Source organism: Kitasatospora sp. NPDC004615 (assembly GCF_042873545.1).
Lineage (GTDB): Bacteria > Actinomycetota > Actinomycetes > Streptomycetales > Streptomycetaceae > Kitasatospora.
In genome coordinates, this window is sequence record NZ_JBIALQ010000006.1 from 393471 (window position 1) to 450754 (window position 57284).

Below are 57284 nucleotides of genomic sequence, written 5' to 3' on the forward strand. Positions count from 1 at the left end.
CCTGAGCCGCCCCGCGCCCGCCCGCGCGGCCTGAGCGCCCGCACCCGCCCGCGCGGCCTGAGCCGCCCCGCACTCGCCCGTGCGGCCTGAGCCGCCCCGCGCCCGCCCGCGCGGCCTGAGGCGGGCGGTCAGGACGAGCCGTTGATCACCGAGTTCTGGATCGCCCCGACCGTCAGGTCGTGGTCGGACAGCACCTGGTCGTAGCCGCCCTCGGTGATCAGCCGGTTCATCGCCCGCATCAGCACGTCGCGCAGCGCCGAGTCCTCCTTGCGCACCGCGATGCCGAACGGCCGGGGCTGGATCTGCGGGCCGCCGATCTGGAAGGCGTTGCCGTTGTCCACGGTCTGCGCCGCGTACTGGGCCTTCGGGTAGTCGGTGACGAACGCGTCCGCCGTACCCTTCAGCTTGTCCAGCGCCGCGGTGTCGGTGTCGGTCTGCACCATCTTCAGCGGCTTCCCGTCGTGCTCGCAGACCTTCGCCTGACGCTGCACCAGGTCGTCGTGGGTGGTGCCCTTCTTGACCACGATGGTGCGCCCGCACAGGTGGTCGATGTCGGCGACGTTCTGCGTGGTGCCCTTCTTGACGGCGATGCCGATGCCCGCCATGAAGTAGTCGACGAAGTCGACGCCAGGGCCGGCCTGCTTGCCGTCCTTGTCGAGGCCTTCCTCGCGCTCGCGGGTGTCGGTGATGCCGGACATCGCGATGTCGTACTGGCGCTTCATCAGGCCCGGCAGCACGTTCGAGAACTGTCCGGCATCCTGGAACTCGACCCGGACGCCGAGCAGTTCGCCCAGCTTCTGGGCCAGGTGCGGGTCCAGGCCCTCCGGCTCGTTGCGGTCGTTGCGGTACACCACCGGCGCGGCGGTGAACGAGGCGCCCACCGTCAGCACCCCGGCCTTGCGGATCGACTCCGGCAGCATCGCGTGCAGGTCGTCCTTCTTGCCCTGAGAGCCTACGATGCCGCAGCCGCCCAGCAGCAGCGTTCCACCGATGACGGCGACGAGCGCGGTGCGCCCCCGCCCGGTCGTGTGTGCCATGGTCGTCGTCTCTCCCCGTGGTCAACGGCGGAACACGCGACGGCTTCGGGGCTCCGGACGGCACGGCGGCAGGCGGGCATGCCAATGCCGGGGAAACCCCTCGGCCGGCCGCCGTTCCGGCTAGATCACGGGCGACTATAGCCAGGTCAGGTCGGGTCTCCCTAGGGTGCCCCGGCAAATACCGCCCGGCTCACCCGCTCTGACGTCCGATCAGCACCGGTCCCGCCCGTTTCGTCCCGGCAGGTCAGGACCACCCGGGGTCATCGAAGCGGGGCAGGGTGTCGGGTCCGCCGTCGGCGCCGGTCGGCAGCGGGCTGGGGGCCGGGCCGAACGGCTCGGTGGCGCCCGGGTCGCGGACCCGGGCGGTGGCCGTCACCGTCACGTTGCCGGGGACGCCGATGCTGACCGTCACGCCGGTGCCGTCCGGGGTGCGCGCCCCCGCCTCGAAGGCCGTGTTCTCGGTGACGGTCCAGCCGCGGCCGGTCCAGTACGCCCGGACCTGCTCCAGCAGCCGGGGCCGGTTGGCCTCCGCGACCTTGGTCAGCACGTACCGGCGGAGCGTCAGCTGTGCGGTGCCGTCGTTGTCCCGGCGGGCGTTCTCGTGCGGCACCGAGCGGTAGGCGTCGTCGGCGAACCGCACCGCGGGGGTCAGCGCCGAGGTGGTGCCGTCCACCAGTTCCTGGATCCGGCCCCTGGCCAGGTCGGCGGCCGGCGCCGAGCCGCCCGCCGCCGCGCCGGACGAGCCGCAGCCCGCCAGCACCGGCCCCAGCAGCAGCGCGGCGACGGCGCCCGCCGCCCGTAGTCCCCTCCGGCTACCCATCGGAGGTCACACCGACCAGAACGGGTCGTGCCGGCGCGGCATGGTGTCCATCACGCCGTCCGGCCCGAGCGGGACGGTGCTGTCGCCGCCGAACGGGTACGAGGTGCCGCTCGGCGGCACGCCCTGCACCCGCGCCAGCAGCGTCGCGTTGCCGGGTATGCCGATCCTCAACTCGACCGTCCCGAGCGCCGATTCGGCCCGCAGCAGAGGCAGCACCGGGTCGTTCTCGCCGTCCACCCGCCAGCCGCGGGCCTGCCAGGCCCGGGCCAGCTGGGAGAGCAGTTCCGGATAGCGGTCCGCCGACAGCCGGGTCATCAGGTAGCGCCGCTTCTCCAGGTGCGCGGTGCCGTCCGGCTCCCGGGTGTACGGGTGCTCGTGCTCCACCGCCACGTACGGGCCGTCCGCCCAGTCGGCCGGCGGGTTCAGCGCCGCCGGGGCGGAGTCCAGCAGTTCGTCCACCGCCGCCTTCGCGGCCAGCAGCGCGGCCGACGGGTGGGGTGCCGCGAAGTCGTTCATCGCCGGTCCTGTCCGATCACCCGGTCACCGTGACCGGAGACGATCATGCCCATGTTGCGCAGCGAGTGGCCGTCCCGGCCGTCGCCCTGGTTCCAGTAGTCCGAGTGCGACTGGAAGCCCCGCGGGCCGTCGGCCACGTCGAAGCGGTGCGCGCCGAACTCGGAACTCGCCGGGTCCTGCCCGAACCACAGCTCGTGCGGATCACTGTGCCCTGCGATCTTGTCACCGATGAAGCCGCCGAGCACCGCGCCCGGCGGGCCGCCGAGCAGGCCGCCGATGCCCGCGCCGATGCCGATGCCCTTCGCCTCGGCGTGGCTCGGCAGGTGCGAGACCGGGTCGTGCTCGGCCGCGCCCACCCACACGTGCGAGCCGTCCACGCCCAGCTGGGACGCCTTCTGCGCGCCTGTGCCGGGGGAGCCCACCAGGATGATGTCGTCCGCCGGGATGCCGCCGGGCCGCTGCGCCGCCTGCCCGACCGTGAACGAGCCGTAGCTGTGGCCGAGCGCCGTCAGGTGCGCCGGCTGGCCCTCGTGCGAGGCCCGCAGGCCCTGCAGGAAGCCCTGGTAGGCCTCGCCGCCCTGCTTGGCCCGCGCGTCACCGGCCACCGCCAGCGCGTCCGGGCTGATCCCCTTGGCCTGCGGGGCGTCGTAGCCCAGCCAGGCGATCGAGGCGGTCTTGCGGGTCGGGTCGATGTCGTGCGCGGACTGCCACAGGTCGCGGGCCCGGTTGGCGTCACCGGCGCCCATGTTCTTGACCTCGGTGTTCAGGCCGGGCACGTACGCCACCACGTCGTCCGCGGTGTCCGGGTTGCCGTAGGCGATCGCGGCCCGGCCCTGGCCCTGGTCGCCGATCACCATCAGGTAGGACGGCGGCTGCTTGCCCTGGTCGTCGCGCAGGCGGCCCTGGATCGACCGGAAGCCTTCCAGCTTCTTCTTGTCCCAGTCCGACAGGTTCTGCCGGGACGACAGGTCGTTCACCATCTGGTCGAGGTGGATCCGGTTGGCCTGGTCGCGGGCCGGGGTGGGTATGCCGTCGCGGTTGCCGATCCGGTCCGGGTGCTCCTTGATCAGCCGCTGCTGCTCGTCCGCGGGCAGCCCCTTCCACCAGGAGTTCACCTCGGTCGGCGAGGCGTTCTGGCCCGGCATGCCCGACAGCACCAGGTCCTCGCCGGCGACCGCGCTCAGTACCGCGCTCAGTACCGCGCTGTTCAGCCGCATCGCGGAGCCGAACGGGTCGAGGCCGGCGCCGGTGCGGGCGTCGGTGGTGTACTGGCGCAGCCGCTGCGCCGTCACCTGGTCGGCGTGCGCGGCCTTGTTCAGCGCCTCGCCGATCCGGTCGCGCAGGTCGGTGCCCTGCCGGGTGCGGTCCGGCGCGTCCGGGTCGTGCCGCTCGCCCGGACTGGCCGGGGGCCAGGAGATCCCGCCGTCGTCGGCGACCTCGAAGCCGCCGGCCCGCGCCTCGTCCAGCGCCCGGCGCAGGTCCGCCTGGGCCAGCACGAAGGCCTCCGCGCCCTCCCGCAGGACGGGTGCGATCCGGGCCAACTCCAGGTGTGCGGCGGTCAGTTTGCCGGTGGTCCGGGCGAGCGACTGCCGGGCGTTGTCGGCCGCTTGGCCGGTCCACCCGGAGTCCCGCACCCGGTTGTCCACGCCGGCCCGCCACTGTTCGGTGTCGTCACCGATGGCGTCGGCGAGTGCGGCGTACGCGTCGGCGGCGCCGAACAGCCGCCGCGGGTCCGCGTCGCGGAGCATGGGGACGTCCATGCTCACCGCCCGGCCGAGGTGACGGTGCCGCTCGCGACCTGGTCGGCGTTGCGGTAGTTCGCCGCGGTCTGCCGGAGGTTGCCGCCCTGCTTGTCCATCTCCGCGGACAGCTTGTCCAGCATGCCCTTCCACTCCGCGGTGCAGGCGGTGAGCTCGCTGCCGGTCTGCCAGCCGCGCAGTCCGTCCGCCGCACTGTCCGACGGGCCGAGCACCCGCGTGGTGGCGGCCGGCACCCGCTCGGCGTCCACCGCCGCGGTCTGCCCCGCCGCCTCCAGCACGTCCGGGTCCACCTGGAACCCGCCGCCGCTCCCGCCTGGGCCCACGTCGCGCACGCCATCCCCCAACACCGGTGTCGGTCCGACCGCTTGAGCGGGTCATGCTAGCGAAGTACGGCCGCCGAACCCAGCGCCGTTCATCACATCTCCGCGCGATCCGCGTCCTGTCGCCGGTCACCCTACTTGGTCCCGACTTTGACGTTCCTTTACCGAACAGCACAGCGAACGGGACGTCAACCTCGTGGACACCGAGCGTTGTTGGTCATGCCACGGGTTCCGGCTGGGCGACCGGCGCCGGGGCCGGGTGCCGGACGGCGGAGCGGCGCAGCAGGACGGCGACCAGGACGGCGGTCACGGCCAGCGCTGCGGAGCCGCAGCGCAGGGCGAGATGCAGCGCGTCGACGAACGCGCTGTCGACGGCCGCCTGCACGGGCGCGGGCGTGGGAGCGGCGGCGGGGCCGGTGCCGTGGCCGGTGAGCGCGGAGACCGCGTGCGAGACCCCGTCGGTGGGCAGGTCGAGCCGGTGGAACGAGTCGGTGAGGGCGCCCGTCAGCCGGTTGGTGAGGACGGCGCCGAGGACCGCGATGCCGAGCACGCCGCCGAGTTCGCGCAGCGTGTTGATGGTGGCCGAGGCCATGCCGGTCTGCGCCGGGGCGACCCGCTGCAGCACCGCGATCGACACCGGCGTGAACGTCAGCCCCATGCCGAAGCCGAGCACCACCAGCGTCCACACGTACGACCAGTAGTGCGCGTGCCCGTCGTACAGCGACAGCCCGCCCAGGCCGACCGCGCACAGCGAGATGCCCAGCACCAGCGGCAGGCGCGTCCCGTGACGGGCGGTCAGCCGGCCGGAGAGCGGCGCGGCCAGCATGATCACGGCCGTCATCGGCAGCCCGGCGTACCCGGCGTCGGTGGGGGACCAGCGCATCACGCCCTGGAGCATCAGCGGCAGGAAGAACAGCGCGCCGAACATCCCGAAACTGACCATCAGGCCGCTCAACTGCGCCCCGGCGAGCACCCGGTCGCGGAACAGCCGCAGCTCCAACATCGGCTCCGCCGACCGCAGTTCGACCGCGACGAAGACCGCGAGCAGCACCATCGCGGCCGCCCCGCAGGCCAGCACGACGGGATCGGTCCAGCCCCGGCCGGGGCCCTCGATCAGGCCGTAGACCAGCGCGCCGAGACCGGCCGCCGACAGCGCGAGCCCGGTGAGGTCGATCCGGCGCTCACGCGGCGCGATCACCGGCAGCACCCGGAACGCCAGCACCAGCGCCACCAGCCCGACCGGGACGTTGATCCAGAACACGCTGGCCCAGCCGAACGCGTCCACCATCGGGCCACCGATCACCGGACCGATCGACAGGCCCAGCGCCGAGACCCCCGACCACAGGCCGATCGCCCGGGCCCGCTCCTTCTCGTCGGTGAACACCTGGCCCAGGATCGCCAGACTGCCCGGCGTCAGCAGCGCCGCGCCCACGCCCTGCAGCATCCGGGCGGCGACCAACACCCCGATGTCACCGGCCAGCGCGGCCGCCGCCGACCCGACCGTGAACAGCGCCAGCCCGACCCGGAACACCCTGGTCCGGCCGAACCGGTCGCCGAGCGTGCCGCCGGTGAGCAGCAGCGCCGCGTACACCAGGCTGTAGCCCTCGGCGACCCACTGGAGCCCGCTGATGCCGGTGTCCAGATCCCGGCCGATCCGGGGCAGCGCGATGTTGACGATGACGTTGTCCAGCATCGCCATGAACATCGTGACGCAGAGCGTGGCGAGCGCCTGCCACTTGTGCCGGGTGCCGACCGAACCTTCCACCGAAACCGTCCCCCTTCGGGTGTGCCGAGATAGCCCCTAACGGCGTTAGGGACTGCTGGTGCGCAGCCAGGATGTCTCTAACGGTGTTAGATTGCAAGTGCGATTCAGCGCCCCGGACCGCCCACCCAAGGAACCGCCATGGCCGAGCCCACCCCCGCCCTCACCCGGCAGAACCTGGCCGCCGCCGCCCTGCGCGTCCTCGAACGCGACGGCCTGGCCGGCCTCTCCATGCGCAAGGTCGCCGCCGAGGTCGGCGTCAAAGCCGCCTCGCTGTACTGGCACGTCCGCAACAAGGAAGAACTGCTCGACCTGCTCACCGACGCCCTCCTGGCCGGCGCCGAACTCCCACCCCGGGAAGGCAGTTGGCGCGAACAGTTCCTGGAATACGGCCGCCGCTACCGCGCCCTGCTGCTCGCCAAACGCGACGCCGCCAAGATCCTCTCCGGCCGCCTCACCACCGGCCCGCACACCCTCGCCATCCTGGAGGACCAACTCGACCGCCTCCGCAACGCCGGCTTCAGCGACGCCGACGCCGCAATGGCCTCCTACCTGCTGTCCGCGTACGTCCAGGGCTTCGTCCTCCAGGAACAGTCCCCCCTCTCCGCCGCCGAAGCCGCCGGCGCCGGCCGCGGCGAAGTCGCCCGCGCCGCGGGCGACGCCTTCCGCGCCCTCCCCGCCGAGACCTTCCCCAACCTGGTCGCCCTCGCCGACGACCTCACCAACCCCGACATGGAAACCCGCTTCGAATTCGGCCTCCAGCGCCTCGCGGACGGCCTTGCGGTCCTGCTGCCCCCGGAGAACGCTTTCGCGTAGCGGGCGCGAAGCCAGACAGAGCACAACCAGGGGTGCGAAACCAGGGGCGCGAAAACTGTGCGGGTGCGAAACCAGGGGCGCGGGGAACTGCGCGAAGGGGAACGCGCCCGTCAGCAAGATCGCGACGCAGGGCAATGACTTGCACCTGATCGCGACCTTGCGGACGCGGCTTGCGCTTGTCGCGCAGTTCCGCCCCCTCGCTTCGCTGGGGGTACCCCCAGCGCCCCTGACTTCGCGCCCACCAGCTCGCGCAAGTCTCCCCGCGCCCCTGACTTCGCGCCCACCAGCTCGCGCAAGTCTCCCCGCGCCCCCGGAAGCGCTCTCCCTACAGGTACGGGCTGTACAGCACCGACAGGAACCGCGTCGCCAACTGATCCCGCAGCTCCGGCGGCAGCGCGTCGAGCAGCCGGTTGACCCCGGCCATCCGGGAGGGCGCGAAGCCCGCCGCAGGCAGTAGCTCAGCGAACGTCGCGTCGTCGAGCTCCGCGAGGTCGAACTGCCCGAGCAGCTCCAACAGTTCACTCGGAGGAGCGACGGGCCCCCGCCCCCGAACGACCGCAACCGCCTCGCGGAGCGTCGAAAGCAACTCGTCCACGCCCTGCTCGCTGACCCCGGTGAGGGTGAGGTGCAGGCTGGCGGGCAGTCCGGCCACGCTCAACTGCGGTTGCAGGAAGAAGCCGCGGGCACGCGCCTCGTCGGCCAGCTCCCACAGATCCAGCGCCGCGTCGTCCGGATCCGCCCCGAGCGCGACCAGCGTCGCGTCGGGGGAGCCCAGCACCCGCAGCCCGTCGATCGCGTCGATGCCCGCGATCAGCCGCCGCGTCGCGGCCAGCGCCGCCCGCCCCAACTCCCGGTAACCGTCCGCCCCGAGGGCCTGCAAAGTGGCCCATGCGGCGGCGAGCGGGCCCGCGCCCTTGCTGCTCTGGACCGTCGAGTTGACGACCGGGTAGCCGGGCCACTGCGCGCAGGCGAAGTACGCGGCGAGCCGCATCGGCCGGTCGCGGAACAGCAGGACGGAGGCGCCCTTGGGCGTGTACCCGAATTTGTGCAGGTCGCAGGAGAGCGAGGTCACTCCGGGCACCGACAGGTCGAACTCCGGTACGGGGGCGCCCGCTTCGGCGAGCCAGGGGAGCAGCCAGCCGCCCACGCAGGCGTCCACGTGGCAGGGCAGTCCGCGTTCGGCCGCGTCGGCGGCGATCTCGTGGACGGGGTCGACCACGCCGTGCGCGTACGAGGGCGCGGAGGCCACCACCAGTACGGTGTTCGCCGTGCACGCGTCGGCCATCGCGGCGGGCACCGCCCGGAACGTCGCGGGGTCGACCGGCACGGCCACCACCTTGACCTTCAGGTAGCGTCCGGCCTTGAAGAACGCGGCGTGCGCGGTCGCGGGGACGACGATCTCCGGCTCGGCGATCCCGGGGCGGGAGTCCCTCGCGGCCTTCACGGCGAGCAGAATCGATTCGGTGCCGCCGCTGGTGAAGATCCCGGGCGTGGTGTCGTCCCCGCCGAGCCGGGCGGCGACCGCGCCGACCACCTGGCGTTCCAGCGCGACGATGCTCGGGAACGCCGTCGGGTCCAGGCCGTTGACCTCCAGCATCGCCAGGTACGCGCGTTCGGCGGCCTCCCGGACCTCGGGCCGGCCCGCGTCGTACGTGTACGCGGTGGTGCGCCCGCCCCGGGTGGGCAGGTCTCCGGCGGTCAGTGCGTGCAGCTCGGCCAGCAACTCCTCGGCGGGGCGCCCGGTTTGCGGCAGCCCGGGGTGAACGGTGGTCATGACTCAGCTCCAATGCGGGAGTTGGCGGCGCCGGCCGTACGCGCGCAGGGCGGGCAGCGAGAGCAGCATCAGCGCGGCCGGCACCAGGCTGAAGCCGAGCAGCACCCCGGCCCGGGCGGCGTCGGTCTGCGCCACGGGGTGGTCGGTGGTGGAGGAGACGAATCCGGCGGCGGCCAGCGCCAGCGAGAACAGGCCGGGTCCGGCGGCCAGTCCGGCGGTCTCCCCGGCGGTCCACAGGCCGGTGAACGCCCCCGACTGGAGGCGGCCGGTGCGCGCCGCGTCCGCGTGCACGGTGTCCGGCAGCAGCGACAGCGGCAGCACCTGCAACGCGGCGTACGCGACGCCCAGTAGCGCGCACAGCGCCAGCACCAGCCCGACCCGTCCGCCACCGGCGTGCGCCGCGGGCCAGAGCGCGGCCGAGGTGAGGGCGAACAGTCCGGTCGCGGCGGCCAGGCAGCGCAGCCGTCCCCAGCGGGCGGCGGCCCGGCCCCACAGCGGGACGGCGACGGCGCTCGGCGCGACCAGGCAGACGAACAGCACCGAGGTCAGCCCGTACCCGCCCAGCCAGTAGGTGGCGACGTACGGCGCGGCCGCCAGCATGATCGCCACCGCGGCGGCCTGCACCACGAACGCACCGAGCAGCGCGAAGAACGCCCGGTTGCCGCGCGCGGTGCGCAGCGCCGCCCGCAGCCCGAGCGGCTCCGCCCCCGGCCGGGCGGGCACCCGGCGGGCGCCGAGCGTCGGGATCAGCAGCGTCACCAGCAACAGCGCGGCGACCACCCCCGCCATCACGGCGTAGCCGCCGCGCCCGCCGCCGGCCAGCGACACCACGGCCGGGGCGAGGCCGCCCGCGACCAGGATGCCGACGGTCAGGCAGACGATCCGCCACACCATGATCCGGGTGCGGACGCGCGGCTGATCGGACATCTCGGCGGGCAGTGCCACGTACGGCACCTGGAACAGCGCGAACGCGCTGGAGGCGAGAACGAAGGTACCGGCCACCCAGGCGGCGGCGCCGGAGCCGGTGAGCGGCGAGAGGAACATCGCGGCGAACGCGACCGGCAGGGCGAGCGTGCCGGCCAGCAGGATCCGGGTGCGGCGCCCGGTGCGCAGCGCCTCCCGGTCGCTGGCCGCGCCGACCAGCGGGTTGAACAGCGCGTCCCAGGCCTTCGGCAGCGCGACCACCAGACCGGCCAGGCCGGCCGGGACGCCGAGCGCGTCGGTCATGAAGTAGAGCAGCAGCAGGCCGGGGACGGTGGAGTGGATGCCGGTGCCGATCGAGCCCACCGCGTACCCGGCGAGCTCCCGCCGCGACAGGCCCCGACCGGCCGTCATATCGCACCGTCGAGGCCGAGTTCGCGCAGCACCAGCGCCCGCAGGTGGGTGCGGAAGCGCGGCACCTGCGCGCGGATCATCGAGCGGCAGAAGCCGTGCGTGGTCCACAGCACCGTCCACACCGCGAACTCGACCCGGTCGCGCCCCAACTGTGGCAATGCGGAGGAGAGTTCACCTGCAACCGCCTCCAGCAGCGGCCGGGCGTACCGCTCCTCCAGGTCGGCGAACTCGGCGGCGTCGGCCATCCAGCGGCGCATCCACAGCGCGGGGACGTGCGGCTGCTCCAGGCAGAAGTCCAGGTACCGGTCGGCGAAGCGGGCCGCCGCCCGGGCCGGATCGTCCGGTGCGGCCACCGCGAATTCCGCCAACGCGGCGTCCACGGCGGCCCGTTCGGCCTGGTGGGCCCGCCGCATCACCTCGCGGTACAGGTCGGCCTTGGTGCCCACGTGGTAGGCGACGGTGGCGACGTTCAGCCCGGCCGCGCCGGCGATCGTCCGGGTGGTGGTGCCGTCGTAGCCGTGTTCGGCGAACAGGGCGGTGGCGGCCGTGAGGATCCGTTCCCGGCTCGCCTCGGCGGCCGTCCGGTGCTGGCTCATGGCGGGGAGCGTACGCGCGGCCCGGGTCACCGATCAAGCGCTTGATGGAGAGAATTTTCGGGCGCAGGAAACGGCCGCGGGCCCCGCCGCAGGTGCGACGGGGCCCGTGATGACGAATCGTCAGCAGTGCGCCAGGGTCTCGCAGTCCTCCCAGCGGGTGCCGGTGTACTCGTCACCGGAACCACCGGGCGCGACCAGCTTGTTGGACTTCAGCTGGGCCGTGGCGGCGGGGCCGGCGGCGAGCCGGACGGCGATCGCGTCGATCACCGGGCGCGGGCTGGTGCCGGCGAAGTTGTTGACCAGCACGACGAACGACAGCTTGCGGCCGTCGGGCGCGGTCGCGAAGCCGACCAGGTTGTCGACGCCGCCCATCGAACCGCTCTTGGCGTGCACGTTGTTCTCGGCCTTGGTGCCGCGCATCCGGGCGGCCAGGGTGCCGCCGGTCATCCGCTCCGGGTTGCCCGCCACCGGCAGCGCGTTGTACCAGGCGTCGAACCACGGCTTGGTGTGGGCGACCTTCAGCAGGTCGGCCATCTTCCCGGGGGTGATCAGGTCGTAGCGGGACAGGCCGGAGCCGTCCACCTGTCGGGTGGTCGGGCCGGTCACGCCGTTCGCCTTCAGGAAGGCGTTGACCTGGTTGATGCCGGTCGCCCAGTCACCGCGGCCGCCCTTGACCTTGCCGATCTCCTTGGTCAGGTGCTCGGCGATGCCGTTGTTGCTGATCTTCAGCATCGGGACGATCACCTCGGTGAGGGGCTTCGACTCGTGCGAGGCCATCGGCTCCGAGGTCTCCGAGCCGCTCGCGGTCTGCACCCCGCGCAGCACCTTCACGCCGTGCTTGGCCAGCGCGCCCGCGAACACCTTCCCGGCGTACGTGGTGGGGTCCTCGACCGTCACCCAGGAGGTCACCGGCGCCGCACCGGTCGGGATGCTGCCGGACAACGCCAGCTCGTTGCTGCCCCGGCGCCGCTGCACGCCGACGCTCGACCCGCTGCCCGTCGCGCCGGTGGCGACCGTGCCGGTGAACTTCATCGGCGCCTCGGCCGGGTTCAGCGTCACCTTGGCGTTCTCGCCCGCCGCACCCGGGGTGACGGTGACCTGCACGGTGTCCATCATGTACTCGGCGTCGTTGGCGACGGTCAGCCCGGATATCTGCGGGCTGTACGAGTACGCCTCGTCGTCCCAGGCCCAGCCCGGGCCGAGCGGCGTCGAGTCGTACCGGCTGCCGTCCGCCAGCACCCGGCCGGTGACGGTGGTGACGCCGGACGCCGCGACCTTCGCGGCCAGGTCGTCGAGGTCCTGCACCAGCAGGGTCGGGTCGCCGCCGCCGCGCAGCACCAGGTCGCCGGTCATGGTGTCGCCGTAGATCTTGCCGGTGGAGCGGACCTCGGTGGTGAACCGGTAGTCCGCGCCCAGCAGGTCGAGCGCCGCCGTCGAGGTCACGGTCTTCAGGGTGGACGCCGGGGTGAACAGCGCCTGCGGCTGCCGCGAGTACAGCACCTCGCCGGTGGTGGCGTCCTGCACCACGACGCCGGCCTGCGCGCTCGCCAGCCGGGGGTCGGCGAGCAGGGTGTTCAGGTCGGCGGTCAGCGTGGCGTCGGCCGGCGCCGGGTCGTCGGCCTGCGCCGAGACGGCGAGCAGGGAGGCGGCGAGGACCGCGGCCGCGAGCGGCAGGCTGCGGCGGTACGTGCGTGCGGACACGGGTGGCTCCAGAGTGCGGATCGGCCGGGGTGCGCGCGTCACCAACGCCCCCGTTTGTCCGGGACATTATCATCTGATGGCAAATCAGATGATCTTCCCCCTTGGTTCCTTGGGGTCCCTCCTTCTAGACGCGCCGACCTTCCGAAACGTCGCACCCCAAAAGCCGCCGGATCTGCCCGGATACACTGACGCGGGCTTCGGCAGGTCAACGTTCGGGACGGGAAACATGGGCGCGCACGCTGGACTGACGGTCGAACGGATCACCCGCGCCGCCGCCGAACTCGCCGACCAGGTCGGCATCGACAAGGTCACCGCCTCCGCCCTCGCCCGCGGCTTCGGCGTCAAGGACGCCAGCCTCTACTCGCACGTCAAGAGCCTCCACGAGATCCGCACCCGGGTCGCCCTGCTCGCCACCGAGGAGATCAACGACCGCATCGCGACCGCCGTCGCCGGCCGCTCCGGCGCCGACGCCCTGGCCGCCTTCGCCGACGCCCAGCGGACCTACGCCCAGCAGCACCCCGGCCGCTGGGCCGCCACCCAACTGCGCCTGGACCCGGCCGACTTCGCCGACACCGACGCCCTCGCCCGGTCCGTCGAACTCACCTACGCGATGATGCGCCACTACCGGCTGGACGAACCCGAACTGACCGACGCCGTCCGGCTGCTGCGCTCCACCTTCCACGGCTTCATCGCCATCGAGGCCAACGGCGGCTTCCACCACCCGCGCGGCATCGACGGCTCCTGGCAGCGGATCGTCACCGGCCTGCACCAACTGCTGGAGAACTGGCCCCGGGCCTAGGCTTTCTACCGCGTCGGCAGGGGCTGCTCAGGCCCGCTGCTTCGCCGGCAGGAACGCGGCCGGAACGGCCGTCAGCACCACGAACCCCAGCGCCACCGCGAACACCACGCGGAACGCCCCGACCGTCCCCGCGCCCCCGTGCGAGGCGTGCTGCAGCACCAGCGCCACCACCGCGGTGCCCACCGCCGCGCCCAGCTGCTGCGCGACCGCGTTCGCGGTGGTCGCGGCGGGCACCGAGGCCGGCGGCAGCGAGTGGTAGAGCGTCACCATCACCGGCGACGCTGCCAGCGCCAGACCCACCCCCTGCACGAACAGCGCGCCGAGCAGCAGTGGGCCCGGCTCCGCGCTGCCGGCCCGGGCGAACACCGCCAGGCCCGCGCCCACCAGCGCCAGCCCGGCCAGCACCAGCGCCCGCGGATTGCTCCGGGCGTCGATCACCCGCCCGACCAGCAGCACCGCCACGCCCGCGCCCGCCCCCTGCGCCGCCATCACCAGACCCGCCGCCAACGGGCCGCGCCCGCCCGCCTGTTGGAAGAACAGCGGCACCAGCACCACCGCCCCGTACAGGCCGAAACTGTTCAACAGTGAGACGGTGGTCGACGCGGCGAACGCGCGGTCCCGGAACAGCCCGAAGTCCAGCAGCGCCCGGCCCCGCCGGCGCCGCGCCAGCAGCCCGTGCGCCGCCAGCAGCACCATCGCCACCAGCAGCGGCAGCAGCACCCCGGGGTCGCCCGGCGCCCGGCCCCCGCCCAGCCGGACGCACCCGAGGACGGCCGCCGTCAGCCCGCCGCTCACCGTCACCAGCCCCGCCAGGTCCAACTCGTCCGGATCGCCCTCCCGTTGGTTGCGCATCAGCAGCGGCGACAGCACCACCACCGCCAGGCACACCGGCACGTTCAACAGGAACAGCCACCGCCACGAGTGGCCCTGGACGAGCGCCCCGCCCACCACCGGCCCCGCGACGGGCGCGAGCAGGATCGGCACGGCGATCAACGCCATCGTCCGCCCCATCCGCGCCGGGCCGGCCACCTGCACCACCAGGATCCGCATCAGCGGGAACAGCATCCCCGCGCCCAGCCCCTGCACCACCCGGAACGCCACCAGCGACCCCAGCGACCAGGCCAGCCCGCACAGCACCGACCCCAGCAGGAACACCGCCAGCGACGCCGTCCAGCACGCCACCGCCCCGAACCGCCGCGCCGCCCAGCCCGTCGCCGGGATCACCGCCGACATCGCCAGCAGGTACGCCGTCGCCACCCACTGCACCTGCGCCAGGCCCGCGTCGAAGCGCCGCGCGAACGACTCCAGTGCCACCCCCACCACCGTGGTGTCCAGAAGCGCGACGAACGCCCCCGCCGCCAGCACCAGCGCCGCCCGCACCACCGGCCCGCCGAGCGGCTCCCGGCCCTCGCGGCCTTCCCGGCCCGTCATCGGACGACCCGCCCGAGGAACCCGGCCAGGTTCGCCCGCATCCGGGCCACCCGCGCCTCCGCGTCCAGGCTCTCCGTCATCCGCGCCCCGCCGGCCGCCACCCGCCTGCGCCCCCGCACGTACAGCGGGCACGCCAGGTCGCCGCAGAAGTACTCGCTCGCCGACGCGTACTCCTCCGCCGACCCCCGACCCGCCCGGCGCGCCGTCATCAGCGCCACCCCCGAGGCCGGATGCGCCGTCAGGCAGATCGAACACATCGCCCCACCGCGCCCCGCTGCCGGCCGCTGCGCCAGGCGCAGGGCCACCCCGACCGTCCGCCCCTCGAACTCGGCGACCAAGTACCCCCGCTCGGGTGCCCCTGCCTCCCGCCATCCCAAAAAGTCGAGTCCGGCCCAGTCCAGCTCGCCGAGCCCGCGTGGCAGCCAGGCCCGACTCGCCTCCCCCTTCGTGCAGTTGACGAACGACGCCCGGATCTCCGCGTCGGTCAGTGCCCGCATGTCTTCCCCACCCATCCCTAGGAGTCCTAGTTTTGAGCCAAGGTATCCTAGGCTTGTCGACACGCCAACCGGTTTCCCCTCCGGGTCCGGACCGCGACGTGCGCCAACTCCCGTCCGGAGAAGCGGCCTTGAGGCTGGGGAGCGGGAGCGTCCGAGGCGCCTTCCGGCGGGCCGCGACGGGGGTGGGCGGGCCGGAAACCCCCAGATCGGGCTGCTCGGCCATGGGGAGCAATCGGACTCGTACCGACTGGCAGCCGCGGCCGCTGTCGTTTCTCTTTGAGTGCAGGGAAGCCCACTGCTTCCCGACTCAAGTTCCGTTCTCGGAAGGACTGTTTTCTGATGCGTGCTCTGACTCGTACTGTTGCCGCCCTCGGCCTCGCCGCCCCCGTCCTGCTCGGCTGCGCGGGCCTGGCCTTCGCCGGGGACGGCGGGGGCATCGACGAAATGGGCGACCGGCCCGAGGCGCACTTCGTCGACTTCGACTTCGCCGCCAACGAGGACGTTGCCGCCCTCGCCTTCACCGCCTCGTTCGTCACCCCGGACGGCGTGGAGCACGCCAGCGGCGTTGTCGTCGCGAGCGACGAGGGCGTCTTCGGTGGCGCCACTGACGCGGGCGCGAACTGGTAAGACCGACGCCTGACGCTTGAACGGGAGGAGGGCCGTCCCAGCCCTCCTCCCCGCACCACCTCAGCGCCGGCCACCTCGGCCGGCGCTTTGTCGTGCCCGGTCCTTAACCGACCGCACCGCCGGCGTTCGCCGGCTCGTCCAGCTGCGACGGTTCGTCGGTCCGCGCCGGTTCGTTCATCTGACCGATCGGGATGTGCACGCTCGGCGTGGTGCGCGCGGTGCTGTCGAGGTGGACGCGCTGGTCGTCGAAGAAGATGTGCGGACGCAGCACCTCCATGATCCGGCCCTTGTCGATACCGCCGAGGAAGAACGCGTCGTTGACCCGGACGCCCCAGCGCTTCAGGCTCTTCACGGCCCGCTCGTCGGCGGGGGAGTTGCGGGCGGTGACGATCGAGACGGACACCCGCAGGCGGTAGCGGGGGTCGGTGCGGCGCCGGTCCTCCTCGCGCTGCTGGATCCGGTTGATCCCGGCGAGGAAGTCCTTGAGCGGGCCCGCGTCGTGCGGGACGTCCGCGTGGGCCACCTCGTAGTCGCGGAACTTCTCGATGCCTTCGCGCTGGTAGACCTGCTCCGACTGGTCGGAGGCGAGTACGCCGTCGAAGTCGAACGCGATCCGCAGGTCGGTGTCGTCCTCGTCGTCCTGCCGCATCGGCCCGAGCACCCGCCCGGCCGGCAGCCCGGCCGCCACCGCCTCGCGGACGTCGTCCTCGTCGGCGGACAGGAACAGCGACATGTTGAGCACCGGCATGTAGCTGTACGGGGCGCGGCCCTGCTTGAAGATGGCCCGGGATATCGGCAGTTTATGCGCCCGGATGGACCGCATCACCCGCAGCCCGGTGTCCGGGTCGTTGCGCGACAGCACGATCACCTCGACGAGCGGATCGTCCTCCGGGCCCAGGTTGTTCAGGGACAGCAGTCGCTTGACGAACGGGAAGGCCACCCCGGGCGCCAGGGTGACGTCCAAGTGGCCTTCCTGGTGCGCCCGGTAGGCGTCCTCGCCGTCCTCGCGGAATACCCGGTCCGAGTCCGTCAGATCGAACAGCGCGCTGGAGGCGACGCCGACCACCAGCCGCCCGGCAAGCTCGTACGCCACCCCGACCCCTCCTGCGCACTCCCGCCCGGCACATCCAGGGCCCGGCCCATTGTCGCACTGGTGTTTCAACGATCGCTCGACCCCGAACCGCTCTGCCCGCAGGGCCCGGTTCCTCGCCGTCGAGGCCCCGACGATCAGGGCGCAGTACGAGAGTTGACGGTCGTCAGGCGGCTGCCCGGGCCCGCGGTGTCAGTGCGGCGAACTCCAGCGGCGCGGACGGGTCGATCGACACGTCCAGCGGCGCGGGCTCGGCACCGGCACGGACCAGCAGGTCGCCGATCGCGGCGACCATCGCGCCGTTGTCCGTGCACAGCCCCAGCGGCGGCACCCGCAGTGTGATCCCGGCGGCCGCGCAGCGCTGCTCGGTCAGCGCCCGGACCCGCGAGTTCGCGGCGACCCCGCCGACCACCACCAGCGTCCCGACGCCGTGGTCGACGCAGGCCCGGACGGCCTTGCGGGTCAGCGTGTCGGCGATCGCCTCCTGGAGCGACGCCGCCGCGTCCGCCACCGGCAGCTCGCGGCCGGCCGCGCGGTGGCCCTCCACCCAGCGGGCGGCGGCGGTCTTCAGCCCCGAGAACGAGAACGCGTACGGGTCATCGCCCGCCCCGGTGAGCGGACGCGGCAGCCGCACCGCGGCCGGATCGCCGTCCCGGGCGGCCCGGTCGATGGCCGGACCGCCCGGGTACGGCAGGCCGAGAATGCGGGCGCTCTTGTCGAAGCACTCGCCGGCCGCGTCGTCCAGGGTGTCGCCGAGATGCACGATCGGGTCGCGGGCCAGATCGCGGACCAGCAGCAGCGAGGTGTGCCCGCCGGAGACGATCAGCACCACGCACGGATCCGGCAGCGGCCCGCCCACCAGCCCGGCGGCGGCCACATGCCCGGCCAGGTGGTGCACGCCGTACAGCGGCACCCCGAGTGAGAACGCGTAGCTCTTGGCGGCGGCCACCCCCACCTGCAGCGCGCCCGACAGCCCCGGCCCCGTCGTCACCGCGACCGCCCCGACGTCCCCCAGTGTCAGCCCCGCCCGCCCCAGCGCCTCCCGCACCACCGGCGCCATCGCGTGCACATGCGCCCGCGCGGCGATCTCCGGCACCACCCCGCCGTACCGGGCGTGCTCGTCCATGCTCGACGCCACCGCCTGCCCGAGCAGCACCCCGTCCCGGACCAGCCCCGCCCCCGTCTCGTCGCACGACGACTCGATTCCCAGCACCACCGGCGACTCCGGCATCGGCCCGCACCACTCTCGCATCAGACTTGCAGTTGCACATAGTGTGCAACAGGCCGGGCGCGGGACCCGTTCGGGGTCGGCGTACCTCCACAGGAGGAGAGCGCGGACGAAGCCCTCACCCTGCGGATCGATCAAGATCACGACCTGGTGCCTACGGCCCGCGCCACCGCCCTCCATAGGCTCGGAGACGGCCACCTGGCGCCACATCACCACTGGTCAGGGGCGTGCGAACCGAGGAACGATGACGACCTACCGATACACCGTGGCCGAGCTGCGCGGGCAACTGCGGCAGCTGGTGCTGAGCGGAGCCGCGATCGCCCTGGGCGTGGCCTTCCTGATCGCCTCCGTCGGCGGAAGCGGCGCCCTGGTGGACTCCTTCAGCCAGACCGCCGCCACCGAGGTCGGCCCCGGCGACATCCAGGTCACCAGGCCCGCCACCAACGGCGGCCTGGACGCCACTGCGGCCGCCCACGCCCAACAGACCACCGGAGTCGCCGCCGTGGCGCTCCGACTGACCGGCCAGGGCGCACTGCAAGCCGCCGACGGGCAGCCCCTCGACGCCGCCACCGTGACCGCCGTCGCCGCCGACCCGGCCCTGCGCTGGCAACTGCTCAAGGACGGCCGATGGCCGGACGCCCCCGGCGAGGCACTGCTCGACAGCGACACCGCCCACCGCCTCGACGCCGCACCCGGCTCGGACATCCGACTCACCCGCCCCGACGGCACCACCGCCACCGCCCGCCTGGTCGGCACCCTCGACGGCCGCGGCGCACCCAGCCTCGCCGGGCACCCGATCATCGCCGTCCCGGCCGCTGCCGTCGGCGAGTACGCCGCCGCCGTCACCGCCGCCCAACTCGACGTCCGACTCCAGCCCGGCGCCTCCCGCACGCACACCACCGAGGCACTGCGCGCCGCCCTCGGCGACGCACCCGTGATCCGCACCCGGGCGGCCTCCGTGACCGAGGCGACCCGGCAGAGCACCACCCTCTACGGCGTGGTCCTGATCGCCGCACTGTCCTTCGTCCTGATCGCGCTCGCGGTGGCGCGCATGGTGGTCAGCAACACCTTCTCCGTCATGCTGGCGCAGCGCACCCGCCAACTCGCCCTGCTGCGCTGCGTGGGAGCCGACCGGGCCCAGATCCGCCGACTGATCCGCCGCCAGGGCCTGCTGCTCGGCATCGGCGCCTCGACCGTCGGCGTACTCCTCGGCGCCGGGCTCTGCGCCGCCGCGACCGGCCTGGCCCGGTACGCCGACCTCGGGCCGGTGCGCCTGGACCTGCTGCCCGCCCCGGCCACCTGCGCGCTCGCCGGCCTGTTCGGCGTGCTGCTCACCCTGCTGGCCGTCCGCGGACCGGCGAAGCAGGCCTCCGCGGTGCCGCCCGTGGCCGCACTCGGCGGCGCCGTCGCCATCGGCGGCACCGCAGCCCGGCTGCGCGCCGCGGTCTGGTCCGCGGCGCTGCTGCTGGCCGGCGCCGCCTCGCTGGTGCTGGGCGTGCTGACACCTCCGCCGCTGTCGCTGCTCGCCGTCACCCTCGGCGCGATCAGCAGCTTCTTCGGAGTGCTGCGACTCAGCCACCGACTGCTGCCCGCCGTGGTCGCCGCCCTCGGCGCCCCGGCCCGCCGACTCGGCGGCACCGCCGGACGGCTCGCCACCCGGCAACTGCGCCTCAACCCGGCCCGGACCGGCGCCACCGGATCCGCCCTGCTGCTCGGCGTCACCGTCATGGTCGGCGCCGTCACCGCCCTCGACATCACCTCCAACTCCCTGGTGCCGGTGGTCTCCGCCCGCCAGCCCGGTGTCTTCGCCGCCACCCCCGCGGCCGGCGGCGCCCTGCCCGCCGACACACTCGCCGCCCTCGGCCGACAGCCCGAACTCGCCGTCACCCGGGTCCGCTCCACCACCGTGGACGTCGACGGACACCCGACGCTGCTCGCGGCCGTCGACCCGACCGGCCTCAACCCCCGCGCCGACGGCGTCGACCGAGCGCGGACCCTGCCCGACGGAACGGCGCTCAGCGGCCTCGGCGGCGGACCGGAGGACATCCGCGTCACCGCCCCCGGGCAGCCCGCCACCGCCCTCCGCGCCGCCCCCGGACGCAGCAGCCTGCCCTTCACCCTGCAGAGCGGTGCCTACCTGCTGGTCACCCCCGCCACCCTCGACCGCATCGCCCCCGGCGCACCCACCACCACCGTCTGGATCAGCCCCGCCGAAGGCACCGACCACCTCACCACCCGCCGCGCCATGGACCGCGCACTGGCCGGCCACCCCGGGATCCAGGTCACCGACACCGCCGCCCAGGCCCAGACCCTCCGCACCCTCCTCGACCGGATGACCCAGGTCAGCATGGCCCTGCTCTCCTTCTCCGTCGCCATCGCCGGCCTCGGAGTCGCCGCCACCCTGATGCTCAGCGTCAGCGAACGCGCCCGCGAGATCGGCATGCTCCGCGCCATCGGCATGTCCCGCCGCCAACTGCGCCGCATGCTCACGCTGGAAGCCCTGCTCCTCTCCCTCGCCGCAGCCCTGGCCGGCACCACCCTCGGCCTGACCTACGGCTGGGCCGCCGCCCGCTCCGTCACCTCCACCGTCGGAACCGTCGGCGGCCCCCCGATCCCCCTCGTCCTCGCCTCCCTCGCCCTGACCGTCCTGATCGGCCTCGCCGCCGCCGTCCTCCCCGCCCGCCGCGTCGGCCGCATGACCGTGGTGGCCGCCCTGCACGCGAGGTAGCCCCGTCCGGTTCTCTGTTGTCAGGGCTGAAAGAATCCGTCGAGAACCTTCAACTCTCAAGGGGGAGGCCGTAAATGACCAAGGAACAGCACAGCAACGCGCAGGCCGGTGGGACGTCGCGGCGCAGCGCGCTGAAGGCGGCCGTGGCCGGCGCGGGGACGATCGCCGCCCTCGGCGCAGCCACCCCCGCCGCGCACGCGGACGGGCCCGGGCGCGGCGCCCCGACCTTCGTCCTCGTCCACGGCTCGGGCAGCAACTCCTTCGCCTGGCAGCCCCTGCTGCGCGAACTGGGACTGCGCGGACACCGCGCGATCGCGGTCGACCTGCCCGGACACGGCCTCGGCGCGTACCTCCCCGAGTCCTACCAGTCCCCGCAGGACCTCGACCGGCTGCGCACCGAGCCGTCCCCGCTGTCCAAGGTGACGCTGGCCGACTTCGCCGCCCACGTCATCGCCACGGTCCGGCGGGCGCGCCGCAACGGCCCCGTCGTGCTGGTCGGCGCAAGCCTCGGCGGCGCCACTCTCAACGCGGTCGCCAACCAGGTGCCCGAGCTGATCGCGCACCTGGTGTACACCTCCGCGTTCTGCCCGACCAAGCACCCCTCGGTGCTGCAACTGGTGCTGACCCCCGAGGGGGCCGGCAGCTCCATGTTCCGGATTCCCCCGGTCCGGACACCGCCGGAGCTGGGCGTCAACCGGGTCAACTGGCGCTCCGCCGACCCCGCCTTCTTCGCGATCGTCAAGGACTCCCTCGCCGCCGACCGCACGGACGCCGAAGTCCGAACCCTGATGAACATCCTGGAGCCGGACGAGTCCGCGTCCATCGGCCTGACCGAGGACGCCCGCGGCCTCCCGGCGACCTGGGGCCGCGTCCCCCGCACCTTCGTCCGCTACACCCAGGACCACACCATCCCCCTCTCCCTCCAGGACCTCATGATCCGCGAGGCCGACGAGGTCACCCCCCACAACCGCTTCCGCGTCCGCTCCCTGAGCGCCCCCCACCTCGGCCCCCGCGACCCGGCCCTCCTGGCGGACGAACTGGAACTCGTCGCCCGCCTCTCCCACTGATCCCGAGCCGCCACTCCCGTCACCGCCGCTGACACCGCGGCCCGGACCCGCGCTACGAGGCCAGATCGAGTCGGGCCATCACCTCCCGCAGCGCGGGCGCGCAGCGGTCGGTGTCGGCGGCGGTGAGCCAAGCCAGTTCCGCGATCTCCGCGCCGGGGGTGGGCATACCGTCGGCCGGGCCGGTGTAGCAGTGCATGCGCAGTCGGACGCCGGGGCGGCCGTGGGCGGGGGCCTCGACCGTGTGGGCGTGGGCGAGCCGCTCGGGTGCGCAGGTCAGGCCGAGTTCCTCGCGCAGCTCCCGGGCCAGCGCCCGGGCCGGGGTCTCTCCGGGCTCCAACTTGCCGCCGGGGAGGTAGAAGGCGTCCTTGCCGTGTGTCCGGACGGCCAGCAGCCGCCGGTCGCGGACGCAGATCCAGCCCACGGAGTCCAGCAGCGCGTCGTCCGCCGACGGGGTCTCCCACTTGGGCGTCGGCGGCTGCCACCGGGCCATGGCGTCGAGCAGGGCCCCGGGGTCCGTCCCGGTGATCAGGTTCCGGTACGTGGGGCGGACGAAGCCGGTGTCGACCAGGTGGTCGGCGAGCGCGGTCAGCGGCTGCCAGAAACCGGGCGGGCCGAGCAGTGCGACGGGCTTGGTGTGGAGCCCGAGCTGCTGCCAGGTCCACGCCTCGAACAGCTCCTCCAGGGTGCCGGCGCCACCGGGCAGTGCGATGAACCCGTCCGCCGCCTCGGCCATCGCGGCCTTGCGCCGGTGCATGTCCTCAACCACCCGCAGGCGGGTCAGGCCGCGGTGGGCGATCTCCTTGTCCACCAGGGCCTTCGGCATGATCCCGACGACCTCGCCGCCGGCGGCGAGCGCGGCGTCGGCCAGCGCGCCCATCAGCCCGACCTTTCCACCCCCGTAGACGATGCCGACGCCCCGGCGGGCCAGCGTGGTGCCCAGGGCGGCCGCCAGGGCGGCGTACTCGGTGCGGGTGCCGGTGGCGGATCCGGCGAACACTGCGAAGCGCATCAATCCTCCAAATGCGACGCGACGTCGCGTCGCATTATGGCAGGGTGGACCACATGACCCCACCGCCCACCCCCTCGCAGCCCAAAGGCCCCCGGAGCCGCGACCAGGTCCTCGACGCCACGCTCGCCCTGCTCAGCGAGACCGGCTACGCGCGACTCACCGTCGAAGGCGTGGCCACCACCTCCGGCGTCCACAAGAGCACCCTCTACCGCTGGTGGCCCGACAAGGCGGCCCTGGTGGCGGACGCCCTCGCCTCCCGGATGGACACCGGCCCGCTCCCGGACACCGGAAACACCCGCGACGACCTGACCACCTGGCTGCGCGGCACCATCGCCAACTACACCGCCACCCCCGCCGGTGCGACCATGCCCGCCCTGATCGCCGACCTGGCCGGCCGCCCCGGCGCCCTGGACGCCTTTCGCTCGGCCTTCCTCACCGAACGCCGCGCCAACTGCGCCACCGTCATCCACCGCGGCATCACCCGAGGCGACCTGCCCCCGGACACCGACGTCGAGCTCTTCATGGACGCCCTGGCCGGCGCGGTCTTCTACCGCCAACTCGTCACCGGCCTCCCCATCGACCCCGACCTTCCCGCCCGCCTCGTCCGCATCCTCGGCCTCTGACGGCCCTCCGCGTCAGGCGGGGAGGCCGACGGCGCGTTCCCTGGTGCGGCGTTGCTGGATGACGACCGCGACCACGAGCAGCGCGCCCTGGGCGACGTTCTGCCAGAAGGAGTTGATGCCCTGGACGGTGAGTCCGTTCTCGAGGGCGCCGAGGAGGGCGACGGCGAGGAGGGTGCCGCCGATGGTGCCCTTGCCGCCTTTGAGGGCGCAGCCGCCGAGGGCGGCGGCGGTGATGGCCTTGAGTTCGAGGCCTTCACTGCCGGAGGTGGGCTGGCCGCTGCCGGTGCGGGCGGTGAGCAGGATGCCGGCGATGGCGGCGACGGTGCCGATGAGGGCGTAGACGGCGACCAGGTACTTGTTGATGTTGATGCCGGCGAGGCGGGCGGCGGTGTCGTTGCCGCCGATGGCGTAGACGTTGCGGCCGATGTCGGTGTAGGTGAGCAGGACGTGGACGGCGAGGGCGACGGCGATGAGGATCCAGACCATGACGGGGAGTCCGGCGATCCTGCCCCGGCCGAGGAAGACGAAGAAGGCGTTGTTGAGGACGTAGCCCTGGGCCCGGCCGTCGGAGAGGAGTTGGGCGAGGCCCTTGTAGGCGGCGAGGCCGGCGAGGGTGGCGATGGTGGGGTTGACCCGGCCGTACACGATGACCGCGCCGTTGAGGATGCCGATCAGCAGGCCGACGGCGAGGGCGGCGGCCATGCCCGCGAAGGCGTTGGAGCCGGCGGAGGTGAAGGCCATGGCGCTGACGACGGAGGCGACGCCCGCCTGGGAGCCGACCGAGATGTCGAGTCCGCTACAGATGATGACGACGGTCTGGACGACGGCGAGCAGGCCGGTGATGGTGGCGGCCTCGGCGATCACCTGCATGTTGGTGAGGCTGAGGTAGTTGTCGTTGAGGAGGCCGAAGACGGTGAGGACCGCGGCCAGGGCGCCGATCAGGCTGAGGTTCTGCCCGCCGACGGCGCCCAGGACGGGAATCCTCGCGGCGGGCCGGCGCCGGCCTCCGTCGTCCGAGACGGCAGGCGGTGTGGTGGCGGTTGTCATGAGGCTGCTCCTGGGGCGCTTGTGCTGATGTCATCGGCCATCGCGAGGGCGAGGACGGCCTCCTCGGTGGCTTCCGCGCGGTTCAGCTCGCCGGTGGTGCGGCCGTTCTGCATGACGACGATCCGGTCGGCGAGGCCGAGCAGTTCGGGCAGTTCGGAGGAGATCACCAGCAGGGCGATGCCCTGTTCGGCGAGGTCGGCGATGATCCGGTAGATCTCGGCCTTGGCGCCGACGTCGATGCCGCGGGTGGGCTCGTCGAGGATCAGCAGCTTGGGTTTGCGGGCGAGCCAGCGGGCGAGGACGACCTTCTGCTGGTTGCCGCCGGAGAGCTTGCGGACCTCGTGCTCGACGGACGGTGCGCGGACCCGCAGGCGGTCGGTGTACTCCTGGGCGAGGTCGCGTTCCGCTCCTCGCCTGACGAAGCGGAAGCGGCGCAGTCGCTCCAGCACCGCGATGGAGGTGTTGTCCCGGATCGTGCGGTGCAGGGACAGCGCCTGCGCCTTCCGTTCCTCCGGGGCCAGGCCGAGGCCGGCGCGGATCACCGCTCCGGGGTTGCCGGACGGCAGCGGCTGCCCGTCCAGGGTGACGCTGCCGGAGCGGACGGGCAGGTCCCCGGCGAGAGCGAGGGCGAGTTCGGAGCGTCCGGCGCCGATCAGTCCGGCGAGGCCGACCACTTCGCCGGCGTGGATCCGCAGGTCGATGCCGTGGACCCGGTCCGTCGTCAGGTCACGGACGTCCAGGACGACCCGGTCGGTGACGACGGACCGGCGGACGGACATCGCCGACAGGTCGCGGCCGACCATCAGGCGTACCAGGTCGCCTTCGGTGGTGGTCCCGGCGTCCTGGACGCCGACCAGGGCTCCGTCGCGCAGGACGGCGATGCGGTCGGCGAGTTGGAAGATCTCCTGCATCCGGTGCGATACGTAGACGACGGCGACGCCCTGGTCGCGCAAGCGGTTGATCAGTGCGAACAGCGCGTCGACCTCGTGCTCGGACAGCGAGGAGGTCGGCTCGTCGAACGCGATGACCCGGGCGGCGGTTCCGCCGGTCAGCGCTCGCATGATCTCGACCAACTGGCGCTGGGCAGCCGTCAGTTGTGATCCGAGCAGATCGGGTTCCAGGACGTCGGCGAAACCGAACCGGGTGAGGTCCGCGGTGATCCGGCGGCGCAGCTCGGCCCGGTCGAGGCGGCGGCCGGCCCGGCGGGGCAGGGACCCGGCGTAGACGTTCTCGGCGACCGGGACGTGCGGGATGATCTCGGGTTCCTGCGGGATGATCCGGATGCCGGCGGCCCGTGCGTCGGCCGGGGAGCGCAGGTCGACCGGTCGCCCGTCCAGGAGGACGCGACCCTCGGTCGGCCGGTGGTCGCCGGCGAGGATCTTCAGAAGAGTGGACTTGCCGGCCCCGTTCTCACCCATGAGGGCGGTGACTCTGCCGCTGGGGAGGTCGAGGGTCACGTCGCTCAGGGCCTGCACCGCGCCGAATCGCTTGGTGATCCCCTCGACCCGCGCCCCGGCGATGGAGGGCGGTCGGGAGATCGGGGTCGAGGGGCGTGCTCTGTTCACTGGGTCACCTCAGGAATGGAGCGAAGGAGTGGAGCGGAGGAGTGGAGGCGGCCGCCGGCCCCACCGGCGACCGCGGGGAACGACGGTCAGTTGCAGGTGACGCCGGCGCCCTGCCAGGTGGCGGCGTCGACCATGGTGGTGCGGGCGAACGCCTCGGCGGGCATCTCCTTGTTGTTCTTCAGCCGGTCGTACATGGTCTGGACGGCGAGTGCGCCGACGTCCTTGCCGTTGATGAACAGTGCGGCCTTCATCCCGGAGGGCTTGCCGCCGGTCCAGCTCTTGCAGGCGAGGTAGGCGCCGAGGCCCACGCCGTCGATGTCGCCGGGGCTGACGCCGGCGTTCTGCAGGGCGGTGACGCCGCCCTGGACGTTCTCGTCGTTGCAGCCCCAGACCACCCAGTGCTTGACCCCGGCGTTGGCGGTGACCGTCGCAGCGACCTTGTCCTGGGCGCCGGTCGGGGTGTTGTCGGTGGCGACGTCGATGTTCCGGACCCCGGGGACGGCGGAGTCGAAGGCTTCCTTGGCGGCCTTGACCCGGTCGCCGCAGACGGTGACGTCCTGCTTCCAGGCGGAGATGATCCGGGTGTCGGCGGCGTTCCAGCCGGCCTTCTTGAACTCCTCGGCGGCGCGTTTGCCGACCTCGCCGCCCATCTGCGCGCCGGAGAAGCCGATCCGCGGCACCAGGTCGGACTTGGCGCACTTCGCCGGGTCCGGTCCGGTGGCGCAGACCTGGTCGTCCGAGGTGAGCAGGGCGATCTTCGCGTCCCGCGCGGTCTGCACGACCTGCGGGCCGACGGCCGGGTCGGGCACGACCACGATGACGCCGTTGGTCTTCTGCGCGATCGCGGACTGCACCTCGCTGATGGTCTTGTTGGCGTCGTTGCCGAGGTTCACCACCTTGATGTCGATGCCCAGTTCGGCGGCCTTCGCTCTCGCGCCGGCCGCCTCGCCGACGAAGTACTCCTGGTCGCCCTGCTTCTGCAGGTAGGTGATCGAGATCTTTCCGCCGACCGGGGCGACCGCGGGGGCGCCGGAGGTGGACTCCTGGCCGGTGGAGCAGGCGGTGGTGGTCAGGCCCAGGGCGAGCAGGAGTCCTGCGGCGGCACGGCAGTTGATGGCACGGGACATGAGGGGAGGCTCCTTTTCGTCGGACGCGAGAGGGGGAGGGGGCTCCTGACTCCGTCGCGCACAGGCTCCGGCGGCCCGTCAAACCACCAGAAACCAACATGCTCAAACGCGACCCGACATATCTCAGTGCCATTGCACGGGCATGTCAAGAGGGCGGGTGCGTGGACATCCGCCCGTGAGGTTATCCGTTGCATTCAACGGCAGTTCGGCCTGAAGCTTCCTGAAGACGGCGTGTTCGAGGTCTTGAGTGCTTGTTTCCGATCTGGCTACCATGCGTTGCTTTCTGTTTGAAAATTCCTCCAGCCGTCGATCTCTGGAGATGGATTCAACAGAACCCACCGGCATGTCACACCCCCGCAGGCTCACCTGGAGCGCCCCCATGCGTCCATCCATGCCCCGCACCCTGCTGCACGCCCTCGCGGCGTTGTCCCTCGCGGCATCCGGCCTCACGGCCGTCGTCGCCGGCTCCGCCCCCGCCGCGGCCCTCGACAACGGCAACGCCCTCACTCCGCCGATGGGGTGGAACTCCTGGAACATCCTGGGCACCGCGGTGACCCAGCAGCAGGTCGTCCAGACCATCGACTTCATGTCGTCCAAGGGCCTGGTGGCGGCCGGCTACGACACCGTCACCATCGACGACGGCTGGTCGCTGTCCCACCGCGACGGCCAGACCACCGACCTCGTCAAGAACTCCTACGGCGCGATGCAGCTGTACGACGCCAACCGCAACCCCGTCAGCGGTACCGACGGCAACGGCTTCGACCTGACGACGGGACACCTGATACCGGACCCGAACCACTTCCCGGCGCACACCGTCAACGGGCAGACCCTGAACGGCATCCAGTACCTGTCGTGGTACGCCCACAGCAAGGGCATGAAGTTCGGCCTCTACGCCACCGGCACCTACACCACCTGCCAGGGGCACCCGGGCAGTCTCGGGCACGAGTCGACCGACGCCGCCGACTTCGTCGCCTGGGGTGTCGACTTCGTCAAGTACGACGACTGCCCCTACGGCCCGCCGATCACCGGTCCGGACGGGTACAACTACGGAACCCAGGGCGAGGGCCGGGAGTTGACCCGCTCCATCTACGCCCGCACCCAGGACTTCCAGCGCGCCCTGGACGCGGCCTCCGCCGCCCGGGGCCGACCGCGCGTCACGCTGAGCGTGTCCGCGCAGCCCGTGCACACCGGCCTCCCGTACCTGCTGGCCGGTGACGACCCCGCCCGCACCGACCCGGTGATCCGGGCGGCCGGTACCCCCGCCCGGCAGGCCCCCGGCTACGCGCCGACCGGCATCTGGTGCGGTCAGGTCGCGAACCTCTGCCGGATCGGCGGCGACCGCGGTCCGGACCTGGAAGGCGTGCTCTACAACGGCCAGTTGCAGACCGCGCTGCAGTATCCGGGCAACGTCCGGCCGGGCAGCTGGAACGACATGGACATGATGTTCGCCGGCTGGCTCGACCCCTACGGCCTCTACGGCACCACCGACACCTGCACCTGCCACAAGCCGATGAACGACACCGAATCGCGCAGCGAGATGTCGATCCTCGCCATGGCGGCCGCCCCGCTGATCTCCGGCGCCGACCTGCGCACCGCCGCCGAATCCCAGCACAGCGACCGCGGCTACACCTGGTCCACGGGCATCAGCGACTCCGCGCTCGCCATCTACAAGAACGCCGACGTCATCGCCGTCGACCAGGACAGCCTCGCCAAGCCCGCCACCCTGGTCGGCAACCCGCCGAACAGCCCCACCGCCCCGCTGGTCCTCAAGCGGCAGCTGGCGAACGGCGACACCGCCGTCCTGCTGGTCAACCAGGACCCGAACTCCGCCCGGACCGTCTCCACCACCCTGAGCGCACTCGGACTGACGGGCCCCGGCTACTCCTCCAAGGAGCTGTGGACCGGCGCCACCGGCAACGTCACCGACACGCTCGGCGCCTCGGTCGCCCCGCACGGCGTGGCCATGTACCGGCTCAAGGCCCTGCCCGTCACCGTCCCCGCGACGGTGATCGGCGACGGCCGCTACCACGGCATCAGCGCCGGCGGCACCGGCGGCCAGGTCCTGGAGGTCCGGGGCACGTGCAGCGCCCCCGACGGCTCGACCACCGACATCAACACCTGGTGGGACTGGCACACCTCGGAGCGGTGGCGTTTCGACGCCAACGGTGACGGCACGGTGCACATCACCGACGACTGCTACACCGGCACCCAGGTCCACGGCACCCTGACCGGGCCGGCCACGCCCGGCAATCCGGCGTGGGTCCTGAACAGCTACGACCCCAACAGCCCCCACCAGAAGTGGCGCGTCGTCCAGAACACCGCCACCGGTGCGCTGACCATCACCAACGTGGCCACCGGCCTCGCACTGGACGCCCCGCAGTCCACACCCACGTCCGCCGTCGTCCTCGACCAGCCCGACGGATCGGCCGCAGGCCAGTCCTGGAGCCTGCTGTCCTGACGCGCCGGACCCACAGCGATCCACTTTCCGTGTGGTCGAGTCCCGCATGTCCGTTCCCGGGGAGGAACCTTGCAATCCGTACGCGCAAAACTGTCCCGCCGCATCAGCGCGGCGTTAACGTCCCTCACCCTGCTGACCGGTGGCGGCGCGCTCGTCGCCGGCGCCCAACTCGCCACCGCCCCACCGGCGATGGCGCTCGACAACGGCATCAACCTGACCCCCCAGATGGGCTTCAACAACTGGAACACCACCTGGTGCGGATCCCAGTTCAACGAGAACCTGGTCAAGGGCATGGCCGACCTGTTCGTCAGCAAGGGCCTCAAGGCGGCCGGCTACCAGTACATCAACCTCGACGACTGCTGGGCGATGCCCTCCCGGGACCTGTCCGGCAACCTGGTGCCCGACCCGGTCCGGTTCCCGCACGGCATCAAGGCGCTCGCGGACTACGTCCACGGCAAGGGCCTGAAGTTCGGCCTCTACTCGAGCGCCGGCATCCACACCTGCGACATCCAGGGCTTCCCGGGCGGCCTCGGCCACGAGCAGCAGGACGCCGACCTGTGGGCCTCCTGGGGCGTCGACTACCTCAAGTACGACAACTGCAACAACATGGGCGTCGACGCACAGACCCGCTACAAGGCCATGGGCGACGCGCTGAAGAAGACCGGCCGGCCGATCCTCTACAGCATCTGCGACTGGGGCTCCAGCGGCCCGTGGAACTGGGCTCAGCCGGTCGGCAACTCCTGGCGCACCACCGGCGACATCAGCGACACCTGGCAGAGCATGATCTCCATCGCGCACGCCAACCAGGGACTGTCCGCCTACGCCAAGCCCGGCGCCTTCAACGACCCGGACATGCTGGAGGTCGGCAACGGCGGCATGACCGGCACCGAGTACCGGACCCACTTCAGCCTCTGGGCCGAGATGGCCGCACCGCTGCTGATCGGCGCCGACCTGCGCACCGCCAAGCAGGAGACGTTCGACATCCTCACCAACGCCGACGTCATCGCGATCGACCAGGATCCGCTGGGCAAGCAGGGCTCGGTGGTCTCCAGCGACAACGGCCTGGTCGTCATGTCGAAGCCGCTGGCCGACGGCAGCCGCGCGGTCACCCTCACCAACGAGGGCTCCTACGACGCCACCATCACCACCACCGTGCAGGCCGTCGGTATCGCCGGCGCGCCCTCGTACACGGTCAAGGACCTGTGGGCGAAGAAGACCACCATCAGCACCGGGACGATCAGCGCCACGGTCCCCGGCCACGGCACCGCGATGTTCCGGGTCACCCCGAGCGTGCCCGTCCCGCCGCCCACCGGCATGAGCTACCTGAGCGACCTGCCGTTCCTCGCCCAGGCCAACGGCTGGGGCCCGGCCGAGCGCGACCACAGCAACGGCGACTGGGCCGCCGGTGACGGCCGCACCCTGGCCATCCGCGGCACCACGTACGCCAAGGGCATCGGTACGAACGCCGCCAGCGACATCAGCTTCAACCTCGGCGGTACCTGCAAGAACCTGGTGACCAGCGTCGGCATCGACGACGAGACGTCCGGCAACGGCTCCGCCGTCTTCCGGATATTCAAGGACGGAACCCTCGCCGCCGACAGCGGAAAGCTCACCGGCAAGGACCCGGCCAAGAAGCTCACCGTCGACCTCACCGGCGCCACCACCCTGCGCCTGGCGGTCACCGACGGCGGCGACGGCACCAGCTGGGACCACGCCGACTGGGCCGACGCCAAGATCGCCTGCGGCAACGGCCCCGCCGCCGGCGCCCACCAGCTCTCCGACCTCACCTGGACCTCCGCGAGCAACGGCTGGGGCCAGGTCGAGAAGGACATGAGCAACGGCGACAACCAGTCCGGCGACGGACACACCATCACCATCAACGGCGCGACCTACGCCAAGGGCCTGGGCACCAACGCGTTCAGCGAGATCGTCTACTACCTCGGCGGCACTTGCACCTCGCTGACCACCGACGTCGGCGTCGACGCCGAAGCCATGGGCCGCGGCACCGTCGCCTTCCAGATCTGGAAGGACGGCACCAAGGTCGCCGACAGCGGCGTACTGAACGCCACCGCCGGCGCCAAGCACCTCACCGCCGACCTCACCGGCGCCAACGAGCTCCACCTCGTCGTCACCGACGGCGGCGACGGCAACAACAGCGACCACGCCGACTGGGCGGGCCCGGTCCTCACCTGCTGACCGCTCTTCCGCGCGGGTGGGCCAGTGCCTTGCGCATTGGCCCCTACAGGTCACATTTCTGATCAAACATGCCTCTGGCCTGCGGAAACGACGAGAGACCGAACGGCGTTTCCGCAGGCCGGAGGCGCCCCTGTAGGTCGTGCCCGGTCGCCGGTGCGCCTCACGGCAAGCGGGAGTGCGGGGGCCAGGCGCCGTCCGGAGTGCCGTAGTCGCTGGAGACCAGGAGGAGGACGGTGGCGCGCCTGGTTCCCAGGGAGCGGAGCCGGTGGGGTGTGGTGGCCTTGAAGTAGGCGCAGTCGCCGGGGTCGAGCGTGATCGCGCGCGAGGGGAGGACCAGTTCGACCCGTCCCGCGTGGACGAAGACGAACTCCTCGCCGGGGTGGTCCCGGAAGACGGCGGGGCCGTCGTCGAGCGGCGGGTAGAGCATGAACGGGGTCATGCCCTTGGCGCCGGCGTCGAGTGCCATGCCCTCGTAGCGGGTGCCGGGCTCGTCCGGCGAGGTCAGGGCCTGGCGTTCCGCGGCCCGGGTGACGGTGACCTCGCTCAGCTCGTCGGCGTCGGCGAAGAGGCTGTCCAGGGGGACTTCGAGGGCCTTGGCCAGGGAGGCACACACGGCGATCGAGGGAACGCTCTGCCCGCGTTCAACCTTCGACAGGTAGCTCTTGGTGACGCCGGACCGCTCGGCCAGCGCCTCCAGGGTCATCAGCCGTTCCTTGCGCAGCCGGCGTACCCGGTTGATCACTGGCGTCTTCCTCTCCCGTGCCCCTGAATCGACGGGGCCGTGCGGTGTGGAGCGTGCAGTCCGCTCCCGATGACACGTTGTGTCCTATAGCGAACAATGCTACGCCGCGGCGCGACCGGCACACCCGGGAGGCGCGGCCCGCCGGCGTCTGTCGCGGGCTTCCCTTGGGGTGCCGGGCCTGCGGGCGCCTGCCCCGGGTGGGTGGTCGCTCTTGTCGCAGGAAACCTTGTGTCCTATCGTGAACAACGTTTCCCCCGGAGCTGCGGCTCCGGACGCAGGCCCTGCCACCGGGGCAGGGCCGGAGAACGGGAGCAGGGACACATGGCGAAAACGCTGCAGGACTCGAAGGACGTCCTCGTCGACCGCGCCGAGCGGCAGATGGACCGGCACTTCGGGGACTCGAAACTGACCACGCGCCAGAAGCTGGCGCTCACCTGCCGGATCGCCTACGACGGCGGCCACGACTCGGGCCTCGCCGGGCAGATCAGCTCCCGTGGGCGGGAGCCGGGCACCTACTACACCCAGCGGCTGGGGCTGGGCTTCGACGAGATCACCGAGGACAACCTGCTGCTGGTGAATGAGGACCTGGAAGTCCTGGAGGGGGAGGGCATGCCCAACCCCGCCAACCGCTTCCACTCCTGGATCTACCGGGAGCGCGCGGACGTCAACTGCATCATCCACACGCACCCGTTGCACACGGCCGCACTCGCCATGCTGGAAGTGCCGCTGGTGGTCTCCCAGATGGACACGACACCGCTGTACGACGACTGCGCCTTCCTCAAGGACTGGCCGGGCGTGCCGGTGGGCAACGAGGAGGGCAGGATCATCTCCGCCGCCCTCGGCGACAAGCGGGCCATCCTGCTGGCCCACCACGGCCAGCTGGTGACGGGCTCCACGGTCGAGGAGGCGTGCACCCTGGCGCTGCTCATCGAACGGGCCGCCCGCCTGCAGCTGCTGGCGATGTCGGCGGGGACCATCCGGCCCCTGGACCCGGCGCTGGCCCGTGAGGCCCACGACTGGACCTCCACCGACCGGCGCAGCAGGGCGAACTTCGAGTACTACGCGCGCAAGGCGCTGCGCAACCACCCCGACTGCGTGACCGGACAGGTGGAACTCTGATGGCCAACCCGCTCCTGACGGGCATCATTTCCTACCCGGTCACCCCCTTCGACGCCGTCACCGGCGAGGTCGACCTGCCCGCGCTGCGAAGCCTCACCGGCGACCTCGTCGCCGCCGGCAGCCACGCCGTCGCTCCGCTGGGCAGCACCGGCGAGAGCGCCTACCTGACGGACAAGGAGTGGGACGCGGTCTGTGAGACCACCCTCGGCACGGTGGCCGGGCAGGTGCCGACCCTCGTCGGCGTCTCCCACTGGAGCACCGGGGGCACGGTCCGCCGCGCCCGCGTGGCCGCCCGCCACGGCGCCACCGCGATCATGGTGCTGCCTCAGGTGTACTGGAAGCTGACCGAGGACGAACTCGCCCGCCACTACAGCGAGGTGGCCCGTGCCACCGACCTGCCGATGATGCTCTACAACAACCCCGGTACCAGCGGTGTGGACCTGCACCCGGAGGCGGTGGTCGCGCTCGCCCGGAAGATCCCCAACCTCACCATGGTCAAGGAGAGTTCGGGCGAGGTGTCCCGCTTCCGCGCCATCCGTGAGCTGTCCGACGGGGAGCTGTCCGTCTACAACGGCAGCAACCCGGTCGCCCTGGACGCCTTCCGCGCCGGAGCCGTCGGCTGGTGCACGGCCGCCCCCTGCCTCGTACCGGAGTGGGTGCTGGAGCTCCACGCCGCAGCCGTCGGCAGGCACGACGACCGCGCGGACGCGCTGTTGCGGGAGCTGCTGCCCTTCCTGCGGTTCATCGTCCACCACGGCCTTCCCCGGGCCATCAAGGCGGGCCTCGACATCCAGAACCGCCCGTCCGGGCCGCCACGACCGCCGCTGCTGCCCCTGCCCCAGGACGAGACGGCGCAGCTACGGGAGATGCTCGGCCGCCTCCTCCCCGACCGGCTCCCACCGTCCGCCGTCTGACGGCGCGAACTCCCCGCAGTCGGGCCTTCACGGGGTCAGGTGAACGCTTCCACGATGTGGGAGCAGCGCACCGGGTCCGCTTGAAGCCGCTCGCCGAACCGGCCAGCGTTTCCGCAGGTCAGCGAGGCGCTGACCTGCGGAAACAGGGGTCTCACCGCCGAGTTCGCGGCCGAGTTCGGCGGATCCCATGGTCGCTGCGCGCTCGCCGAATTCGATCTCCGTGCGCTCATTTCACACTCAGTTCACATCGCGAGTCTGCGACTGCGTCCAGCGCAGCCTCGACGGCCGTCTCGATCGCGGCACGAGGGGGACCGCACTGATGAGAGACCGCCGTCCGGCACCGGGCGCTTGAGGAGCAGCTTGCGTTGTCGCCTGCATGGACTGCCGAGAAAGTGAAGGCGATATTGGCTCTATTGGGAGAATCGACATGCGGACCAAGGGGACTCGGCGACGCAGCCTCACGCCATCTGCCGCGCGCTGTGGATAACTGAGTCAGTCAGACTCCCGGCGTAAGGCATTTACTGAAGCTGAGTGTTGAGGGCGCGTCCCACCCGCTGGTTTACGTGGACTGCTATTGGCGCCAGCGACTAACACAACCAGGTGGTCCTGACCTGGGGAGTTGCCAGCGCAGCGGGACTCTCCTCGGGGCGCCGTTCGTGCGGCAGGCGCTCGATCGACATGCAGCGGATGGCTGTGCCCCGGCCCGGCCCGCTCGTGAGTAAGGCGGACCTTGAAGCCGCCCGCCAGCAGGATCGGGTGTAGGGGAGATTTCTTCTTGTCCACGTGATGGCGCAGTGGTTGACGGTTCTGGCGAATCCGTCGCGCGGATTCATGGCTCCGAGGGGAGCCGTCCTTCTGGCATGGGTGTGCAACGCATGGTCGGGTCATCCGGGTTGTCTTGGTTGCTGAGCGGGGCCGTGGAGCTACCTGGGACAGTTCGCCGTATCAGCGCCGCTGCGGGCTGGGCGAGCCCCGGCGGGAGTTCGGCCGGGGAAGGAGCCTTGATGGACGGTGCTGGGTCGGTTCCGGCCTGCGGGGTGCAGTCCGCTGGGTCGGACGCGGTCACGCGGCGTCCGAGAGGTGCTCGCGGGGTGCGGGGTTGCGGGGCGGGTGACGGGGTCTGGTGTTTCAGTGGGTTGTCGTCTCGCGGAGGTGTTCCAGGTAGCGGTTCGGGTCGCTGCCGTGGGCCCGGTCCTGGGCTCCGTGGCGGATGTGGGCCAGGTCTCCGTCGGGGGTGATGCGCAGCATGGTGGTGGCGGCGTGGGGGGTGTCGGTGTTGCGCAGGGTGTCGGCGTCGGTGACGGGGGTGTCGGGGCCGAACATGGCGGCTGCCTGGGGGGCGGTGGCGGCCGGGGGGTGTCCGGTGCGGTTGGCGCTGCTGACGTACAGGCGGGGGAAGCGGTCGAGCAGTGGGGTGAGGGGTTGCCAGCGGGCGCCGAAGAGGAGGAGGTGGCCGTCGCGCAGGGCGGGGGTGGTCCAGGCCGGTGGCGGTGTGTGGGTGCGTACGGGGACGAGGAGGGTGACCAGGTGGTCGCGCAGCAGGGTGGTCGCGGTGTGCAGGGCGGTCGGTGTCAGGTCCAGGTGGGTGGTGAGGTCGGTCCATGTGGTGTCGTCGTGGACCCACAGGGCGACTTCCTGGTCGGCGGGGCGGCCTTTGGCGTTGTTGACGGCTTGGGGGTTGGTGGAGGTGACGACGTAGGTGAGGGGGCTGGGGTTGGGCAGGACGGCGGCCCGTCCGGCGGTCAGGGCGTGTGCGGCGGCGGTGGTGTCGAGCGGGGCGGTGGCCGGCATGGGGGCGGGTCCGTTCATGATCCGGGTGCGGTGGCGGTCAGGCCGTCGAGGTAGGCGGCGAAGTCGGCGTCGGCGATGACGGCTTGGTTCAGGCGGTAGGCGCGATCCTTGACCCAGGCCAGGGCGGCGCTGGTCTGGGCCGGGTCGAGTCGGTGGCCCAGCCGCTCGGCGACCGCGCACAGCACGCGCCGGCTGGCGAGGTGAGTGAGGACCACGGTCGGTGCCAGCCCGAGGTGCTGCTGGGGGTCGTAGGGCTGGAAGGTCTGCGGGTGGGTGAAAGGGGTGCCAGTGGAGATGGTGGCGACGCCGGTGCCCACGATGGGGGTGGTGACGGTGAGCGGGACCCCGGTCTCTGCGGACACCATCAGCGCGATCGTCGGAAGCCGGGTCAGGTCCGGCTGCGTCCACCACGGTTCGCAGCCGGCGCCGAGGACCTGTTCGGCCTTGGCGCGGTCGTGGGCGAGCAGGAAGAGCAGCTGCTCGGTGGCGGTCATGCCGCTGCGTTCGGCCATGCCCAGCCACGAGCACGCCGCCACCCGTACTCCGCTCTCCAGGGCGGCCAGAGTGTTGGCCAGGCCCAGGCCGAGGTCGTTGTGCAGGTGCGAGACCAGGACCGCCTCGGGCCCCGCGCCGGCCGCGACCCGCTGGAACAGGGTCCGGGTCCGGCCGGGCAGCAGGTCGCCGACCGTGTCGGCCAGCACGATCGTCCCCGCGCCCTGGGCCGTCATCGCCCCGGCGTACTCGGCGACCAGGCCGTGGTCCGCGCGGGGCGCGTCGGCCAGGCACACGTCCACCGCGATCCCGTCCGCCAGACCCACCGCCTCCTTCACCACGTCCAGACCCTGGCGCAGGGCCTGACGGGCGCCGCTGTGCACCAGGGCGCGGGCGGTCGCCTCGGAGGCGGCCACGATCACCATGACCCGCGCGTGCGCCGCACCCCGCACCGCGCTCAGCGCCAGCTGCACGTCCGCCACCGTGCTCCGGCAGATCGCGGACGGGCTCACCGAGCCCTGCGCCTCCAGCGCAACCTGCCGCGTCGCCTCGAACTCCTGCCCGCACACGGCGGGGAAGCCGGCTGCGAACACCACGTGCCGGGGCCCGTCCGCGCCGAACACCGCTCCCTGCTCGCGGGCCAGCCGGACCCGGAAGCCGGCACTCATCAAGGTCTTGGCCTGCGCACCGTCCCTCGCGGACTCCTCGAACAGCACGACCCGGCCTGCTCCGGCCGACTCCCGCACCACGTCCACCGATGACAATGCCCCACCCCTGTCCGGCACTTACGCGCATCGACGTGTCGAGATCTACTCACGCGGATCGTAGAGCAGCCCTGGGGCGACGAGGCCTGTGTTCGGCACACGGGGGCCGGTGTCACGGCTCCCGTGCCGCTTCGCCGGGTGGGTGGCCCAGTTCGTGGACTCGTCAGAGGCGGTGCCGGCGTCGAAGCCGGTGTCGCCAAGGTCCGGGCTCAGCGTGTACATCCACGACAACCGGTCCCGCACGGCATCCGCGGCCCGGCGGTCCGTCAGGCCCTTGGCCGGCTGGAACACCGTCACCAGCGCGCGCCTGCCCGGCGACCGGCCCGCCGGCCCCGTCTTCCCGAACACCCTGGCGAACTCCTCAGCCTGAGCGCCCCAGCCGGTCGCGCACTGCCACCGGCAACGGGACTTTCCGGCCGTAGCTCTTCGCCCGTACCGCCCACGCGCCTCCAGGCGCCGAAATCCGGCCACGGACTGCGGCTCCCTCGACACGGCCACTCCCACCCCGCGCCAGGGACGGAAGACGACCGGCCGCATCGGCAAGCCCGGCACCAGGGGCATCACGACGACCAGCCATCAACTCGCATGAGCAGCGGGATCACGGATTGTCCGGAACGGATCTTCAGGTGCGCGCACCCAGTCCGTACCGTGTACATCCGGATCGTTACGGACCGTGTTCGCCGGTGCTGCGGTGGAACCGGTTCATCCGTCATGCCCTGACGCCGCCTCGCACGCCCCTCGCCCGGGTCCTGCCGCGCGCCGTACCGGTCCCCTGCCCTGCTGACGAAAGGTGTGGAGCGCTCGTGGCTTTTCCCGATCTTGCCCAGACCCAGCCCGCCACCGCCCTGACGAGGGATCTGAACGCCGCCGTCCTGGTCCCCGACCCGAGCTCGGACACCGAAGCCTCCTTCGCCTCCCGCGGCCTGGTCGCCGCGCTGCCCGCCGACTTCACCGTCGAGAAGGAGGGTGGCGGTCCGCTGCCCGCCTGGTCGCTGGAACCGTTCAAGTTCCTCACCGGCCAGGCTCCGGACACCGTCAACCCGAGCCTGTGGCGCAACGCCGTGCTGAACATGAACGCGGGCCTGTTCGAGGTCGTCGAGAACGCCGTCTACCAGGTCCGGGGCATGGACCTGTCCAACATCACCTTCCTGGAGGACCCCACCGGCGCCTCCCGGGAGATCGTCGTCGTCGACCCCCTCATCAGCGAGGAGACCGCCGCCGCCGCACTCGCCCTCTACCGCGAGCACCGGGGCGACGACCGGGTCATCTGCGCGGTGATCTTCACCCACTCCCACATCGACCACTACGGCGGCGTCCTGGGCCTCTGGGCCGACAAGACCCTGCCCGACGGCGTCGAGATCATCGCCCCCGACGGCTTCCTGGAACACGCCGTCAGCGAGAACGTCTACGCGGGCAACGCCATGGCGCGCCGTGCCCAGTTCATGTACGGCTCCCTGCTGAAGCGTTCCCCGCAGGGGCAGGTGGACGCCGGCCTCGGCAAGTACAACTCCCTGGGCACCTCCGGGCTGCTGGCCCCGACCTTCACGGTCACCCCCCGTCGCGCCGGCCGCGGCAAGGTCCACGCCTTCGGACCGGTGAACATCGAGTTCCAGCTCACCCCCGGCACCGAGGCCCCGGCTGAGCTGAACTTCTACCTCCCCGACATCCGTTCGCTCTGCATGGCCGAGAACGCCACGCCCACCCTCCACAACCTCTACAGCCTGCGTGGCGCCCAGGTCCGCGACGCCAAGGCGTGGTCGCAGTTCCTCATCCAGTCCACCGACTGGTACGCCGACCGCTCCGACTCCCTCTTCGCCTCCCACTTCTGGCCCCGCTGGAACAGCGAGGAGGAACCGGAGACGATCCGCTCCTTCCTCACCTCGCAGGCCGACCTGTACCGCTACCTGCACGACCAGTCGCTGCGCCTGGCCAACCACGGCCAGACCATGACGGAGATCGGCGAGGAACTCGACGGCACCATACCGGAGTCGCTGGCCGGGCAGTGGTCCAACCGGGGGTACTACGGCACCGTCAACCACGACTCCAAGGCCGTCTACCAGCGCTACCTCGGCTGGTACGACGGCAACGCCGCCCACCTGCACACCCTGCCCCCGGAGGAGGCCGGCGCCCGCTACGTCGAGGCCTTCGGCGGCGCGGACAAGGTCGTGGACATCGCCCGGGTGACCTTCGAGACCGCCAAGACCGCCGAGGACTACCGGTTCGCCGCCGAACTCCTCACCCATGTGGTCTTCGCCGACCCGACGAACGCCGGCGCCCGCAGGCTCCAGGCCGACATCCTCGAACAGCTCGGCTACCAGGCCGAGAGCGGCCCCTGGCGCAACTTCTACCTCGCCGCCGCCCAGGAACTGCGGGTCCGCCCGGTGGACAGCCCCGTCCCCCTGCCCTCACCGAAGATCATCACCTCGCCGGTGCTCGCCGCGATGCCGCTGGAGATGCTCTTCGACTACCTCGGCATCCGCCTCAACGGGCCGAACGCCGCCGGACAGCCCCTGACCATCGGCCTCACCGTCACCGGCGGCATCCCGGACGACCCCACCACCTACACCCTGCGCGTGCGCAACGGCGTCCTCGTCCAGTACCCGGACACCCTCGAACCCGCCACCACCGACGCCGTCTACGGCATCACCCGCGACGGCCTCAACCGGCTCGCCATCGCCGCCGCCACCCCCGACCAGCTCCTCGCCGACGGCTCCCTCACCATCACCAGCGGCACCATCGACCCGATCAACACGTTCAACGCCCTCCTCGACACCTTCGAGTACTGGTTCGGCCTCACCACCCCCTGACGCCCCGTCCGCGGGTCCTGTCCCACCCCGCACCGAGGGAGGGACAGGACCCGCGCACGTGCCCCGCACCGCCCCCGGCCACCGGGCAGGGACGCCGGAAAGCGCTGCGCTGATCACCTCGGAGACAGGCAGATCGACTCGGGCGTCCCGGTGGTCCGTACCCCCGGCGTGCTGCCCGGCTCTGTGCGGTACGCATCCTGCCGTTGGTCAGCGCTTCTGACGATCGATCACTTGGTGCCACGTGATGGCACACAAGTGCACTGCCCCGGGGTTCTTCGGCCCAGGCGCGAGAGGCACTACACGGAACATGCACGTGCCCCTCCAACGCCTTCCTCGCCAAGGCGCTCGCCGCCACCGGGGAGGACGTCCTCTACGACACCTCCGCCAACCGCTCCCGGAAGCTGACCGAGGCCAGTGAGGAGCCGGCGCACTGGCGCGCCGACGCGCTCAAGGCCCAGTTCGACGGCGAACCGGGTATCACCTTCCTGGAACACGCGGACGAGGACATCGCGCGGCGCGGTTACCCGCCCTACGCCCCGATGTTCACCACCGTCCTGGCGTTCCACAAGACCAACGGAAGGGACGACGACGGCCGTGTGCGGCTGGTCGTCGAAAGGCACGGCTCGCTGCCCGCCGAAACTCCTCGGCCCTGCCGTGACTGCCCTGGGTTACGGCCTGAGCCTGTCCCCGGGTGCGGCCCGCAGGCTGTCGCAGCGGTCCTACGGCGATGGCCTTCACGTGGGCGACGGACCTCTCGGCCGGGACGTGGGCGGAGTCCGCGACCCAGGCCCGGTTCGGTGCCGGGGCCACGAAGTCGCGCTCGATCAGGTCGGACGTCCGCGCGGCGGCTGGAACCGGCATCGTGGTGGTGACCTTCCTGCCCGCACCGCGCCGGTGATGTCCAGCGCGCGCATCAGCCGTTTCCCATGCTGCTGTTCCGCATCACCCGGGTCTACCGGGTGGTCCACCCGGGCGGTCGCTGCCGCGTTTTCGGTGGCGCTGCTGATCCTTGCGCCGGCCGGAATCCCGATCGGCCGCCAGCCGGACCGGCGCGGCCCGAGGGCGGTTATGACGGTCGGCTCCGCTCTTGGTGAGCACGGGTGACGCATTGCCCGGGGGAGTGGCAGTGCTGGCAAGAGACCGAACCTTGTGAGTCGGTAGCCCATGAGCGATGACTACTGAAAGCAGCGAGATGGCATACTGCCCAGCGCTAGCAAGGGCAGCGGGGTGATCATCGCGAGTTCGATCTACGCGTGCTCATTTCACACTCATTTCACATCGCGAGTCCCAGAGGTGCTGCAGCCGACCCCTCTCCACGCGTTTCCGCAGGTCAGGACCCTGCCTGACCTGCGGAAACGATGAGAGATCAAACTGCATTTCCGCAGGTCAGAGCGGCTCCTACAGGTCGTAGTAGAGCTCGAACTCGTGCGGGTGCGGCCGCAGGGCGATCGGGGCGATTTCCTGGGTGCGCTTGTAGTCGATCCAGGTTTCGATCAGGTCGGTGGTGAAGACGCCGCCGGCCAGTAGGTATTCGTGGTCGGCTTCGAGGGCGTCGAGGACGGCGGGGAGGGAAGCGGGGACCTGGGGGACGGCGGCGTGTTCGTCGGGGGCGAGTTCGTAGAGGTCCTTGTCGACGGGCTCGGCGGGTTCGATCTTGTTCTTGATGCCGTCGAGGCCGGCCATCAGCATGGCGGAGAAGGCCAGGTAGGGGTTGGACGCCGGGTCGGGGGCGCGGAACTCGATGCGCTTGGCCTTGGCGTTGGAGCCGGTGATGGGGATGCGGATGGCGGCGGAGCGGTTGCGCTGCGAGTAGACCAGGTTGACGGGGGCCTCGAAGCCGGGGACCAGGCGGTGGTACGAGTTCACCGAGGGGTTGGTGAAGGCGAGCAGTGAGGGGGCGTGCCTGAGGATGCCGCCGATGTAGTGGCGGGCGATGTCGGACAGGCCCGCGTAGCCCTGCTCGTCGTAGAACAGCGGGGTGCCGGCCGTCCAGAGGGATTGGTGGACGTGCATGCCGGAGCCGTTGTCGCCGAAGATCGGCTTGGGCATGAAGGTGGCGGTTTTGCCGGCCCGCCAGGCGACGTTCTTGATGATGTATTTGAACAGCATCAGGTCGTCGGCGGCGTGCAGCAGGGTGTTGAACCGGTAGTTGATCTCGGCCTGCCCGGCGGTGCCGACCTCGTGGTGCTGGCGTTCCACGGTGAGCCCGGCGCGGCCGAGTTCGAGGGACATCTCGGCGCGCAGGTCGGCGAAGTGGTCGACCGGCGGGACGGGGAAGTAGCCGCCCTTGTACTTGACCTTGTAGCCGCGGACGTCGCCCTCGGCGGAGCCGGTGTTCCAGGCACCGGCCACCGAGTCGATGTGGTAGTAGGACGCGTTGGCGCTGGTCTCGAAGCGCACCGAGTCGAAGACGTAGAACTCGGCCTCGGGCCCGAAGTACGCGGTGTCGGCGATGCCGGAGGAGGCGAGGTAGGCCTCTGCCTTGCGGGCCACGTTCCGCGGGTCGCGGCTGTAGGCCTCGCCGGTGATCGGGTCCTGGATGAAGAAGTTGATGTTGAGGTGCTTCTCGGTGCGGAACGGGTCCAGCCGGGCGGTGGCGAGGTCCGGGACGAGGGCCATGTCGGACTCGTGGATGGCCTGGAATCCGTGGATCGAGGAGCCGTCGAACATCAGGGTCTCGGTCGGGTCGAAGGTGTCGGCGGGGACCGCGAGGTGCTGCAGCACGCCCGGCAAGTCGCAGAACCGGACGTCGACGAACTTGATGTCGTTGTCCGCGATGTACTGCTTGACCTCGTCGGCGTTGGTGAACATCCGTACTCCTCCTCGACGTGCGGTCCGAGCCTCCGTCAGGGGCGACGGGAGCCCCCGCGCAGGGGCTCACGATAGGAATCGACCGTTTCCCGATCGTGACTCGACTGTTTCCCACATGTTAACCAGGCCGCTCGAGCGGGCCGCAAAGCGGTACGGTCCCGGGCAAATCGCCGGTGTCAGCAGCGCCCGTGTACCCCGACATGTCGAGACCATTCACGGCAGTCGGCGGAATCCGTTTCACCCCGGCGGGAGCCCGCCCCGGCGCGTCCCGCCCGCGGGCCCGCCGCCGGATCGGCGGGTAAGCCCGGTTAGGGTGGGTCCGTGGACACCAGAGAAGCACTCGGATCGTGGATCGACGGCCCGAAAGCGGCCGCCGAGAAGATGGGCGCCGACTTCGGCTACCGCGGCGAGCGCCTCGGCCTGCCGCGCTCCGGCCCCGGCTCGATGGCCGGCCCCGGCCGCCGGATCGGTGCCCTGTTCGTGGACGGCTGGCTGGTCAGCCTGGTCGCCTACGGCCTGATCACGCACGGCGACCAGGGCTCGGCCAACCTGTGGACCACCCCGCTGTTCTATGCCGTCACCGTGCTGTTCCTGGCCACCACCGGCACCACCGTCGGCAAGCGCCTGTTCGGTCTGCGGGTGGTCCGGCTGGACGGCCGCCGCGCGACCATCCCGCAGGTGCTGCTTCGCACCTTCCTGCTGTGCCTGATCATTCCGGCCGCCGTCTGGGACCGCGACACCCGCGGCCTGCACGACAAGGCCGTCGGCACCGTCGAGGTTCGGATCTGACGCCGCCAGAGCGATAGAGCGTCGCCAAGGCCCGCCACAAGGCCCGCCAAGGTCATGGAACGTCGAACGGCCCCGCTCGCGGAGAGGAATCTCGCAAGCGGGGCCGTGGTGTCCTACGGGGGAGTGAACGCTAGCGCGCGCCGCCCTTGGGCATCCGGGCGCCCTTCGGCATCGGGCCCTTGGGGATCGGCGCCTTCGACAGCAGGTCGCCGAGCGCCCGCAGCCGGTCGTTGGTCTCGGTGACCTGGGCGGCGGAGATCGACCGCGGCAGTCGCATCAGGTGGATCTGCAGCTTCTTCAGCGGGATCTCGCCCTCGCCGTTGCCGACCATGATGTCGTGCACCGGGATGTCGCCGACGACGCGGGACATCTTCTTCTTCTCGGACGCCAGCAGCGGACGCACCCGGTTCGGGTTGCCCTCACCGATCAGCGCGATGCCGGCCCGGCCGACCGCGCGGTAGACCGCGTCCTGGCTGCGGGTGACCGCGACCGGGGTCTGGTTGGCGCTCCAGCCGCGGCGGATGTTGCCCAGCACCGCGGCGACCGCGCCCGGCTGGCCTTCCATCTGCCCGAACGCGGCCCGCTCGGCGCGACGGCCGAACACGATCGCGACTGCCAGCACCGCCACCACAAAGCCGAGAATGCCCAGGTAGACCGGGTGATCCAGGGCGAAGCCGATGGCGAGGAACACGCCGAAGGTCAGCAGGCCGACGCCGGCGATGATCAGGCCGATTTTGGAGTCGACCTGCTTGGTCATGACATATGCCTGGCGGATCTGTGCGAGCCGCCCAGGAGTATCGGATTTTTGCCTCGCCATACCGCTCATGGTACGTGGCATAAGGGGCGATCATCCAAGCGGTGCCGGTTCCGTGACCCTGGACTCTCCCGGATGCCGACCCCGGCGTCACCAGCGGTTCACGCGCTGCGTTCGGGCACCCGTTCGGACCGCTCGCGTTCGCCCGCCAGCCGGCGGTTCTCGCACACCGCCGCCCACGCGTTGCGGCGCGCGCCGCGGATCAGCAACAGCTGTTCGGCCCGCCGCAGGGCGGTCCTGAGTCCGGTACGCATGACCACACCAACTCCTCGACCCGGGTACCGCTCGAGCGTCCCGGACGTCCGTTACCGTACGGTGACCCGACCGTCAATGCCACGTGAAACGTCGGCGGTTAGTCCGGTCGGCCCCGCCCGCGTCCGGGCCCGCGGATACCTCCCCGTACGCCGAAGGGCGGGCCCGATCGGGCCCGCCCTCCAGAAGCACTGTGCTCAGACCGCCGCCTGCTCGCGACGCTCCAGCGCCTGCCGGTACAGCCGGCCGGCCCGGTACGAGGAGCGCACCAGCGGGCCGGACATCACACCGGCGAAGCCCAGTTCCTCGGCCTCCTCCTGGAGCTCGACGAACTCCTGCGGCTTCACCCAGCGCTCCACCGGGTGGTGGCGCAGCGAGGGCCGCAGGTACTGGGTGATGGTGATCAGCTCGCAGCCGGCGTCGACCAGGTCGGCCAGCGCCTCGCTGACCTCCTCGCGGGTCTCGCCCATGCCCAGGATCAGGTTGGACTTGGTGACCAGCCCGGCCGCCCGGGCCTGGGTGATGACGTCCAGCGAGCGCTCGTAGCGGAACGCGGGGCGGATCCGCTTGAAGATCCGCGGCACGGTCTCGACGTTGTGCGCGAGCACCTCGGGACGGGACGAGAACACCTCGGCGAGCTGCTCCGGCACCGCGTTGAAGTCCGGGATCAGCAGCTCGACGCCGGTACGGCCGGCCTCGCGGGCCGCCGTCATCGCGTGCACCTGGCGGACGGTCTCCGCGTACAGCCACGCGCCGCCGTCCTCCAGGTCGTCGCGGGCGACGCCGGTGATGGTGGCGTAGTTCAGGTCCATCGTGACGATGGACTCGGCGACCCGGCGCGGCTCGTCCCGGTCGAACTCGGCGGGCTTGCCGGTGTCGATCTGGCAGAAGTCGCAGCGGCGGGTGCACTGGTCGCCGCCGATCAGGAAGGTCGCCTCGCGGTCTTCCCAGCACTCGAAGATGTTGGGACAGCCCGCCTCCTGGCAGACCGTGTGCAGCCCCTCCTTCTTCACCAGGGACTGCAGGGCGTTGTACTCCGGCCCCATCTTCGCCCTGGTCTTGATCCACTCGGGCTTCCGCTCGATGGGGGTCTCGCTGTTGCGGACCTCCAGGCGGAGAAGCTTCCTGCCGTCGGGTGCGACAGCGGACACGTGCGACTCCTAGAACTAGACGGGGTACCCCAAAGGGTACGCCGTTGCTTCGATGGCCTGCGCCGGGCCCCGGGCCTTTATTCGGAAGGCAACACCGGGCGCGGCGCGCCGATTCCGCGACCGGCCCGCGATCAGACCTTGACGGCCGGCTCGGGCAGCTCGGCGAACACCTCGGTCAGCGTCCGCTCCACCGTCCCGACGGCGTCCGCGACCGCGAACGGACGGGCCAGCTCGCCGCTCAGCGAGGCCACGCCGGCGTCCCGGATGCCGCACGGGACGATCTTGTCGAAGTACGTCATGTCCGGGTCGCAGTTCAGCGCGAAGCCGTGCATGGTCACGCCGCGCGCCACCCGCACGCCGATCGCCGCGAGCTTGCGGTCGTCGCCGCGCTGGCCCGCGTTGGACGGGGCGTACTCGGGGCCCGCGAGACGCGGGTCGATGCCCAGCGGGAGGCCCATCCGCAGCGTCAGCTTGCCGATCTCCACCACCTGCGAGGGGTCCACCACCGCGCCCGGGATCTCCGCGCCCAGCTTCCACACCCCGCTGCGGCCCTCGATCCGGGTGGTCTCCACCCCGAACTCGGTGCACGCCCGGATCAGCGCCTCCTCCAGCCGCCGCACGTACGCCACCACGTCGATCGGGTCCGGCAGTTTCACGATCGGGTACCCCACCAGCTGGCCCGGGCCGTGCCAGGTGATCTCCCCACCACGGTTCACCTCCACCACCGGCGTCCCGTCCAGCGGCAGGTCCTCCGGGTTGGTGCGCTTGCCCATCGTGTACACCGGGTCGTGCTCCAGCAGCAGCACCGTGTCCGGAATCTCGTCCGCGACCCGCAACGCGTGCAGCCGCTGCTGCTCCGCCCACGCTTCCTGGTAGGGGACGGTCCGTTCGCCTATCCCCATCCGCACGAACCGCACGTTCTCGCTCACTGCATGCTCCCTGCCGGCCGGCTCAGCCCAACCTCGCCACTGTACGCCTGCGCTCGGGCGCGACCTTCCCGCACGTTGGTCGCGCCCGCGCGCAACTGGCCGTCGGAGGCGCGATCCTGCCGACGCTCGCCTTCCGCTTCGCACAGTTCTCCCCCAGCCCTGGCGGGCCGGGAGGTACCCCCACGCGCCCCCGGTTTCGCACCCTGATTACTCCCCGGCCAACAGCAAGAGCCTGAGCGCCAGTTGGAGCTCCAGCGCCCGCTCCGGCTGGTTCCAGTCGCGGCCGAGCAGCACCTCGACCCGGTCGAGCCGCTGGACGACCGTGTTCACGTGGACGTGTAGCAGGTCCTTGGCCCGGGTCAGGCTGCCGCCGCAGTCGAAGTAGGCGCGGAGGGTGCGGACGAGTTCGGTGCCGCGCTTGGCGTCGTAGTCGAGGAGCGGGGCGAGCGTCGCGCGGACGAAGCCCTCGACGTCGTGGCCGTCGCCGAGCAGGACGCCGAGGAAACCGAGGTCGGTCGCGCACGCGCCGTCGCCCTCGCGGCCGAGCACGCGCAGGGCCCGGACGCAGCGCACGCCCTCCGCGTAGGCCGCGGCCAGCGGGACGGGCCCGCTGGCGGCGCGGCCGGTGCCGACGGTGACGGGCACCCCTACCAGCCGGGCGAGGCGTTCCGCGGCGAGGGCGGCGACCGCGCCGTCGCCGGTGCCGTCGTGCGGGACGAGCAGCACCACGCCGTCGCCGAACTCGGCGCTGATGCCGCGCGAGCCGAACAGGTACCGGGCCGCGGCACCGGCCAGCCGTTCCCGGGCACTGACGTCCGCGGCGACCGCGACCAGCACCAGGTGCGGGCGGCCCAGGTCGACGCCGAGACGGCGGCCGCGGGCGGTGAGGCCGGCCGGGTCGCGGTCGGGGGCGGTGAGCAGGTCGGCCAGCAGTTCGCCGCGGACGCGGTTCTCGGTCTCGGCGACCGAGCGCCGCAGCAGGAGCAGCAGCGCGGTGACCACGCTCGCGCGTTCGAACACCCGCCGGTCGGCGTCGTCGAGTTCGGGTCTGCCGTGCAGGACGAGCGAGCCGAGCAGTTCCTGGCCGGCCAGCACCGCGCACACCCACTCGGCGCCGTGCCGCACGGCGTGGCCGCCGGCGCGGGAGGCGGCGACGGCGTCGGAGAGGCCGTCGGGGGCGCCGCCGGGGCCGGTGAGCGGGGCGCCCTCGGCGTCGTGGACGGAGGCCTCGCCGTCGAGCAGCGCGGCCACCTCGGCGGCCACGTCGCCGACCTCCGCGCCGCGCAGGACGAGGTCGGTGAGCCGGTCGTGGGCCTGTTCGGCGCGCTGGACGGAGCCCGCGTGGGCGCGGATGACGGCGTTGGCGGTGGCGAGTTCGGCGAGCGCGGCGCGGGTGTCGGCCAGCGATTTGGCGGTGTCCAGGGCGATCGCGGCGTGCGCGGCGAGGGTGCACAGCAGCGCGACCTCGTCGGGGGAGAAGGCCCGGGGGGTGCGGTCGGCGGCGAACAGCACGCCGATCACGGTGCCGCCGAGCAGCAGCGGCACGCCGATGATGGCGACCAGGCCCTCGTCGAGCACGCCCGCGTCGATCTGGCCGGTGTGCCGGAAGCGCTCGTCGATGCGGTAGTCGTGGCTGGCGTAGGGGCGGGCGGTCTGCGCGACCAGGCCGCCGAGGCCGTCGCCGAGGCTGAGCCGCAGGGTTTGGAAGAGCGGCGAGACGGAGCCGTCGGTGACCCGCATGTAGGTGTCGCCGGCCTGCTCGTCGGGGAGCGTGAGGTACGCGGTGTCGGTGCCGAGCAGCATCCGGGCGCGGCGGACGATGGCCTGCAGCACGGCGTCGAGGTCGCGGGAGGCGGCGAGGTCGCCGGCGGTGTCGAACAGCGCGGTCAGTTCGGCTTCGCGGCGGCGGTGCTGACGCATCGTCCGGTGCACCCGCAGGGCCTGCCAGGTGGCGTCGTCGATCTCGGTCAGGACCTGGGCGGGTGCGCCCTGCCGGCGGGCGTCGGCGAGGACTTCGCCGAAGTCCTCGGTGGCGGCGCCGGTCGCCAGCAGGTCGAGGAGTCGGCGCAGCGCCGGTGCGGCGGTGGTGTGGCGGTCCATTCGGTCTTCCCTGTCACTCGTGCCCCCCGTGGCCCCCGTTGCCCGCGGCCTGTCGCTGTCGCTGTCGCTGTCGCGAAACGGGCCGGGGCCGCGCCGCCGGGCGGATTGCCCGGTGACGCGGCCCTGATTTTGTCGGAAGTGCTCAGGCCGTCGTAGCGGCCTTCACGGAGTCCACCCGAGCGTCGTCCGCCTCGGCGAGGTCGGCGCCGCGGGTCTCCCGGCCGCACAGCACGGCGAGGACGGTGATCGCGGCGGCGATCGCCACGTACACGGCGATCGGGGTGGCGCTGTCGTAGTCCTTGAGCAGCGCGGTGGCGATCAGCGGGGCGGGGGCGCCGGCCGCGACGGAGGAGAACTGGGCGCCGATGGACGCGCCGGAATAGCGGGTGCGGGTGGCGAACAGTTCGGCGAAGAACGCGGCCTGCGGGGCGTACATCATGCTGTGGAAGAACAGGCCGACGGTGATGGCGGTGACCAGCGAGGTGAAGTCCTTCGTGTCGACCATGCCGAAGAACACGAAGGCCCAGATGCCGACGCCGACCGCGCCGACCAGGTAGACCGGCTTGCGGCCGACCCGGTCGGAGAGCGCCCCGAACAGCGGGATCAGCGCGAACTGGATCGCCGAGCCGATCAGTACGGCGTTCAGCGCGGTCTGCTTGGGCAGGTGGGCGTGGCCGACGGCGTACGCCAGGACGAAGGTGGTCATCACGTAGTACGAGATGTTCTCCGCCATCCGGGCGCCCATCGCGACCAGCACGTCCCGCCAGTGGTCGCGCAGCACCGCCACCAGCGGCGGCTTCTCCTTCTCGGCGCGCTGCTCGGCGGCCGCCAGCGCCGCCTTGAACAGCGGCGACTCGTCCACCGCCAGCCGGATCCACAGGCCCACCATCACCAGTACCGCCGACAGCAGGAACGGCACCCGCCAGCCCCAGGCCAGGAACGCCGCGTCCGACTGGACGGACGTCATCACCGACAGCACGCCGGCCGCCAGCAGGTTGCCCGCCGGCGCGCCGCCCTGCGGCCAGGACGCCCAGAAACCGCGCCGCTTCTGGTCGCCGTGCTCGGAGACCAGCAGCACCGCCCCGCCCCACTCGCCGCCCAGCGCGAAGCCCTGCACCAGCCGCAGCACCGTCAACAGCACCGGCGCCGCCACGCCGATCTGGTTGTACGTCGGCAGACAGCCGATCAGGGTGGTCGCGCCGCCCATCAGCAGCAGGGACAGCACCAGCAGCTTCTTGCGGCCTATTCGGTCGCCGAAGTGCCCGAACACCAGCGCGCCCAGCGGCCGGGCGGCGAACCCGATCGCGTAGGTGAGGAAGGACAGCAGAGTGCCCGTCAGCGGATCCGACTTCGGGAAGAACACGTGCCCGAAGACCAGCGCCGCCGCCGATCCGTACAAGAAATAGTCGTACCACTCGATCGTGGTGCCGATCAGCGAGGCGGCGACCACCCGGGGCAGGGAGGCGGGTCTCGCGACGTCGGGAGAGGCAGCCATCAGTGATGTCCCCTTGCAGGAGGTGGGGGGTGAGGGAGAGTCAGGACCCTATCGGCCCGTTTCGGCCGGACTCAGTGCGCGGTCCAGCCGCCGTCCACCGGCAGGCTCGCGCCGGTGATGTAGGAGGCGTTCGGCGTGCACAGCCACACCGCCAGCTGCGCCACCTCCTCCGGTTCGATCAGTCGCTTCACGGCGGTGCGGTCGAGCATGATCTGCTCCACCACCTCGTCCTCGTGGATGCCGTGCGCCAGCGCCTGCGCGGCGATCTGCTTCTCCACCAGCGCGGTGCGCACGTACGCCGGGTTGATGCAGTTGCTGGTCACCCCGTACGGGGCGCCCTCCAGCGCGACCGTCTTGCTCAGGCCCTCCAGCCCGTGCTTGGCCGTCACGTAGGCCGACTTGAAGGCGCTGGCGCGCAGGCCGTGCACCGAGGAGATGTTGACCACCCGGCCCCACTCGCGCGCGTACATGTGCGGCAGGGTGCGGCGCAGGATCCGGAACGGGGCCTCCACCATGACCCGCTGGATCAGCGTGAACCGCTCCATCGGGAACTCGTGCACCGGCGCGACGTGCTGCAGGCCGGCGTTGTTGACCACGATGTCCGCGTCGGCGGGCAGCGCGTCCACCGCCTCCGGGTCCGACAGGTCGGTCACGTGCGCGACCCCGCCGATCCGCTCCGCCAGCTCCTCGGCGGGCGCGGCGGCCAGGTCGACGACGTACACGCGCGCGCCGGCCGCGGCGAACGCCTCCGCGCAAGCCTTGCCGATGCCGGAGGCGGCGCCGGTGACCAGCGCGGTGCGGCCGAGCAGCGGGGGCTGGGGGAGGGAGGCAGAAGTGGTGTCCATGGCCGAGAACGGTAGGAATCCGCGGCCCCCGCAACGATGTGGGCGAACACCACAGCATCCCTGCCATGCATGGTGGCACGCGCCATGCCGTCCGAACGCGGGCAACGGCCCTCGAACTCAAACACGCGGCACCCGGGCTTCCTCAGAACGGGCGGGCCTGGTTCACCCGTTCGGAGGATCGATGGGCCGAATCCACCCATAGCGCCCCAATGCTCGCTACATTCGCGCCGATTCCCGATCAGGGGGCGCTGTCCCGGGCAGGAGGGGCCGGAACGGTGCCTGAGAGGTGTGGACTGCTATGCCCCAACGGCCAGTAATCGACAGCCCGGCGTACCGACCGCTCGACCCGCTCGACCCGCGTCAAACCGGAGCGGCCGAGACCCCTTCGCGCGCCGCCGAGCCGGCCGACGCAGCGTCGGGCGGGCGCGCCCAGAACCCCCAACTCGCGGCACTCATCGAGGAGTCCGGCTTCTCGCACGCCGGCCTCGCCCGCCGGGTCGACCAACTCGGCCTGGAACACGGCCTCGACCTGCGGTACGACAAGACCTCCGTGACGCGCTGGCTGCGCGGCCAGCAGCCGCGCGGCGCCACCCCGGCGCTGATCGCCGAGGTCTTCACCCGCCGCCTCGGCCGCCGCCTCACCGCCCAGGACGTCGGCCTGGACGCCTGCGCCCCGGTCTACGCCGGGCTGGAGTTCGCCGAGACCCCGCAGGAGGCCGTCGACATCGTCGCCTCCATGTGGCGCAAGGACAACGGCCCCTACGCCGAACTGCGCAAGATCGCCTTCACCCCCGCCGGACTGGTCGTCCCCAGCCGCGACTGGCTGATCGGCCGCACCGACGAACGCGTCGCCCGGGACGGCACCACCCTCAGCGCCGAGGAACTGCGCACACCCCCGCCGGGCCCCCGCGTCCCCCAGCAGGGCGCCCGCCGCCCCACCGGCGGCACCCTCGAACCCGCCGCCGCAGACCCCCGCGAGGCCCGTCCCCCCGTCCGGGTCGGCCGCGGCGACATCGCCGCCATCCGCGCCGTCGGAGACCTCTTCCGGGCCCTCGACCACGCCTACGGCGGCGGCCACGCCCGGCAGGCGCTGGTCCGCTACCTGGAGAGCGAGGCCGAACCCATGCTCCGCGGCCGCTACGGCGAACAGATCGGCCGCGCCCTGTTCGGCGCCGTCGCCGACCTGACCAGGCTGGCCGGCTGGACGTCCTTCGACATCGCCGCGCACGGCCTCGCCCAGCGCTACTTCGTCCAGGCCCTGCGCCTCTCCCAGGCGGCCGGAGACCGGATCCTCGGCGGCTTCGTCCTGACCACCATGAGCCAGCAGGCCGTCCACCTCGGCCACGCCCGGGAAGCCATCCAGCTCGCCCGGGTCGCCCAACAGGGCGTCGGCACCACCGCCGCACCCGTCGTCCAGGCCCTGATGCACGCCGCCGAGGCCCGCGGCCACGCCCTGGCCGGCGACGTCCGGGCCTGCACCACCGCCCTGGTCCGCTGCGAACGGGCCCTCGCCACCGCCCGCAGCGGCGACGACGTCCCGTCCTGGGCCCGCTACTTCGACGACGCCCAACTCGCCGACGAGTTCGCCCACTGCTACCGCGACCTCCAGCAGTGGCGCCCCGCCGCCCAGCACGCCGAGAAGTCCCTGCGCCTGCGCGCCCCCGCGTACGCCCGCAGCCGCATCCTGTGCCGCCTCGTCCTCGCCTCCGCCCGCCTCGGCATGGGAGACGTCGACGAGTCCTGCTCGATGGCCACCGACAGCCTCCGCGCCGCCGGCGAAATGCGCTCCGCCCGCACCGTCGAATACCTCCGAGACTTCCACCGCCGCCTGGCCCCCTACCGCACCACCCCCGCGGCCCGCGCCTTCGAGGAGGCGACCCGGCAGGCGGGAGTGATCTAGGGTCCCGCAGGGGCCAGGGGGACGAGCCATCAGGGGCCCGGGGAACGGCGGGGCCGAGTCTGCGGATGAGCAACGGGGCGCTGAGCGTTCCGCCGTTTCTGGTCCCCGCCTCGACCTCCAGTCCCCCGGGCCCCTGACTACGCTGCCGCCTCCACCACCGAGGGTTCCGCCCGTACCCCCAGGTCGCGCAGCACCGCGCTCGCGGCCCGCCGGCCAGAGGCAAGTGCGCCCTGGATGGTCCCGGTGTCCCGGTGGTCGCCGCACACGTAGAGGCCGGCCAGGAGCCGGACTGAGCGGCGGAAGTGGTGCGGCGGGGGCATCGAGACCACCGCGTCGGGGACGTGGCGGACGGTCAGGAACTCCCATCCGGCGGTGGAGGTGCCGTACAGCTCGGCCAGCCGTCGCCGCACCACCGGCTCGTCGCCGGACGGGCCGCCGGAGTCGAAGGCGCGGCGGCCGAGGACGGTGGTGGCGATCAGGGCCCGGCCGTCGGGGGCGTAGGACGGGTCGGCGTCGCTGAGGACCAGTGAGTGGGAGATGCCGGTGCGTTCGGCGTCCAACAGCAGCAGTGGTTCGCCCAGCGGCGAGCGGTTGGCGGCGTGGTAGTAGGTGGTGACGGGGTGGAACCCGGGCTGCCGCAGGCCGGGGAGGAACGTGGTGGCGGTCGCGGCGTCGGTGGCGACGATCACCGCGCGGGCCCGGATCCGGCCGTGCGCGGCGGTCTCCACGCCGTCCGTGCCGACCGAGGTGACGGTGACGCCGGTACGCAGGGTGCCCTCCGGGAGCCTCGCCGCCAACTCGGTGGCGACGGCGCCGATCCCGGCGGCGGGGACGCACAGCCGGCCGCGGGCGTAGGCGCGGAGCACCAGGTCGGCGACCCGGCTGGAGGTGCCGAGTGCCGGGTCGGAGAGCAGCGCGGCGAGCAGCGGCCGCAGGAAGCCGTCCACGGTGCGGCCGGGCAGGCCGCGGTCGGCCAGCGCCCGGGCGGCGGTGGTCTCGTGACGGGTCAGCAGCCGGGGGGTGGGGGTGGCGGCGAGCCGGGCGAGTGCGCCGGCCAGCCGGGCCCGGTCCAGTGGGGTGCCGAGCGGGCTGCGGGTGGCGGCCTGCCGGGCGGGGGTGAGCTGGGGGTCGCCGACCCGGTAGGTGCGGCCGCTGCTGTGCATCAGGACGCCGGGGGCGAGCGGGCGCAGGTCCAGCCGGTCGACGTCCAGGTGGCGGCCGAGTTCGGGGAACGCGGTGTTCAGCAGGTGGCCGCCGAGCTCGAGGCGGAAGCCGTCGAGTTCCCGGGTGGCCGTGCGGCCGCCGACGCGTTCGGTGGCCTCCAGGACCTGGACGTGCAGGCCCTGGGCGGTGAGCGCGGTGGCGGCGGTCAGCCCGGCGAGGCCTGCGCCGACCACGATCGCGTCGGGGTCGGTGGCGTGGACACGGCTGATGAAGTCATGTGCGGGCACGAGTGGGTGCTCCCTCCCTGGCGGAGCCCTCCGCTGCCGCCGCGCGCGGCAGCGCCCGCGAGTGAGCGGGTGGGTGCCGGGGCGGGCAGCGGGGAGCGAGGACAACTTGGTCCGTCGAAGGTGATGCCCCGTCACCCGGCCACCCAGACCGCCGGCCGCCACCCAATCGGTTCATACCACTGGCGGGGGAGACACGGTGGGGCGGCTCCGTCACCCACCGTGCGCCAAACGGGGCGCGCGAGGCGGGAGTGGGCGCGCACGGTCACCGTTCACGCCCCACGCGCCGTCCCTGTGCACCTGTGCGCCCCCTCGACGCTCCGTCAGTGCCCGGGCCGCCCGAGCGCCGCCGCCACGATCGACGCCAGATCCGGGTGACGGAACTCGAATCCCGCCTCCACCAGGGCTTTCGGTACCACCCGGTGACTGCCGACCACCTCGACCGCCATCTCCCCGAGCACTGCGCGCAGTGTCCACTCCGGCACCGCGAACACCGCGGGTCGCCCCAGTTGCCTGGCCAGCTCTGCGGTCAGCTCACCGTTGGTGACGGGATCGGGCCCGGCAAGGTTGACAGGGCCGCTGATGTCCTGGTGGTCGATCAGGAAACGGAGCGCGGCCACCTCGTCGGCCAGCGAGATCAGGCTCCAGTACTGCTTGCCGTTGCCGAGCCGACCGCCCAGGCCGAGTTTGAACAGCGGCAGCAGCCGGGCCCCCGCGCCGCCCTTCGGGTCGAGCACCAGCCCGGTGCGCGGGTGCACCACCCGGATCCCGGCCGCCGCGGCGGGCTGCGCGGCCCGCTCCCACTCCTGGCACACCTCGGACAGGAAGTCGCTGCCGCTGGGCGCCTGTTCGTCGATCAGCTGGTCCCCGGTCTGCCCGTACCAGCCGACCGCGGAGGCGCTGACCAGCACCTTCGGCGGGGTCTTCAGCCGGGCCAGCGCGGCGGCCAGCGTCTCGGTGCCGAGCACCCGGCTGTCCCGGATCTCCCGCCGGTAGGCGTCCGACCAGCGCCGGTCCCCGACGCCCGCCCCGGCCAGGTGCACCACCGCGTCGACGCCCTCCAGCGCGGCGTCGTCGATCTGCATCAGGAGCGGGTTCCACCCCACCCCGACCGTCCCGTCCGGCTGCGGGCCGGTGCGCGAACGCCGCCGCACCAGCCGCAGCACCTCGTGCCCGTCCCCGACCAAGGAGCCCACCAGCGCGGACCCGATCAACCCCGTGGAACCTGTCACCGCGATACGCATACCGGCCATCCTCGCAGCCCTTACCGGCCCGCCCGGGCAGCCGGGCCGCCCGCCCGCGAGCGGGGCGACAATTCCCGGCAGGATCCGCGGGCGAGCGCCTAGCATGGCCGCCATGCCATCGACCAATCCGATCATCCGACCCGCTGCGGAGCAGGACGAGCAGGCGATCCGCGCCCTCGACCACGCCACCTGGTCCACGCTCAGCGAGGTCGCCCCGAAGGGCGCCGCCGACGCGCCGGTCTTCGACCAGCAGCACCCGCCCGAGCAGTACCTGCTCGCCGAACTCGACGGCCGCATCGTCGGCTACATCCGTCAGTTGCAGGAGATCCCGCTGGCCTCCAGCGCCCACGTCCGCCAGATCCAGGGCCTGGCGGTGCACCCGGAGGCCCGCGGCCGGGGCATCGGCGACGCCCTGATCACCGCCGCCTGCGACGCCGCCCGCACCGCAGGCGCCCGCCGGATGACCCTGCGGGTGCTCAGCCACAACGCGCCCGCCCGCCGCCTGTACGAGCGCAACGGCTTCCAGGTGCTCGGCGTGCTGCCCGAGCACTTCCTGCTGGACGGCGCCTACGTGGACGACGTCTGGATGGGCCGCGCCCTGCACTGACCGCACGGAGCCGGTGGCGGGCCCGCACCCGGACGGCCGCCACCCGCCCCGCCCAACAGGCCGTCACCCGTCCCGCACCCGGACGGCCGCCACCCGCCCCGCCCAACAGGCCGTCAGTCCCCGTACAGCTCCCACAGCCGCGGGTAACGGGCCGCCATCGCCGCCTTGTCCGCGAAGTCGAACGGGACGCCCTGCGGCGCGGGGGGCTGACGCACCCCCAGGTCCGGCAGCGGCAGCCCGGTCAGCCGCTCGTACGCCTCGTCGGCGGCGTACCCGAGCTCCTCCGCGTCGCCGTCCTCCTCGTCGTCGAAGTCCGGTAGCAGGCCCGCGAGTTGGTCCGG

At 72.2% G+C, this 57284-nt stretch carries 48 protein-coding genes (1 of these 48 only partly in view); 15 read left to right on the forward strand and 33 right to left on the reverse strand.

Annotation, left to right across the window (positions count from 1 at the left end; all coding sequences use genetic code 11):
- Positions 1-128 precede the first annotated feature (128 nt).
- The 6 genes from ACFYS8_RS22925 to ACFYS8_RS22950 form a co-directional block, all read right to left on the reverse strand.
- Entirely contained in the window at positions 129-1037 is a 909-nt protein-coding gene (locus ACFYS8_RS22925) for a transporter substrate-binding domain-containing protein (protein WP_387643499.1), read from the reverse strand.
- Between the two features lie 244 nt (positions 1038-1281).
- The gene (locus ACFYS8_RS22930; RefSeq protein WP_387643501.1) at positions 1282-1857 is read right to left on the reverse strand and encodes a hypothetical protein; all 576 of its coding nucleotides are present in this window, start codon (positions 1855-1857) and stop codon (positions 1282-1284) included.
- A 6-nt stretch (positions 1858-1863) separates the two neighbouring features.
- A complete protein-coding gene (locus ACFYS8_RS22935; RefSeq protein WP_387643503.1) occupies positions 1864-2373 on the reverse strand; it encodes a hypothetical protein in 510 nt (169 codons plus the stop codon).
- Positions 2370-4121: an alpha/beta hydrolase gene (locus ACFYS8_RS22940; protein ID WP_387643505.1), complete on the reverse strand. Its 1752-nt coding sequence runs from the start codon at positions 4119-4121 to the stop codon at positions 2370-2372. Before ACFYS8_RS22940 ends, ACFYS8_RS22935 begins: the two co-directional genes overlap by 4 nt.
- A gap of 14 nt (positions 4122-4135) precedes the next feature.
- Entirely contained in the window at positions 4136-4465 is a 330-nt protein-coding gene (locus ACFYS8_RS22945) for a type VII secretion target (RefSeq protein WP_387643507.1), read from the reverse strand.
- 205 nt (positions 4466-4670) lie between these two features.
- Complete coding sequence (locus tag ACFYS8_RS22950) at positions 4671-6218, reverse strand: MFS transporter (protein WP_387643509.1); 1548 nt, start codon at positions 6216-6218, stop codon at positions 4671-4673.
- 138 nt (positions 6219-6356) lie between these two features.
- Here ACFYS8_RS22950 and ACFYS8_RS22955 point away from each other — a divergent pair, with 138 nt between their 5' ends.
- Positions 6357-7031: a TetR/AcrR family transcriptional regulator gene (locus ACFYS8_RS22955; RefSeq protein WP_387643511.1), complete on the forward strand. Its 675-nt coding sequence runs from the start codon at positions 6357-6359 to the stop codon at positions 7029-7031.
- A 325-nt stretch (positions 7032-7356) separates the two neighbouring features.
- Here ACFYS8_RS22955 and ACFYS8_RS22960 read toward each other — a convergent pair whose 3' ends face one another.
- The 4 genes from ACFYS8_RS22960 to dacB all read right to left on the reverse strand — a co-directional run bounded on the left by ACFYS8_RS22960 (position 7357) and on the right by dacB (position 12437).
- Entirely contained in the window at positions 7357-8805 is a 1449-nt protein-coding gene (locus ACFYS8_RS22960; protein ID WP_387643513.1) for a pyridoxal phosphate-dependent decarboxylase family protein, read from the reverse strand.
- A 3-nt stretch (positions 8806-8808) separates the two neighbouring features.
- Positions 8809-10140: an MFS transporter gene (locus tag ACFYS8_RS22965; protein ID WP_387643515.1), complete on the reverse strand. Its 1332-nt coding sequence runs from the start codon at positions 10138-10140 to the stop codon at positions 8809-8811.
- Positions 10137-10736: a TetR/AcrR family transcriptional regulator gene (locus tag ACFYS8_RS22970; RefSeq protein ID WP_387643517.1), complete on the reverse strand. Its 600-nt coding sequence runs from the start codon at positions 10734-10736 to the stop codon at positions 10137-10139. Before ACFYS8_RS22970 ends, ACFYS8_RS22965 begins: the two co-directional genes overlap by 4 nt.
- Positions 10737-10856: 120 nt before the next feature.
- Positions 10857-12437 (reverse strand): D-alanyl-D-alanine carboxypeptidase/D-alanyl-D-alanine-endopeptidase, encoded by a 1581-nt coding sequence (gene dacB, locus ACFYS8_RS22975; RefSeq protein WP_387643519.1) that lies wholly within the window; start codon positions 12435-12437, stop codon positions 10857-10859.
- Positions 12438-12663: 226 nt separating this feature from the next.
- On the opposite strand from dacB, the gene ACFYS8_RS22980 reads away from it, so the two are divergent.
- Positions 12664-13236 carry a TetR/AcrR family transcriptional regulator gene (locus tag ACFYS8_RS22980; protein WP_387643520.1) on the forward strand — a complete coding sequence of 191 codons (573 nt, stop codon included), beginning with the start codon at positions 12664-12666 and terminating at the stop codon, positions 13234-13236.
- 27 nt (positions 13237-13263) lie between these two features.
- On the opposite strand, the gene ACFYS8_RS22985 is transcribed toward ACFYS8_RS22980, so the two are convergent.
- Positions 13264-14667 (reverse strand): DHA2 family efflux MFS transporter permease subunit, encoded by a 1404-nt coding sequence (locus ACFYS8_RS22985; protein ID WP_387643522.1) that lies wholly within the window; start codon positions 14665-14667, stop codon positions 13264-13266.
- On the reverse strand, positions 14664-15164 hold the full coding sequence (locus ACFYS8_RS22990) for an FBP domain-containing protein (protein ID WP_387643524.1): 501 nt from the start codon (positions 15162-15164) through the stop codon (positions 14664-14666). Before ACFYS8_RS22990 ends, ACFYS8_RS22985 begins: the two co-directional genes overlap by 4 nt.
- A gap of 339 nt (positions 15165-15503) precedes the next feature.
- Between ACFYS8_RS22990 and ACFYS8_RS22995 the strand changes: the two genes are divergently transcribed.
- Complete coding sequence (locus ACFYS8_RS22995; RefSeq protein ID WP_387643526.1) at positions 15504-15791, forward strand: hypothetical protein; 288 nt, start codon at positions 15504-15506, stop codon at positions 15789-15791.
- A 103-nt stretch (positions 15792-15894) separates the two neighbouring features.
- On the opposite strand, the gene ACFYS8_RS23000 is transcribed toward ACFYS8_RS22995, so the two are convergent.
- Both ACFYS8_RS23000 and tsaD read right to left on the reverse strand, forming a co-directional pair.
- Positions 15895-16884 (reverse strand): 5'-nucleotidase, encoded by a 990-nt coding sequence (locus ACFYS8_RS23000; RefSeq protein WP_387643528.1) that lies wholly within the window; start codon positions 16882-16884, stop codon positions 15895-15897.
- Between the two features lie 163 nt (positions 16885-17047).
- Complete coding sequence (gene tsaD, locus ACFYS8_RS23005) at positions 17048-18112, reverse strand: tRNA (adenosine(37)-N6)-threonylcarbamoyltransferase complex transferase subunit TsaD (protein ID WP_387643529.1); 1065 nt, start codon at positions 18110-18112, stop codon at positions 17048-17050.
- Between the two features lie 241 nt (positions 18113-18353).
- Between tsaD and ACFYS8_RS23010 the strand changes: the two genes are divergently transcribed.
- Together ACFYS8_RS23010 and ACFYS8_RS23015 are read left to right on the forward strand one after the other, a co-directional pair.
- Complete coding sequence (locus ACFYS8_RS23010) at positions 18354-20837, forward strand: ABC transporter permease (protein WP_387643531.1); 2484 nt, start codon at positions 18354-18356, stop codon at positions 20835-20837.
- 74 nt (positions 20838-20911) lie between these two features.
- Entirely contained in the window at positions 20912-21904 is a 993-nt protein-coding gene (locus ACFYS8_RS23015; RefSeq protein WP_387643532.1) for an alpha/beta hydrolase, read from the forward strand.
- Between the two features lie 52 nt (positions 21905-21956).
- Here ACFYS8_RS23015 and ACFYS8_RS23020 read toward each other — a convergent pair whose 3' ends face one another.
- Complete coding sequence (locus ACFYS8_RS23020; protein WP_387643534.1) at positions 21957-22913, reverse strand: TIGR00730 family Rossman fold protein; 957 nt, start codon at positions 22911-22913, stop codon at positions 21957-21959.
- A gap of 53 nt (positions 22914-22966) precedes the next feature.
- On the opposite strand from ACFYS8_RS23020, the gene ACFYS8_RS23025 reads away from it, so the two are divergent.
- Entirely contained in the window at positions 22967-23536 is a 570-nt protein-coding gene (locus ACFYS8_RS23025) for a TetR/AcrR family transcriptional regulator (protein ID WP_387643536.1), read from the forward strand.
- A 12-nt stretch (positions 23537-23548) separates the two neighbouring features.
- Here the strand turns inward: ACFYS8_RS23025 and ACFYS8_RS23030 are convergent, their stop codons facing one another.
- From ACFYS8_RS23030 to ACFYS8_RS23040, 3 genes are all read right to left on the reverse strand, one after another.
- A complete protein-coding gene (locus ACFYS8_RS23030; protein WP_387643538.1) occupies positions 23549-24583 on the reverse strand; it encodes an ABC transporter permease in 1035 nt (344 codons plus the stop codon).
- On the reverse strand, positions 24580-26148 hold the full coding sequence (locus ACFYS8_RS23035; RefSeq protein ID WP_387643540.1) for a sugar ABC transporter ATP-binding protein: 1569 nt from the start codon (positions 26146-26148) through the stop codon (positions 24580-24582). The genes ACFYS8_RS23030 and ACFYS8_RS23035 overlap by 4 nt, the downstream gene beginning before the upstream one ends.
- An 86-nt stretch (positions 26149-26234) precedes the next feature.
- Complete coding sequence (locus ACFYS8_RS23040) at positions 26235-27275, reverse strand: substrate-binding domain-containing protein (protein WP_387643541.1); 1041 nt, start codon at positions 27273-27275, stop codon at positions 26235-26237.
- A gap of 379 nt (positions 27276-27654) precedes the next feature.
- On the opposite strand from ACFYS8_RS23040, the gene ACFYS8_RS23045 reads away from it, so the two are divergent.
- Both ACFYS8_RS23045 and ACFYS8_RS23050 read left to right on the forward strand, forming a co-directional pair.
- A complete protein-coding gene (locus ACFYS8_RS23045) occupies positions 27655-29733 on the forward strand; it encodes an alpha-galactosidase (RefSeq protein ID WP_387643543.1) in 2079 nt (692 codons plus the stop codon).
- A 69-nt stretch (positions 29734-29802) separates the two neighbouring features.
- A complete protein-coding gene (locus tag ACFYS8_RS23050) occupies positions 29803-31929 on the forward strand; it encodes an NPCBM/NEW2 domain-containing protein (protein ID WP_387643545.1) in 2127 nt (708 codons plus the stop codon).
- Positions 31930-32089: 160 nt separating this feature from the next.
- Here ACFYS8_RS23050 and ACFYS8_RS23055 read toward each other — a convergent pair whose 3' ends face one another.
- Entirely contained in the window at positions 32090-32671 is a 582-nt protein-coding gene (locus tag ACFYS8_RS23055) for a helix-turn-helix domain-containing protein (RefSeq protein WP_387643547.1), read from the reverse strand.
- A 321-nt stretch (positions 32672-32992) separates the two neighbouring features.
- On the opposite strand from ACFYS8_RS23055, the gene ACFYS8_RS23060 reads away from it, so the two are divergent.
- The gene (locus ACFYS8_RS23060) at positions 32993-33790 is read left to right on the forward strand and encodes an aldolase (RefSeq protein WP_387643549.1); all 798 of its coding nucleotides are present in this window, start codon (positions 32993-32995) and stop codon (positions 33788-33790) included.
- The gene (locus tag ACFYS8_RS23065; RefSeq protein WP_387643551.1) at positions 33790-34704 is read left to right on the forward strand and encodes a dihydrodipicolinate synthase family protein; all 915 of its coding nucleotides are present in this window, start codon (positions 33790-33792) and stop codon (positions 34702-34704) included. Before ACFYS8_RS23060 ends, ACFYS8_RS23065 begins: the two co-directional genes overlap by 1 nt.
- A 1128-nt stretch (positions 34705-35832) precedes the next feature.
- Here the strand turns inward: ACFYS8_RS23065 and ACFYS8_RS23070 are convergent.
- Genes ACFYS8_RS23070 through ACFYS8_RS23080 form a run of 3 tightly spaced genes read right to left on the reverse strand, consistent with a single transcriptional unit; the run spans position 35833 to position 38048 of the window.
- Positions 35833-36495 (reverse strand): hypothetical protein, encoded by a 663-nt coding sequence (locus tag ACFYS8_RS23070; RefSeq protein ID WP_387643552.1) that lies wholly within the window; start codon positions 36493-36495, stop codon positions 35833-35835.
- Between the two features lie 14 nt (positions 36496-36509).
- Positions 36510-37742, reverse strand: coding sequence for a 2-isopropylmalate synthase (locus ACFYS8_RS23075; protein ID WP_387643852.1), 1233 nt, complete (start codon positions 37740-37742; stop codon positions 36510-36512).
- Between the two features lie 54 nt (positions 37743-37796).
- A complete protein-coding gene (locus tag ACFYS8_RS23080) occupies positions 37797-38048 on the reverse strand; it encodes a transposase (protein ID WP_387643554.1) in 252 nt (83 codons plus the stop codon).
- Between the two features lie 506 nt (positions 38049-38554).
- Here ACFYS8_RS23080 and ACFYS8_RS23085 point away from each other — a divergent pair.
- Positions 38555-40558, forward strand: a complete 2004-nt coding sequence (locus tag ACFYS8_RS23085) for an alkyl/aryl-sulfatase (RefSeq protein ID WP_387643556.1) — start codon at positions 38555-38557, stop codon at positions 40556-40558.
- Between the two features lie 727 nt (positions 40559-41285).
- Positions 41286-41456, forward strand: a complete 171-nt coding sequence (locus ACFYS8_RS23090) for a hypothetical protein (RefSeq protein WP_387643558.1) — start codon at positions 41286-41288, stop codon at positions 41454-41456.
- Positions 41457-41956: 500 nt separating this feature from the next.
- Here the strand turns inward: ACFYS8_RS23090 and glnA are convergent, their stop codons facing one another.
- The gene (gene glnA, locus ACFYS8_RS23095) at positions 41957-43369 is read right to left on the reverse strand and encodes a type I glutamate--ammonia ligase (protein WP_387643560.1); all 1413 of its coding nucleotides are present in this window, start codon (positions 43367-43369) and stop codon (positions 41957-41959) included.
- Positions 43370-43690: 321 nt separating this feature from the next.
- Here glnA and ACFYS8_RS23100 point away from each other — a divergent pair, with 321 nt between their 5' ends.
- Positions 43691-44158 (forward strand): RDD family protein, encoded by a 468-nt coding sequence (locus ACFYS8_RS23100; RefSeq protein WP_387643562.1) that lies wholly within the window; start codon positions 43691-43693, stop codon positions 44156-44158.
- 130 nt (positions 44159-44288) lie between these two features.
- Here ACFYS8_RS23100 and ACFYS8_RS23105 read toward each other — a convergent pair whose 3' ends face one another.
- From ACFYS8_RS23105 to ACFYS8_RS23135, 7 genes are all read right to left on the reverse strand, one after another.
- Positions 44289-44996: a DUF4191 domain-containing protein gene (locus tag ACFYS8_RS23105; protein ID WP_387643564.1), complete on the reverse strand. Its 708-nt coding sequence runs from the start codon at positions 44994-44996 to the stop codon at positions 44289-44291.
- Between the two features lie 77 nt (positions 44997-45073).
- Positions 45074-45226, reverse strand: coding sequence for a hypothetical protein (locus ACFYS8_RS23110; protein ID WP_387643566.1), 153 nt, complete (start codon positions 45224-45226; stop codon positions 45074-45076).
- Between the two features lie 195 nt (positions 45227-45421).
- Positions 45422-46375: a lipoyl synthase gene (lipA, locus tag ACFYS8_RS23115; protein WP_387643568.1), complete on the reverse strand. Its 954-nt coding sequence runs from the start codon at positions 46373-46375 to the stop codon at positions 45422-45424.
- Positions 46376-46506: 131 nt separating this feature from the next.
- Entirely contained in the window at positions 46507-47277 is a 771-nt protein-coding gene (lipB, locus tag ACFYS8_RS23120) for a lipoyl(octanoyl) transferase LipB (RefSeq protein WP_387643855.1), read from the reverse strand.
- Between the two features lie 234 nt (positions 47278-47511).
- Positions 47512-49404, reverse strand: a complete 1893-nt coding sequence (locus ACFYS8_RS23125) for a helix-turn-helix domain-containing protein (RefSeq protein WP_387643570.1) — start codon at positions 49402-49404, stop codon at positions 47512-47514.
- Positions 49405-49546: 142 nt separating this feature from the next.
- Positions 49547-50899, reverse strand: a complete 1353-nt coding sequence (locus ACFYS8_RS23130) for an MFS transporter (protein WP_387643572.1) — start codon at positions 50897-50899, stop codon at positions 49547-49549.
- 71 nt (positions 50900-50970) lie between these two features.
- Entirely contained in the window at positions 50971-51744 is a 774-nt protein-coding gene (locus ACFYS8_RS23135; protein ID WP_387643574.1) for a 3-hydroxybutyrate dehydrogenase, read from the reverse strand.
- Positions 51745-52042: 298 nt separating this feature from the next.
- Here ACFYS8_RS23135 and ACFYS8_RS23140 point away from each other — a divergent pair, with 298 nt between their 5' ends.
- Entirely contained in the window at positions 52043-53644 is a 1602-nt protein-coding gene (locus ACFYS8_RS23140; protein WP_387643576.1) for a regulator, read from the forward strand.
- 137 nt (positions 53645-53781) lie between these two features.
- On the opposite strand, the gene ACFYS8_RS23145 is transcribed toward ACFYS8_RS23140, so the two are convergent.
- Positions 53782-55095 (reverse strand): NAD(P)/FAD-dependent oxidoreductase, encoded by a 1314-nt coding sequence (locus tag ACFYS8_RS23145; protein ID WP_387643578.1) that lies wholly within the window; start codon positions 55093-55095, stop codon positions 53782-53784.
- A gap of 320 nt (positions 55096-55415) precedes the next feature.
- The gene (locus tag ACFYS8_RS23150) at positions 55416-56345 is read right to left on the reverse strand and encodes a TIGR01777 family oxidoreductase (RefSeq protein ID WP_387643580.1); all 930 of its coding nucleotides are present in this window, start codon (positions 56343-56345) and stop codon (positions 55416-55418) included.
- A gap of 94 nt (positions 56346-56439) precedes the next feature.
- Between ACFYS8_RS23150 and ACFYS8_RS23155 the strand changes: the two genes are divergently transcribed.
- Complete coding sequence (locus tag ACFYS8_RS23155; RefSeq protein WP_387643582.1) at positions 56440-56943, forward strand: GNAT family N-acetyltransferase; 504 nt, start codon at positions 56440-56442, stop codon at positions 56941-56943.
- Between the two features lie 113 nt (positions 56944-57056).
- Here ACFYS8_RS23155 and ACFYS8_RS23160 read toward each other — a convergent pair whose 3' ends face one another.
- On the reverse strand, positions 57057-57284 hold the final stretch of the coding sequence (locus tag ACFYS8_RS23160; RefSeq protein ID WP_387643584.1) for a DUF4240 domain-containing protein. The gene runs 288 nt beyond the window's last position; 228 of the gene's 516 nt are visible here — the last part of the coding sequence; its start codon lies beyond the right edge, outside the window; it ends in the stop codon at positions 57057-57059.

What these genes read in the sequence shown, in the direction of transcription:
- ACFYS8_RS22965 (WP_387643515.1), bottom strand. Translation starts at nt 10,140, where the DNA reads ATGACGGCCGGTCGGGGCCTGTCGCGGCGGGAGCTCGCCGGGTACGCG.
- ACFYS8_RS23090 (WP_387643558.1), top strand. Translation starts at nt 41,286, where the DNA reads ATGGCCTTCACGTGGGCGACGGACCTCTCGGCCGGGACGTGGGCGGAG.
- ACFYS8_RS22960 (WP_387643513.1), bottom strand. Translation starts at nt 8,805, where the DNA reads ATGACCACCGTTCACCCCGGGCTGCCGCAAACCGGGCGCCCCGCCGAG.
- ACFYS8_RS23135 (WP_387643574.1), bottom strand. Translation starts at nt 51,744, where the DNA reads ATGGACACCACTTCTGCCTCCCTCCCCCAGCCCCCGCTGCTCGGCCGC.
- ACFYS8_RS23155 (WP_387643582.1), top strand. Translation starts at nt 56,440, where the DNA reads ATGGCCGCCATGCCATCGACCAATCCGATCATCCGACCCGCTGCGGAG.
- ACFYS8_RS23060 (WP_387643549.1), top strand. Translation starts at nt 32,993, where the DNA reads ATGGCGAAAACGCTGCAGGACTCGAAGGACGTCCTCGTCGACCGCGCC.
- ACFYS8_RS22955 (WP_387643511.1), top strand. Translation starts at nt 6,357, where the DNA reads ATGGCCGAGCCCACCCCCGCCCTCACCCGGCAGAACCTGGCCGCCGCC.
- glnA (WP_387643560.1), bottom strand. Translation starts at nt 43,369, where the DNA reads ATGTTCACCAACGCCGACGAGGTCAAGCAGTACATCGCGGACAACGAC.
- ACFYS8_RS23070 (WP_387643552.1), bottom strand. Translation starts at nt 36,495, where the DNA reads ATGCCGGCCACCGCCCCGCTCGACACCACCGCCGCCGCACACGCCCTG.
- ACFYS8_RS23125 (WP_387643570.1), bottom strand. Translation starts at nt 49,404, where the DNA reads ATGGACCGCCACACCACCGCCGCACCGGCGCTGCGCCGACTCCTCGAC.
- ACFYS8_RS22940 (WP_387643505.1), bottom strand. Translation starts at nt 4,121, where the DNA reads ATGCTCCGCGACGCGGACCCGCGGCGGCTGTTCGGCGCCGCCGACGCG.
- tsaD (WP_387643529.1), bottom strand. Translation starts at nt 18,112, where the DNA reads ATGCCGGAGTCGCCGGTGGTGCTGGGAATCGAGTCGTCGTGCGACGAG.
- ACFYS8_RS23010 (WP_387643531.1), top strand. Translation starts at nt 18,354, where the DNA reads ATGACGACCTACCGATACACCGTGGCCGAGCTGCGCGGGCAACTGCGG.
- ACFYS8_RS22990 (WP_387643524.1), bottom strand. Translation starts at nt 15,164, where the DNA reads ATGCGGGCACTGACCGACGCGGAGATCCGGGCGTCGTTCGTCAACTGC.
- ACFYS8_RS23040 (WP_387643541.1), bottom strand. Translation starts at nt 27,275, where the DNA reads ATGTCCCGTGCCATCAACTGCCGTGCCGCCGCAGGACTCCTGCTCGCC.
- ACFYS8_RS23130 (WP_387643572.1), bottom strand. Translation starts at nt 50,899, where the DNA reads ATGGCTGCCTCTCCCGACGTCGCGAGACCCGCCTCCCTGCCCCGGGTG.
- lipB (WP_387643855.1), bottom strand. Translation starts at nt 47,277, where the DNA reads ATGGGGATAGGCGAACGGACCGTCCCCTACCAGGAAGCGTGGGCGGAG.
- ACFYS8_RS23105 (WP_387643564.1), bottom strand. Translation starts at nt 44,996, where the DNA reads ATGCCACGTACCATGAGCGGTATGGCGAGGCAAAAATCCGATACTCCT.
- ACFYS8_RS22930 (WP_387643501.1), bottom strand. Translation starts at nt 1,857, where the DNA reads ATGGGTAGCCGGAGGGGACTACGGGCGGCGGGCGCCGTCGCCGCGCTG.
- ACFYS8_RS22925 (WP_387643499.1), bottom strand. Translation starts at nt 1,037, where the DNA reads ATGGCACACACGACCGGGCGGGGGCGCACCGCGCTCGTCGCCGTCATC.
- ACFYS8_RS22935 (WP_387643503.1), bottom strand. Translation starts at nt 2,373, where the DNA reads ATGAACGACTTCGCGGCACCCCACCCGTCGGCCGCGCTGCTGGCCGCG.
- ACFYS8_RS23045 (WP_387643543.1), top strand. Translation starts at nt 27,655, where the DNA reads ATGCGTCCATCCATGCCCCGCACCCTGCTGCACGCCCTCGCGGCGTTG.
- ACFYS8_RS23015 (WP_387643532.1), top strand. Translation starts at nt 20,912, where the DNA reads ATGACCAAGGAACAGCACAGCAACGCGCAGGCCGGTGGGACGTCGCGG.
- ACFYS8_RS22970 (WP_387643517.1), bottom strand. Translation starts at nt 10,736, where the DNA reads ATGAGCCAGCACCGGACGGCCGCCGAGGCGAGCCGGGAACGGATCCTC.
- ACFYS8_RS23065 (WP_387643551.1), top strand. Translation starts at nt 33,790, where the DNA reads ATGGCCAACCCGCTCCTGACGGGCATCATTTCCTACCCGGTCACCCCC.
- ACFYS8_RS22995 (WP_387643526.1), top strand. Translation starts at nt 15,504, where the DNA reads ATGCGTGCTCTGACTCGTACTGTTGCCGCCCTCGGCCTCGCCGCCCCC.
- ACFYS8_RS22980 (WP_387643520.1), top strand. Translation starts at nt 12,664, where the DNA reads ATGGGCGCGCACGCTGGACTGACGGTCGAACGGATCACCCGCGCCGCC.
- ACFYS8_RS23025 (WP_387643536.1), top strand. Translation starts at nt 22,967, where the DNA reads ATGACCCCACCGCCCACCCCCTCGCAGCCCAAAGGCCCCCGGAGCCGC.
- ACFYS8_RS23020 (WP_387643534.1), bottom strand. Translation starts at nt 22,913, where the DNA reads ATGCGCTTCGCAGTGTTCGCCGGATCCGCCACCGGCACCCGCACCGAG.
- ACFYS8_RS23140 (WP_387643576.1), top strand. Translation starts at nt 52,043, where the DNA reads ATGCCCCAACGGCCAGTAATCGACAGCCCGGCGTACCGACCGCTCGAC.
- ACFYS8_RS23110 (WP_387643566.1), bottom strand. Translation starts at nt 45,226, where the DNA reads ATGCGTACCGGACTCAGGACCGCCCTGCGGCGGGCCGAACAGCTGTTG.
- ACFYS8_RS23030 (WP_387643538.1), bottom strand. Translation starts at nt 24,583, where the DNA reads ATGACAACCGCCACCACACCGCCTGCCGTCTCGGACGACGGAGGCCGG.
- ACFYS8_RS23150 (WP_387643580.1), bottom strand. Translation starts at nt 56,345, where the DNA reads ATGGCCGGTATGCGTATCGCGGTGACAGGTTCCACGGGGTTGATCGGG.
- ACFYS8_RS22985 (WP_387643522.1), bottom strand. Translation starts at nt 14,667, where the DNA reads ATGACGGGCCGGGAAGGCCGCGAGGGCCGGGAGCCGCTCGGCGGGCCG.